The sequence below is a fragment of the Pseudomonas sp. GW821-FHT10C09 genome (genome assembly GCF_059415465.1).
In genome coordinates, this window is the sequence record NZ_JBWKNG010000019.1 from 1 (window position 1) to 57671 (window position 57671).

Annotated in this window: 52 protein-coding genes (1 of these 52 running past the window's edge); 26 read left to right on the top strand and 26 right to left on the bottom strand. The window is 60.4% G+C overall.

Annotated features, from left to right (window positions below; translation table 11 throughout):
- Positions 1–75: 75 nt before the first annotated feature.
- Together AC07N8_RS20000 and AC07N8_RS20005 are read right to left on the bottom strand one after the other, a co-directional pair.
- Complete coding sequence (locus tag AC07N8_RS20000) at positions 76–1728, bottom strand: SulP family inorganic anion transporter (RefSeq protein ID WP_493145794.1); 1653 nt, start codon at positions 1726–1728, stop codon at positions 76–78.
- A gap of 94 nt (positions 1729–1822) precedes the next feature.
- On the bottom strand, positions 1823–3103 hold the full coding sequence (locus AC07N8_RS20005) for a serine/threonine transporter (protein WP_483844125.1): 1281 nt from the start codon (positions 3101–3103) through the stop codon (positions 1823–1825).
- Between the two features lie 436 nt (positions 3104–3539).
- On the opposite strand from AC07N8_RS20005, the gene AC07N8_RS20010 reads away from it, so the two are divergent.
- The 5 genes from AC07N8_RS20010 to AC07N8_RS20030 all read left to right on the top strand — a co-directional run bounded on the left by AC07N8_RS20010 (position 3540) and on the right by AC07N8_RS20030 (position 7646).
- On the top strand, positions 3540–3923 hold the full coding sequence (locus tag AC07N8_RS20010; RefSeq protein ID WP_493145793.1) for a tautomerase family protein: 384 nt from the start codon (positions 3540–3542) through the stop codon (positions 3921–3923).
- 30 nt (positions 3924–3953) lie between these two features.
- On the top strand, positions 3954–4553 hold the full coding sequence (locus AC07N8_RS20015; protein WP_483839595.1) for a TetR/AcrR family transcriptional regulator: 600 nt from the start codon (positions 3954–3956) through the stop codon (positions 4551–4553).
- Positions 4554–4656: 103 nt separating this feature from the next.
- Positions 4657–5622 carry a 2-hydroxyacid dehydrogenase gene (locus tag AC07N8_RS20020; RefSeq protein WP_483839596.1) on the top strand — a complete coding sequence of 322 codons (966 nt, stop codon included), beginning with the start codon at positions 4657–4659 and terminating at the stop codon, positions 5620–5622.
- Positions 5623–5766: 144 nt separating this feature from the next.
- Positions 5767–6834 carry a phosphotransferase family protein gene (locus tag AC07N8_RS20025; protein ID WP_123435664.1) on the top strand — a complete coding sequence of 356 codons (1068 nt, stop codon included), beginning with the start codon at positions 5767–5769 and terminating at the stop codon, positions 6832–6834.
- A 44-nt stretch (positions 6835–6878) separates the two neighbouring features.
- The gene (locus AC07N8_RS20030) at positions 6879–7646 is read left to right on the top strand and encodes an SDR family oxidoreductase (RefSeq protein ID WP_007948679.1); all 768 of its coding nucleotides are present in this window, start codon (positions 6879–6881) and stop codon (positions 7644–7646) included.
- Between the two features lie 586 nt (positions 7647–8232).
- Here the strand turns inward: AC07N8_RS20030 and AC07N8_RS20035 are convergent.
- The 4 genes from AC07N8_RS20035 to AC07N8_RS20050 all read right to left on the bottom strand — a co-directional run bounded on the left by AC07N8_RS20035 (position 8233) and on the right by AC07N8_RS20050 (position 13305).
- On the bottom strand, positions 8233–8484 hold the full coding sequence (locus AC07N8_RS20035) for a DUF1652 domain-containing protein (protein WP_483839598.1): 252 nt from the start codon (positions 8482–8484) through the stop codon (positions 8233–8235).
- Positions 8485–8681: 197 nt separating this feature from the next.
- Positions 8682–10178 (bottom strand): helix-turn-helix transcriptional regulator, encoded by a 1497-nt coding sequence (locus AC07N8_RS20040; protein ID WP_493145792.1) that lies wholly within the window; start codon positions 10176–10178, stop codon positions 8682–8684.
- A gap of 217 nt (positions 10179–10395) precedes the next feature.
- Positions 10396–11679 (bottom strand): Zn-dependent hydrolase, encoded by a 1284-nt coding sequence (locus tag AC07N8_RS20045; RefSeq protein ID WP_483839600.1) that lies wholly within the window; start codon positions 11677–11679, stop codon positions 10396–10398.
- 141 nt (positions 11680–11820) lie between these two features.
- Entirely contained in the window at positions 11821–13305 is a 1485-nt protein-coding gene (locus tag AC07N8_RS20050; protein WP_483839601.1) for an NCS1 family nucleobase:cation symporter-1, read from the bottom strand.
- A gap of 541 nt (positions 13306–13846) precedes the next feature.
- Here AC07N8_RS20050 and hydA point away from each other — a divergent pair.
- From hydA to preA, 3 genes are all read left to right on the top strand, one after another.
- The gene (hydA, locus tag AC07N8_RS20055) at positions 13847–15286 is read left to right on the top strand and encodes a dihydropyrimidinase (protein ID WP_493145791.1); all 1440 of its coding nucleotides are present in this window, start codon (positions 13847–13849) and stop codon (positions 15284–15286) included.
- Between the two features lie 154 nt (positions 15287–15440).
- Positions 15441–16808 (top strand): NAD(P)-dependent oxidoreductase, encoded by a 1368-nt coding sequence (locus tag AC07N8_RS20060; protein ID WP_483839603.1) that lies wholly within the window; start codon positions 15441–15443, stop codon positions 16806–16808.
- The gene (gene preA / locus AC07N8_RS20065; protein ID WP_483839604.1) at positions 16809–18083 is read left to right on the top strand and encodes an NAD-dependent dihydropyrimidine dehydrogenase subunit PreA; all 1275 of its coding nucleotides are present in this window, start codon (positions 16809–16811) and stop codon (positions 18081–18083) included.
- A gap of 116 nt (positions 18084–18199) precedes the next feature.
- Here the strand turns inward: preA and AC07N8_RS20070 are convergent, their stop codons facing one another.
- On the bottom strand, positions 18200–18820 hold the full coding sequence (locus tag AC07N8_RS20070; RefSeq protein ID WP_140669974.1) for a TetR/AcrR family transcriptional regulator: 621 nt from the start codon (positions 18818–18820) through the stop codon (positions 18200–18202).
- A 138-nt stretch (positions 18821–18958) separates the two neighbouring features.
- On the opposite strand from AC07N8_RS20070, the gene copC reads away from it, so the two are divergent.
- The 6 genes from copC (at position 18959) to AC07N8_RS20100 (ending at position 24718) form a co-directional block, all read left to right on the top strand.
- Positions 18959–19321, top strand: a complete 363-nt coding sequence (gene copC / locus AC07N8_RS20075) for a copper homeostasis periplasmic binding protein CopC (RefSeq protein ID WP_493145790.1) — start codon at positions 18959–18961, stop codon at positions 19319–19321.
- A 3-nt stretch (positions 19322–19324) separates the two neighbouring features.
- Positions 19325–20185, top strand: coding sequence for a copper homeostasis membrane protein CopD (gene copD, locus AC07N8_RS20080; protein ID WP_493145789.1), 861 nt, complete (start codon positions 19325–19327; stop codon positions 20183–20185).
- 187 nt (positions 20186–20372) lie between these two features.
- Positions 20373–21671 (top strand): OprD family porin, encoded by a 1299-nt coding sequence (locus AC07N8_RS20085; RefSeq protein ID WP_493145788.1) that lies wholly within the window; start codon positions 20373–20375, stop codon positions 21669–21671.
- 246 nt (positions 21672–21917) lie between these two features.
- Positions 21918–22739: an NAD-dependent epimerase/dehydratase family protein gene (locus tag AC07N8_RS20090; protein WP_483839609.1), complete on the top strand. Its 822-nt coding sequence runs from the start codon at positions 21918–21920 to the stop codon at positions 22737–22739.
- A gap of 35 nt (positions 22740–22774) precedes the next feature.
- Entirely contained in the window at positions 22775–23683 is a 909-nt protein-coding gene (locus AC07N8_RS20095; protein ID WP_493145787.1) for an SMP-30/gluconolactonase/LRE family protein, read from the top strand.
- A 162-nt stretch (positions 23684–23845) separates the two neighbouring features.
- Positions 23846–24718 carry an aldose 1-epimerase gene (locus tag AC07N8_RS20100; protein ID WP_493145786.1) on the top strand — a complete coding sequence of 291 codons (873 nt, stop codon included), beginning with the start codon at positions 23846–23848 and terminating at the stop codon, positions 24716–24718.
- On the opposite strand, the gene AC07N8_RS20105 is transcribed toward AC07N8_RS20100, so the two are convergent.
- The 13 genes from AC07N8_RS20105 to pedF form a co-directional block, all read right to left on the bottom strand.
- A complete protein-coding gene (locus tag AC07N8_RS20105; RefSeq protein ID WP_493145785.1) occupies positions 24711–26444 on the bottom strand; it encodes a PAS domain-containing hybrid sensor histidine kinase/response regulator in 1734 nt (577 codons plus the stop codon). The genes AC07N8_RS20100 and AC07N8_RS20105 overlap by 8 nt on opposite strands.
- Positions 26428–27591, bottom strand: a complete 1164-nt coding sequence (gene ercA / locus AC07N8_RS20110) for an alcohol dehydrogenase-like regulatory protein ErcA (protein WP_059180994.1) — start codon at positions 27589–27591, stop codon at positions 26428–26430. The genes AC07N8_RS20105 and ercA overlap by 17 nt, the downstream gene beginning before the upstream one ends.
- A 119-nt stretch (positions 27592–27710) precedes the next feature.
- Entirely contained in the window at positions 27711–28853 is a 1143-nt protein-coding gene (gene pqqE, locus AC07N8_RS20115; RefSeq protein WP_493145784.1) for a pyrroloquinoline quinone biosynthesis protein PqqE, read from the bottom strand.
- Positions 28831–29103: a pyrroloquinoline quinone biosynthesis peptide chaperone PqqD gene (pqqD, locus tag AC07N8_RS20120; RefSeq protein ID WP_483839614.1), complete on the bottom strand. Its 273-nt coding sequence runs from the start codon at positions 29101–29103 to the stop codon at positions 28831–28833. Before pqqD ends, pqqE begins: the two co-directional genes overlap by 23 nt.
- On the bottom strand, positions 29100–29852 hold the full coding sequence (gene pqqC / locus AC07N8_RS20125; RefSeq protein WP_493145783.1) for a pyrroloquinoline-quinone synthase PqqC: 753 nt from the start codon (positions 29850–29852) through the stop codon (positions 29100–29102). Before pqqC ends, pqqD begins: the two co-directional genes overlap by 4 nt.
- Before the next feature lie 117 nt (positions 29853–29969).
- Positions 29970–30884, bottom strand: a complete 915-nt coding sequence (gene pqqB, locus AC07N8_RS20130; RefSeq protein ID WP_483839616.1) for a pyrroloquinoline quinone biosynthesis protein PqqB — start codon at positions 30882–30884, stop codon at positions 29970–29972.
- A gap of 55 nt (positions 30885–30939) precedes the next feature.
- Complete coding sequence (pqqA, locus tag AC07N8_RS20135; protein WP_003253598.1) at positions 30940–31011, bottom strand: pyrroloquinoline quinone precursor peptide PqqA; 72 nt, start codon at positions 31009–31011, stop codon at positions 30940–30942.
- Positions 31012–31269: 258 nt separating this feature from the next.
- A complete protein-coding gene (gene exaC / locus AC07N8_RS20140; protein ID WP_140669949.1) occupies positions 31270–32790 on the bottom strand; it encodes an acetaldehyde dehydrogenase ExaC in 1521 nt (506 codons plus the stop codon).
- A gap of 151 nt (positions 32791–32941) precedes the next feature.
- Complete coding sequence (locus AC07N8_RS20145; protein ID WP_493145782.1) at positions 32942–34717, bottom strand: PQQ-dependent methanol/ethanol family dehydrogenase; 1776 nt, start codon at positions 34715–34717, stop codon at positions 32942–32944.
- Positions 34718–34824: 107 nt separating this feature from the next.
- Positions 34825–35799, bottom strand: coding sequence for a quinoprotein relay system zinc metallohydrolase 1 (locus AC07N8_RS20150; protein WP_493145781.1), 975 nt, complete (start codon positions 35797–35799; stop codon positions 34825–34827).
- A 16-nt stretch (positions 35800–35815) separates the two neighbouring features.
- Positions 35816–36577: a quinoprotein dehydrogenase-associated SoxYZ-like carrier gene (locus tag AC07N8_RS20155; RefSeq protein ID WP_493145780.1), complete on the bottom strand. Its 762-nt coding sequence runs from the start codon at positions 36575–36577 to the stop codon at positions 35816–35818.
- 9 nt (positions 36578–36586) lie between these two features.
- Positions 36587–37462 carry a substrate-binding periplasmic protein gene (locus AC07N8_RS20160; RefSeq protein ID WP_483839621.1) on the bottom strand — a complete coding sequence of 292 codons (876 nt, stop codon included), beginning with the start codon at positions 37460–37462 and terminating at the stop codon, positions 36587–36589.
- Positions 37463–37466: 4 nt separating this feature from the next.
- Complete coding sequence (gene pedF / locus AC07N8_RS20165) at positions 37467–37928, bottom strand: cytochrome c-550 PedF (RefSeq protein ID WP_483839622.1); 462 nt, start codon at positions 37926–37928, stop codon at positions 37467–37469.
- A 280-nt stretch (positions 37929–38208) separates the two neighbouring features.
- Between pedF and AC07N8_RS20170 the strand changes: the two genes are divergently transcribed.
- The 6 genes from AC07N8_RS20170 to AC07N8_RS20195 all read left to right on the top strand — a co-directional run bounded on the left by AC07N8_RS20170 (position 38209) and on the right by AC07N8_RS20195 (position 43323).
- Positions 38209–39393: an ABC transporter substrate-binding protein gene (locus AC07N8_RS20170; protein ID WP_493145779.1), complete on the top strand. Its 1185-nt coding sequence runs from the start codon at positions 38209–38211 to the stop codon at positions 39391–39393.
- Between the two features lie 40 nt (positions 39394–39433).
- A complete protein-coding gene (locus AC07N8_RS20175) occupies positions 39434–40408 on the top strand; it encodes a YVTN family beta-propeller repeat protein (protein ID WP_483839624.1) in 975 nt (324 codons plus the stop codon).
- Positions 40405–41136, top strand: a complete 732-nt coding sequence (locus AC07N8_RS20180) for an ATP-binding cassette domain-containing protein (protein WP_493145778.1) — start codon at positions 40405–40407, stop codon at positions 41134–41136. Before AC07N8_RS20175 ends, AC07N8_RS20180 begins: the two co-directional genes overlap by 4 nt.
- Complete coding sequence (locus AC07N8_RS20185; protein WP_493145777.1) at positions 41133–41924, top strand: ABC transporter permease; 792 nt, start codon at positions 41133–41135, stop codon at positions 41922–41924. The genes AC07N8_RS20180 and AC07N8_RS20185 overlap by 4 nt, the downstream gene beginning before the upstream one ends.
- A 119-nt stretch (positions 41925–42043) precedes the next feature.
- Positions 42044–42601, top strand: coding sequence for a PQQ-dependent catabolism-associated CXXCW motif protein (locus tag AC07N8_RS20190; RefSeq protein ID WP_493145776.1), 558 nt, complete (start codon positions 42044–42046; stop codon positions 42599–42601).
- A gap of 56 nt (positions 42602–42657) precedes the next feature.
- Complete coding sequence (locus AC07N8_RS20195) at positions 42658–43323, top strand: response regulator (protein WP_483839628.1); 666 nt, start codon at positions 42658–42660, stop codon at positions 43321–43323.
- Positions 43324–43433: 110 nt separating this feature from the next.
- Here the strand turns inward: AC07N8_RS20195 and nahK are convergent, their stop codons facing one another.
- From nahK to AC07N8_RS20215, 4 genes are all read right to left on the bottom strand, one after another.
- The gene (nahK, locus tag AC07N8_RS20200; protein ID WP_493145775.1) at positions 43434–46067 is read right to left on the bottom strand and encodes a hybrid sensor histidine kinase/response regulator NahK/ErcS'; all 2634 of its coding nucleotides are present in this window, start codon (positions 46065–46067) and stop codon (positions 43434–43436) included.
- Complete coding sequence (nosP, locus tag AC07N8_RS20205; protein ID WP_123435704.1) at positions 45997–47160, bottom strand: nitric oxide-sensing protein NosP; 1164 nt, start codon at positions 47158–47160, stop codon at positions 45997–45999. Before nosP ends, nahK begins: the two co-directional genes overlap by 71 nt.
- Positions 47161–47314: 154 nt before the next feature.
- Positions 47315–48499, bottom strand: a complete 1185-nt coding sequence (locus AC07N8_RS20210) for a porin (protein WP_483839631.1) — start codon at positions 48497–48499, stop codon at positions 47315–47317.
- Between the two features lie 209 nt (positions 48500–48708).
- Entirely contained in the window at positions 48709–49515 is an 807-nt protein-coding gene (locus tag AC07N8_RS20215; protein ID WP_483839632.1) for a sulfite exporter TauE/SafE family protein, read from the bottom strand.
- Positions 49516–49678: 163 nt separating this feature from the next.
- On the opposite strand from AC07N8_RS20215, the gene AC07N8_RS20220 reads away from it, so the two are divergent.
- Complete coding sequence (locus tag AC07N8_RS20220; protein ID WP_493145774.1) at positions 49679–50542, top strand: MBL fold metallo-hydrolase; 864 nt, start codon at positions 49679–49681, stop codon at positions 50540–50542.
- Between the two features lie 21 nt (positions 50543–50563).
- On the opposite strand, the gene bkdR is transcribed toward AC07N8_RS20220, so the two are convergent.
- Complete coding sequence (bkdR, locus tag AC07N8_RS20225) at positions 50564–51052, bottom strand: Bkd operon transcriptional regulator BkdR (protein WP_027923281.1); 489 nt, start codon at positions 51050–51052, stop codon at positions 50564–50566.
- Between the two features lie 185 nt (positions 51053–51237).
- On the opposite strand from bkdR, the gene AC07N8_RS20230 reads away from it, so the two are divergent.
- The 5 genes from AC07N8_RS20230 to AC07N8_RS20250 all read left to right on the top strand — a co-directional run bounded on the left by AC07N8_RS20230 (position 51238) and on the right by AC07N8_RS20250 (position 57479).
- Positions 51238–52473: a 3-methyl-2-oxobutanoate dehydrogenase (2-methylpropanoyl-transferring) subunit alpha gene (locus AC07N8_RS20230; protein ID WP_483839634.1), complete on the top strand. Its 1236-nt coding sequence runs from the start codon at positions 51238–51240 to the stop codon at positions 52471–52473.
- A gap of 1 nt (position 52474) precedes the next feature.
- Positions 52475–53533: an alpha-ketoacid dehydrogenase subunit beta gene (locus AC07N8_RS20235; RefSeq protein ID WP_123435708.1), complete on the top strand. Its 1059-nt coding sequence runs from the start codon at positions 52475–52477 to the stop codon at positions 53531–53533.
- On the top strand, positions 53534–54808 hold the full coding sequence (locus tag AC07N8_RS20240; RefSeq protein WP_493145773.1) for a dihydrolipoamide acetyltransferase family protein: 1275 nt from the start codon (positions 53534–53536) through the stop codon (positions 54806–54808).
- Between the two features lie 19 nt (positions 54809–54827).
- Positions 54828–56210, top strand: a complete 1383-nt coding sequence (gene lpdA / locus AC07N8_RS20245) for a dihydrolipoyl dehydrogenase (protein ID WP_493145772.1) — start codon at positions 54828–54830, stop codon at positions 56208–56210.
- 249 nt (positions 56211–56459) lie between these two features.
- The gene (locus tag AC07N8_RS20250; RefSeq protein ID WP_493145771.1) at positions 56460–57479 is read left to right on the top strand and encodes a branched-chain amino acid aminotransferase; all 1020 of its coding nucleotides are present in this window, start codon (positions 56460–56462) and stop codon (positions 57477–57479) included.
- A 102-nt stretch (positions 57480–57581) separates the two neighbouring features.
- Here the strand turns inward: AC07N8_RS20250 and AC07N8_RS20255 are convergent, their stop codons facing one another.
- Positions 57582–57671: the end of an ArsR/SmtB family transcription factor gene (locus tag AC07N8_RS20255; RefSeq protein WP_493145770.1), read on the bottom strand. The gene runs 666 nt beyond the window's last position; the window shows 90 of its 756 coding nt (coding positions 667–756); its start codon lies beyond the right edge, outside the window — the gene reads right to left on this strand; its stop codon occupies positions 57582–57584.

Genomic DNA, 57671 nt, shown 5'->3' on the forward strand with positions numbered 1-57671 from the left:
CGCGAAGGCGGTGGATCAATCAACGATGATGTCGACTGACACACCGCTTTCGCGAGCAGGCTCGCTCCCACAGGGTTATGCGTTGGTCTTGAGGGCTTGAAGTACCGCGCCATCCACGCTCAAGCCGCTGAGGATCACCTGCGTCTCATTCACTTCCGGCAACACCGCCAACGCGTTCTGCGCCGAATCCTTGAGCCGCGCCAACACCAACTGCTTCCCTTCCCCCCGCACCCGCACAAAAAACGCCTGCAACGCCTCAATACTGGTGCCATCCAGGTCCGGCGATTCCTCTAGACTCAGAATCACCGAATGAATCGGCGTTTGCGAATGGCGGATCAAGTGCAACGTGCTGCCCAGAATCCGCTCGACGTTGGCAAAGAACAACGCCTCCCCCGGCCGGACGATCAACACGCCTGGCACCCCTTGCGCCGTCGGATGGCGTTGCAGGTCCACGAAGTCGTGACCGCCATCAATGCGCCCGAGGATCTGAATGTCCGCCGCCGACATTTGCTTGAGCATCAACACCACACTGATTGCCACCGACAGCAGCAACCCGTCCAGCACACCCAGCACCAGCACGGCGGCCACCGCGCAGATGACCAGCAACCGGTCGCGCCGCCAGATGAAATAGCGCCCCAGCGGTTGCAGGCTCAAGCCTCGGGCCAGGGCATGGATGACAATGGCGGCGAGAATCGGCTCCGGGGTCAGGGCAATAAAGGGCAACACGGTCAAAACGATGAGCAACACCACCAGCGCCGCCACGCCGCCGGCCAGTCGTGACGTGGCACCCGCCGCTTCATTGGCCGACGTTGCCGAATACCCGGCCCCTGCCGGCATGCCATGAAACAGCCCGGATAACAGGTTGGACGCACCCAGCGCGAGCAGATCGCGGTTGGATGAGATGCGGTCGCCATGCTTGAGCGCGTAGGCACTGATCGAGCCGTAAGACTCCGCGTACAGGATCATCACCATGGCAAAGGCCAATTCGCCCAGGCGTAACCAGTCCGTGAAGGGCAATACAGGCAGCTTCGGCACCTCCAGGCTCAAATCGATCACGCCGATCAACTTCACGCCATACGCCGGCAGGTTCAACCATTGGCTGGCCGCAATGCCGATCACCACCACCAGCAAGCCGCCCGGCAAGCGCCGGAACCTTGCAAACAGCACCAGCAACGCCAACGCCACAGCGGCGACACTCGCCGCCACCCAATTCCACTGCGGCAGTTGCTCCAGCAGTTGCGGCAGAAAACGCACAAGATTGCCGTCGCTCAGGTGCACACCGACCACACTGGCGACTTGCTTGAGGATGATGGTCAGCGCCAGGCCAAAGGCAAAACCGCGCAGCACCGGTTTGGCGATGAACGAGGTCACGCTGCCCAACTTGAACAGCCCGGCCAGCAGGAAGAACGCGCCAGTCACCAGCACCAGGCCGATGGCCAACGTCGAGCGCAACTGTGGATCGCCGTTGGCCAACGTTGCGGTGGCGGCAGCCAACACCGCTGCCGACGAGGATGTTGCCGAGACAATGGCAAAACGGCTGGTGCCGAACAGCCCATAACACAGCAAACCGGCAAACAAGGCGATCACCCCGGCCTGCGGGGCGACGGCGGCGATGCTTGAATACGCGACTGCTTCGGGTAGCAACAGGCCGGCTATCGACAACCCGGCCAGCAAATCCTGCCAGCGATTGGGTCGTTCAGTGAGATTTTGGGCTGAGGCGCTGGGCAATCCGGTGTCTCCAGGCGAAAAAAAACCGCTGCACGTATCACGTGCAGCGGCCACTGTAGCTGTCTATCCGGCGCTGCGCGAGCAGGCCGAACGATCACGCGGTCAGCGAGTAGATCAATGCTGTAATAGCCACCAGGCCCACCGCCGTCACGAAGACATTGGACGCCTGCCCGCGATATCGCGCCATCGCTGGCACCTTGCGGATCGCGTACATCGGCATCAGGAACAGAATCGACGCGATGACCGGACCACCGAGGGTTTCAATCATCCCGAGAATGCTCGGGTTCAGCGTCGCAACAATCCAGCACACCACCAGCATGAACGCAGCGGTCATGCGGTCCAGGGTCTTCGGTGCCGGGCGCTTGCCGCTTTTGACGATCAGGCCTTTGAGACCTTCGCTGGCGCCGATGTAGTGGCCCAGGAACGACTTGGAGATGGCCACGAAGGCAATCAACGGCGCAGCGAAGGCGATGGTCGGGTTGCTGAAGTGGTTGGCCAGGTACGACAGGATCGACAGGTTCTGCGCCTTGGCTTCAGCCAGTTGTGCCGGCGACAGGGTCAGCACGCAACTGAAGACGAAGAACAGCACCATCACCACCATCAGCAGGTGGGCGCGGGACAGGATCTGCGAGCTGCGCTCTTCGGCGTGTTCGCCGTAACGGCGCTTCTGGTCGACCGCAAACGCCGAGATGATCGGCGAGTGGTTGAACGAGAACACCATCACCGGAATCGCCAGCCACAACGTGTGCAGCAGCGCCGACGGTTCAGGCAGCGTGCTGGCGGTGGACAGAATGCCGCCGTTCCAGTGTGGAATCAGGTACACCCCCAGAAACAGCAGCGCGACGATGAACGGGTAGACCATCAGGCTCATGGCCTTGACGATCAGTTGCTCACCGCAACGCACCACCGCCAGCAGGCCGAGAATCAGCACCAGCGACAGCACCGCGCGCGGGGGCGGCATGATGTGCAGTTGATGCTCAAGGAAACTGCCCACGGTGTTGGTCAGCGCCACGCTGTAAATCAGCAGGATCGGGAAGATCGCGAAGAAATACAGCAAGGTGATCAACGCACCGGCCTTGATGCCGAAGTGTTCTTCCACCACTTCGGTGATGTCGGCGCCTTCGCGTCCGGACAGCACGAAGCGGGTCAGGCCACGGTGTGCGTAGAAAGTCATGGGGAACGCCAACACCGCCAGGATCAGCAACGGCCAGAAACCGCCCAGCCCCGCATTGATCGGCAAAAACAGCGTGCCGGCCCCGATGGCCGTGCCAAACAGGCCCAGCATCCAAGTGGTGTCATGACGATTCCAGCTCTCAAGCGTTGCTGGTGCCGCCGCTACATAGCGTTTGTCGACGCTATTGGCCTGATCATTCATCCGGTGGGATCTCCGCATTCCGGTCAGTTGCTACCCGGCCAGGACGAGTCGGAAAAACCCGACAGGCAGCGCCCTGGTCGAAACAGGGGCGCGATTGTCCGGGATTAATGAACAGAAGCAAAGACTTAGCTGAAGAATGGTTGTGCGCATCAGTTTTCAGGACGTTACGCGGGAGACTGTAAATCCTTCTGCCCCACACACATTCCCTGTGGGAGCGAGCCTGCTCGCGAAGGCTGACTGACATTCAACATCAATGTCGACTGAGCCACCGCTTTCGCGAGCAGGCTCGCTCCCACATTGATTTCGGGGTATCAGCAAAGCCTCCTGGCCACCCACAAAGACATGCAGGTGTTTCATCGCCGGATAACAGCTTTCGCTTGATAAAGGACATCCGTCATGTATTTTTATCTGATCAGCCTTTTTCTGGAGACATCCCATGCCACTGGTTCGTGTCGACATCAAAAAACACCAAGACCCTACCTTCGCCAAACGCGTCGGCCAGCTGATTTACGCGGCCATGCACAGCGCCATTGCGGTCCCGGAGAACGATAACTTCCAGATCCTGACGGAACACGATGAACACCATTTCATCTTCGACCCCGGATACTTGGGCATCGACCGCACCGACAATCTGATCATCATCCAGATCACGCTGAGCGAAGGCCGCACGGAGGAGAAGAAAAAACTCCTCTACAAAACCATCGCCGAGAGCCTGAACCGCGAACTGGCGGTACGCCAGGAGGATATTTTTATCAATCTGGTGGAAGTGAAAAAAGAGAACTGGTCGTTCGGCAACGGGATTGCCCAATACGCCCTTTGATTCCCCACCTTTTATACCTGTGAGCCACTGATGCCCCGAGTTTCCCGCAAGCAAGCCGACCTCAACCGCGAAATCATCGTCGAGGCCGCCACGCGGCTGTTTCGCGAGCGAGGCGTGCACGGCATCAGTGTCGTCGACGTCATGGGCGCCGCAGGCCTCACCCATGGCGGCTTCTATGGGCATTTCGAGTCCAAGGAGGCATTGGCGCAGGAAGCCAGTGGTCGGGCGTTCGAGCAGTCGGCTGAACGCTGGCGGGAACGGATCGCCGCCCATGTCGACGACAAGGATGCCGCCCGTCGTGCGCTGATCGAGCCTTACCTGTCGCAGGCCAGCCGCGACAACCCGGGGGACAGTTGCCCGGTGGCGGCCTTTGCCGGGGACATGTGCCACGAAGCGGCCGACAGTGGTTTGCGTCAGACCTTCATGGAGGGGCTCAACCGGTTGCTGAAATCCTATGGCTCGCTGCTGGACTCAGGCGATATTGATGCCGATCGGCAACAGGCGCTGGTGGAGTACTCGCTGATGGTGGGTGCCCTGACCCTGGCCCGCGCCAGCCGCGGTGAGGCGGTATCGGATGAAATTCTCGACGCCGCACGCACCTTTCTGACCTCAAAGGGTTCATCAAACTGAACATCCGCGTGTGCGACTGTTGGCCGTTGCTAAACTGTTCGGGAGCCCGCAATCTGAAGCAACGTTCGAGCCCCGACAATTCCGATGCCCACAGGAGCGCAGCATGCCTGCAACCGTTCTGGTACTGGTTGAAACCATCAATGATTACTTGCCGATTCTCGAACATCAGGGTTTCCACCTGATACTTGCCCCGACCCCCGCCGAACGCGCGGCGGCCATCAGCCGTCATGGCGCGCAGATCGATGCCGTGCTGACACGCGGCCCATTGGGTCTATATGCCGATGAAATCGCCGCCCTGCCCAATCTCAAGATCATCTGCGTGATCGGCGCCGGGTACGAACACGTCGACCTGCAAGCCGCCGCCGACCGCGGCATTACAGTGACCAACGGTGCCGGGGTGAATGCGTCATCGGTCGCCGACCACGCCATGGCCATGCTGCTGGCGCTGGTGCGTGACATCCCGCGCTGTGATGCGGCGGTGCGTCGCGGTGAGTGGCCAAAGATCATGCGCCCTTCCCTCGCTGGCAAGCGCCTGGGCATCCTGGGCCTCGGCGCTGTCGGCATGGCCATCGCCAAACGCGCCGCCAATGGCTTCGACATGACGGTCAGCTACCACAACCGCCAGCATCGCAGCGATGTGCCCTACACCTTCTGCTCAACGCCCACCGAACTGGCGCGCACCTCGGATTTCCTGATCATCGCCACCCCTGGCGGCATTGGCACCAAACACCTGATCAACAAGCCTGTCCTTGAGGCCTTGGGGCCCAACGGGTTCCTCGTCAACATCGCCCGCGCCAGCGTGATCGTCAGCACCGATCTGATCAGTGCGCTTGAGCAACGACGCATTGCCGGTGCCGCACTCGACGTGTTCGATGCCGAACCGCATGTGCCGGAGGCGCTCAAGTCGCTGGCAAACGTGATCCTGACACCTCATGTGGCGGGTTTGTCCCCGGAAGCGACACAAGGCACCGTCGAACTGGTGGGACGCAATCTGGCGGCGTTCTTCTCCGGCAACCCGGTGTTGACCCCCATCGAACTGCCGTCATCGCTGAGCAGCGCTGTGATTTGAGGTTCATTCAAACAGGTGTATCAAAAGCAATGATTGCCCGGCAACACGCTCACCTATAAGGGCCGTTCATGGTTGTGGGTGCCGGGTGCGCGGATTAGATTAGCCAATAGTCGCAGGCCTCCAAAATAAGCAGAAGGGATAAGCATGGCGCTTACTGACCAGTCCACCCGTATCCGCTCTGGCGAAGAACTTGATGCCAGCCTGATCGATCCGTACCTCAAGGCACACATTCCGGGCCTCAGTGGTTTGCCGCAGATCAGCCAGTTTCCCGGCGGCGCATCGAACCTGACGTACCTGCTGGAATACCCTGAGCAGGAATTCGTCCTGCGTCGCCCGCCGTTCGGCCACAAGGCCAAGTCCGCCCACGACATGGGCCGCGAATTCCGCATTCTCAACCAGCTCAAGGACGGCTTCCCGTACTGCCCCAAAGCCTACGTGCACTGCACCGACGAATCGGTGATCGGCGCCGAGTTCTATGTGATGGAACGGGTCAACGGGATCATCCTGCGCTCCGAACTGCCGCCGGAACTGGGTCTGGATTCGGCAAAAACCGAAGCCCTGTGCAAAAGCTTCATCGACAAGTTCGTTGAACTGCACCGCGTCGACTACAACGCCTACGGCCTGGGTGATCTCGGTAAACCCGAAGGCTATGTCGCCCGCCAGATCAAAGGCTGGAGCGATCGCTACGAAAAAGCCCTGACCCCGGACGCACCGCAGTGGGACGTGGTCAAAGCCTGGCTCAACGACAAGATGCCGGCCGACCACCCGACGTCCAGCATCGTCCACAATGACTATCGCTTTGACAACGTGATCCTCGACCCGCAAAACCCGATGCAAATCATCGGTGTGCTCGACTGGGAACTGACGACACTCGGCGACCCGTTGATGGATTTGGGCAACACCCTCGCCTACTGGATCGAAGCCGGCGACCCGGCACCGGTGCAGCTGATGCGCCGCCAGCCCAGCCACGCACCGGGCATGCTGACCCGCCGTGAATTCGTCGACTACTACGCTGAACGCTCGGGCATCCAGATCGACAATTTCGACTTCTATTACACCTATGGCCTGTTCCGCCTGGCGGGCATCGTGCAGCAAATCTACTACCGCTTCTTCCATGGTCAGACCCAGGACAAACGCTTCGCGCAGTTCATTCACATGAACAAACTGCTGGAGCAGATGAGCCTGCAAGTCATCCAGAAATCCAGCCTTTGATTACGCGCCTGGCCCAATAACAAGACTTTTCATAAGAGAACCCCATGTCCAAGACTCAGTTGTTCGACCTCGACGGCAAGATCGCTTTCGTTTCCGGCGCCAGCCGTGGCATCGGTGAAGCCATCGCCAAACTCCTGGCCCAGCAAGGCGCCCACGTCATCGTCTCGAGCCGCAAGCTCGACGGTTGCCAGCATGTGGCCGACGCGATCATCGCCGCCGGCGGCAAAGCCACCGCCGTGGCTTGCCACATCGGTGAAATGGAACAGATCAGCCAGGTCTTCGCCGGCATCAAGGAACAGTTCGGCCGTCTCGACATTCTGGTCAACAACGCAGCGACCAACCCACAGTTCTGCAACGTGCTGGACACCGACCTCAGCGCCTTCCAGAAAACCGTCGACGTCAACATCCGCGGCTACTTCTTCATGTCGGTGGAAGCCGGCAAAATCATGCGCGAAAACGGTGGCGGCAGCATCATCAACGTCGCCTCGATCAACGGCGTCTCGCCGGGCATCTTCCAGGGCATCTACTCGGTGACCAAGGCCGCCGTGATCAACATGACCAAAGTATTCGCCAAGGAATGCGCGCAATTCGGCATCCGCTGCAACGCCCTGTTGCCGGGCCTGACCGACACCAAGTTTGCCTCGGCGCTGGTCAAGAACGATGCGATCCTGAAGACTGCATTGCAGCAGATTCCGCTCAAGCGTGTTGCTGATCCGAGTGAAATGGCGGGCGCGGTGTTGTATCTGGCGAGTGATGCGTCGAGCTACACCACTGGGGTTTCGCTGAATGTGGACGGTGGGTTTTTGTCCTGATTTGATTCATCGATATGAACGAAAGGCAGCCTTGAGACAACCTGTTACGGGCTGCCAACCACAATCCCTGTGGGAGCGAGCTTGCTCGCGATGACGGACTGACATTCAACATCACTGTCGACTGGACCACCGCTATCGCGAGCAAGCTCGCTCCCACAGGTTCTGTGTCTTGACTGACTATGGGCAGTTAACGCGGGTTACTGGGTAATGCAACGCGTAGTCGTAGTCATCCGGGTTACTTGCCCGTTCTCCGCTCTCGGTTCGCCCAACACTTCGGTATTGTCGAGTTTTTCGCAGTGGCGTTCTACCGGGGGAAGCGGAGGTGGTGGAGGCGGCGGACTGGAGCAACCACTGAGGATCGCAATGCAGAAGGCAAGCGACAGCGGCGAAAAAGCACGTTTTCCAAGACTGTTCATAGGCTGACCTGTGGTAAGTAATCGACGTTTTCCGCGACACGACAACAACACCGCGAAGTCGCGGAGCGGTCACAGAAAATTTTACCCTCGCATTTCTTATAGCCCAGCTACCGGCCAATGCCAGCAAATGAACCCCTCAGGCCGATTTTTATCCCGAAAAACGACAGCTCTTACTGATTCTCGCCTGGGCGATGCAAACTATTGCTCTGCAACTCGTAACGCAGCTCTTCAATCAGCGACGCCACCGCTTGCGGCGAACTGAGGCTCGATACCTTCAACCCGCTGACCACAAGGTCGACCTCACCCGAGTCCGGGTGATACAGCTTTACCGTCACCGAGTTGTCTCCCGAGACGCTGCATTCGCAGGCACGAGGTGAAAAGTGTTGCTCCAGCAGCGTACGCAATTGCGTCAGGTAAATCATTGCGATTCCCCCTTCGGCTGACTCGCAACCTCGTCGATTGAAACGCTGTTGAGTGGGCGACACATAGGGCAGTTCCTTGAGCTGTTTCGTAGAGGACGCGAAGGGGTCAAAGACTCCTTTCGCACCCTGACAGACTAAGGACTGGTGTCTGGCACCAACACCCCCATTTGCACCGCCTGCGCTAGTGCATTTGCACCCTAGCGCTGGCCCTTTGGGCGCCATTCACTGGAGAACAATCCGCGTTCGCGCGCCCACACGATCGCCTCGCTGCGACTGTGGACGCCAAGCTTGGAATACACCGTCGACACGTGGTTGCGCACCGTGTTCAGCGCCAGTTTCAGGCGCACGGCGATCTCCTTGTCGGCCAGCCCTTCGCAGATCAGGCCGAGCACATCGCGCTCGCGAGCCGTCAGGTCGGTGAAGGACACGCTGGGTAACTTTGGTGAGTTGACGCTTTTCACGTTGGCGAGTTTTTCGATCAGCGTACGGCTGAACCAGGAGGCATCTTTCATCACCTCCTCGATCGCCGCGACCAGTTCAAGCTCGGTGCGTTTGCGTTCTGTGATGTCCATCAACACCAACAAATAGCAGGGACTGTCTTGAATATTCACGGTGTCGGCCGAGATCGTGCAGTCGATCAGGAGCGTGTCTTTCTTGCGGACCCTGACATCGACGCGGTCCAGGCTCCCGGCCTTCTCCAGCGCCGCAAACAGCTGCGTGCGTGCGGCCTTGTCGTCGATGAAGTCGATCTCGGCGAGGGTCTTGCCGAGCACTTCCTCACTGGGATACGCCAGGGTGTCGAGAAAGGCTTCGTTAACGTCGATCACCACTTGATCCTGCGCGCTGCACACCAGCGTTGGCACCGGTGTCAGGCGAAAGGCCTTGGCGAAGCGCTCCTCGCTCTGGCGCAGGGCAATTTCGGCTTTATGCCGGGGCTCCATGTCGACGAACGAAAACAGCATGCAGTCTTCTTCGTTCAATTCCAGCGGCTGCCCGGCAACGATCACCTGTTTGCTGCCACCGTCAGCCAAACGCAACTCTGCCTGCATCTGTGGGATCGTGGCGTGCTCGCGCAGACGCTCGATGGCCAGGTCTTTCTTTTCGGCGCCTTCAAGGATGTCCAGTTCATAGGTTGATACGCCGATCACCTGATCGCGGGTGAAACCGGTCATCTCCAGAAAACCGCTGTTGACCTTGATGTAGCGCAAATCACTGAGGCGACAGATCACGGCCGGAGCCGGGTTGGCATTGAAGGTCTTTTCGAAGCGCTGCTCGGCGCTGGCCCATTCGGTGACGTCGTCCATGATCAGCACCAGCGACTCCGGCTCACCGGCGCTGTCGGCCAGCACCATGCTGCGCACCCGGTGCACCCACAGGCGCTCCTCATCGCCGGTCGGACTCACTTCAACCAGCACATCACTGAACGTTTCGCCCCGGGCGACGCGACTGATCGGATAATTTTCCTTCGGCACCGGGTGATTGTTGCGATAGCGCAAGGCGAAGCGCTTGGCGTACTCCCGGGCGTTGGCGCCCAGTTCGCTGATCTGCCCGAGACCGTGCATGGCCAGCGCTGCGTCATTGGCCCAGAGGATCGTCTGATCGAGCTCCAGCAGAATCACGCCGTCGGACAAACCGGCAATAATCTGCTGTAGCTGGCGACGATTGGTTTCGGTGCTCAGGACGTCCTGGCTCATTGGATCTCCACACATTTAGCGGCACCCATGCACGGCGCCCAGTGAAGATTACGACCGCGCAGGAGTGGGATCGTGCAAAGAACCTGTGCGAGCGAGCTTGCTCGCTCCCACAGGTTTCGAGGGGTGTCAGTCGGGGCCGGACTGCATGTCCAACGAATCCCGCAACCCCGCCAGTTTGCCCGGATTACGCATGATGAAAATCCCCAAGTCAGGCATTTCAGGCGGCCAGTTCACCGCTGGCAATCGCTGCCGACGCCGCCAACATCGCCCGCAGCAACACCGCACACCCCGCCGCCAGATCATCCGGCGCGGCGTTTTCGATTTCGTTGTGGCTGATGCCGCCTTCGCATGGCACGAAGATCATCCCGGCAGGGCCGAGTTCGGCGAGGAAGATTGCGTCGTGCCCTGCTCCGCTGACGATGTCCATGTGCGACAAGCCCAGGCCTTGCGCGGCGTTGCGCACCGCGTCGACGCAGCCTGGGTCGAAGTACAGCGGCGGGAAGTCTGCCGTCGGGGTGAGTTCGAAGGTCAGGCCGTGTTCATCGCAGGTGGTTTCGATGATTTGGTGGACTTCGGCGATCATCGAGTCCAGGCGTGCCGGCTCCAGATGGCGGAAGTCGAGGGTCATGCGCACTTCGCCGGGGATGACGTTGCGTGAGCCCGGGTAGGCTTGCAGGCAACCGACGGTGCCGCAGGCGTGGGGTTGATGGCCCAGCGCGGCGCGATTGACCGCACCGACGATCACGGCGGCGCCGACCAGGGCGTCCTTGCGCAGGTGCATAGGGGTCGGGCCGGCGTGGGCTTCGACGCCGCGAAGTTTCAGATCGAACCACTTCTGGCCGAGCGCGCCCATCACCACGCCGATGGTTTTGTGCTCGTCTTCGAGGATCGGCCCTTGCTCGATGTGCGCTTCAAAATAAGCGCCGACCGCATGGCCGCTGACCTGACGCGGACCAGCGTAGCCGATGGCGTTGAGTGCCTGGCCCACGGTGATGCCTTCGGCGTCGACCTTGGCAAGGGTTTCTTCGAGGGTGAATTTTTCGGCGAAGACCCCGGAGCCCATCATGCATGGGGCGAAGCGCGAGCCTTCTTCGTTGGTCCAGACCACCACTTCCAGCGGCGCTTCGGTTTCGATGTTCAGGTCGTTGAGGGTGCGTAGCACTTCGACGCCGGCCAGCACGCCGAAGCAGCCATCGAACTTGCCGCCGGTGGGTTGGGTGTCGATGTGGCTGCCGGTCATGACCGGTGGCAGGCTCGGGTTGCGGCCCGGACGGCGGGCGAAGATGTTGCCGACGGCGTCGACGCTGACGGTGCAGCCGGCGTCTTTACACCAGTTGACGAAGATGTCGCGGGCCTGGCGATCGAGGTCCGTCAAGGCCAGGCGGCAGACACCTCCCTTGACCGTGGCGCCGAGTTTGGCGAGTTCCATGAGGGATTGCCACAGGCGGTCGCGGTTGATGTGCTGATGGGTGGATTGCAGAACGTCTACGGCTGCGTTCATGGTGATCTCCTCAGGCAGTTGTTATAGATTTTTTCTGGTAGTGCTTTGGTGTTGTCGAGGCCGTCTTCGCGAGCAGGCTCGCTCCCACAGGGGACCGCATTCCTAACGTGGGAGCGAGCCTGCTCGCGAAGGGGCCATCCGCTACACCGCAGATTTCGCGACAGAGGGGCTAGGCCGCAACGAGCACAACCCGTAATAAATCACCCCGCCCAACGCCGAGCCGGTAAACCAGCCGTAGCTGTAAAACCAGCTGAACGCGTCGCTGCCCAGCGACAGCAGCGTCAACACCACCGGCACACCGAACGCGATAAAGCCGAACCAGTTCCACGCCGGGTAAACGTCATCGCGATACAACCCGGCCAGGTCCAGTTGCTGTTTCTTGATCAGGAAATAGTCCACCACCATGATCCCGGCAATCGGCCCGAGCAAGCTGGAATACCCCAGCAACCAGTTGGAGTAGACCGTCTCCAGGCTCAGGTCTGAAACGATCAACCCAAGCTTTTTCAGCAGCTCATGCCCCATCAGCAACAACCCCACCACCCCGGTGAGCAACACCGCTTTGGTGCGATTGATCAACTTGGGCGCGACGTTCTGAAAATCGTTGGTTGGCGACACGATGTTGGCCGCGGTGTTGGTCGACAGCGTGGCGATGATGATCAGCGCCATGGCCAGCGCGACCCAGACCGGGCTCTGGATATGCCCGATCAGCGTCACCGGGTCGGAGACGGTCACGCCCACCAGTTTCACCGAAGCGGCGGTCATGACCACGCCCAGCGAGGCGAACAGGAACATGGTCAGCGGCAGGCCGATAATCTGCCCGATGATCTGGTCTTTCTGGCTTTTGGCGTAGCGGCTGAAGTCGGGAATGTTCAACGACAAGGTGGCCCAGAAACCGACCATCGCGGTCAGGCCGGCGGCGAAGTAACCCGCCACGCTCGCGCCCTCAGGACGCTTGGCCGGGATCGCCAGCAACTCGGTCATCGACACATTCGGCAGCGCCCACACCAGCAGGCCTGCACCGACCAATATCAACAACGGCGCGGACAGGGTTTCCAGCCATTTGATCGACTCGGCGCCGCGAATCACCACCCACAGGTTCAACGCCCAGAACACCATGAAACCGATGACTTCGCCGGTGCCGCCCAACGACTTCCAGCCCTCGAACACCGAGCCCAGGAACAGGTGAATGGCCAACCCGCCGAACATCGTCTGAATCCCGAACCAGCCACACGCGACCAGGGCGCGGATCAGGCAAGGAATATTGGAACCGAGAATGCCGAAGCTCGAACGCAGCAGCACCGGAAACGGAATGCCGTACTTGGTGCCGGCGAAAGCGTTCAGCGTCAGGGGGATCAGCACGATGATGTTGGCAAACAGGATCGCCAGCAGCGCCTCACCCACGGACAGCCCGAAATACGCGGTGAGCACGCCACCCAAGGTGTAGGTCGGCACGCAAATCGCCATGCCGATCCACAGCGCGGTGATGTGCCATTTGTTCCAGGTTCGCTCATGCAACTTGGTGGGTGCCATGTCGTGGTTGTAACGGGGACTGTCGAGGACGTCGCTGCCGGCTTCGAGTTCATATAAACCGTTGCGCTCGGTCACTTGCGATCTGATCTGTTGCATGGCCGCTCCACTGTTCTTTGAATTATTTTTTGCTCATCAAGGTGCCGGGACATCAATAAACGTGCCGGTCCACTCGATTACGCATCGGGCAGTTCCATAAAACGTTACAACCAACTGTTTTTATTCATATATCCAGCAAGTCTTCGGCGACATGCCTGTTCACTCAGGCTGAATGCCAGGCAAGTTGTCCGAATCGTCAGGACTCAAACTGGTGCATCAAACTTTTTTGAAACGTTGCGCATCAACCATAGACCATCCTCAAGCGGCTGATTTCACATAGAAAATCTCGTCTATTTTTGGAACCTGTCAAGTGCGTCAAAATGGTGAGAAGCCTCACCATTTTGGTGATTTGTGTATTTAATTCTTATTAATCAAACAGTTAAAACAGATATAAGCTTATAAAAAATATTCTTGCTGATTTCATAAACTCAGACTAGCTTCAATTCCTGACAGCGTTGACAGGAATACACCTGTTGGCGGCAGTTTTATATAAAACACCTAGAACCGGCATAAGCCGGTCATTGCCTGCGAGGAACTCGGAATGTCTCTGTTGATCCGTGGCGCCACCGTTATTACCCATGATGAAAGTTATCGCGCCGACGTCTATTGCGCCGACGGCGTGATCAAAGCCATTGGCGATAATCTTGATGTTCCGGCAGGTGCCGAAGTGCTCGACGGCAGCGGCCAGTACCTGATGCCCGGCGGCATCGATCCGCACACGCACATGCAACTGCCCTTCATGGGTACCGTGGCCAGTGAAGATTTTTTCAGTGGCACGGCGGCAGGACTGGCCGGTGGCACCACGTCGATCATCGACTTCGTGATTCCCAATCCGCAGCAATCGCTGATGGAGGCGTTTCACCAGTGGCGCGGCTGGGCCGAGAAGTCAGCCTCGGATTACGGCTTCCATGTGGCGATCACCTGGTGGAGCGAGCAGGTCCGGGAGGAGATGGCGGAGCTGGTCAGCCACCACGGGGTCAACAGCTTCAAGCATTTCATGGCCTACAAGAACGCGATCATGGCCGCTGACGACACGCTGGTGGCGAGTTTCGAGCGCTGCCTGGAGCTGGGCGCGGTGCCGACCGTGCATGCGGAAAATGGCGAGCTGGTCTATCACCTGCAACGCAAATTGATGGCCCAGGGCATCACCGGCCCGGAAGCGCATCCGCTGTCACGGCCTTCGCAGGTTGAAGGCGAAGCCGCCAGTCGGGCGATCCGCATTGCCGAGACGCTGGGCACACCGCTGTATCTGGTGCACGTCTCGACCAAAGAAGCCCTCGACGAAATCACCTACGCCCGCAGCAAAGGCCAACAGGTCTACGGCGAAGTGCTGGCCGGGCATTTGCTGCTGGACGACAGCGTTTACCAACACCCGGACTGGCAGACCGCCGCCGGTTACGTGATGAGCCCGCCCTTCCGTCCTCGCGGCCATCAAGAGGCACTGTGGCATGGCTTGCAGTCCGGCAACCTGCACACCACCGCGACCGACCATTGCTGCTTCTGCGCCGAGCAAAAAGCTGCCGGCCGCGACGACTTCAGCAAAATCCCCAACGGCACCGCCGGTATCGAAGACCGCATGGCGGTGCTCTGGGATGAGGGGGTCAACACCGGGCGTCTGTCGATGCAGCACTTCGTGGCGCTGACCTCTACCAACACTGCGAAGATCTTCAACCTCTACCCGCGCAAAGGCGCGATTCGAGTGGGCGCCGATGCGGACCTGGTGCTGTGGGACCCGGAAGGCACGCGGACGATTTCAGCCAAGACCCATCACCAGCAGGTCGACTTCAACATCTTTGAAGGCAAGACCGTGCGCGGCGTGCCGAGCCACACCGTCAGCCAGGGCCGCGTGGTCTGGGCCGATGGTGATTTGCGCGCCGAGCGGGGGGCGGGACGGTATGTCGAACGGCCGGCGTATCCGGCGGTGTTTGATTTGCTGAGCAAGCGGGCTGAGTTTAACAGGCCTACTGCTGTGAAACGCTGAAATCGAGGCCTGCGGCCTTCGCGAGCAGGCTCGCTCCCACATTTGGAATGCGTTCCCCTGTGGGAGCGAGCCTGCTCGCGAAGGGGCCAGAACTGGCAATACAAAAACCAATGCCCACCAGAGGCAGCACCTCCATCACCGTGAGGCCACTACCGTGATCAAGACCCTGAACCACCTCCCGCATCCTTACGAGAATGCCGCCGCCCTCGCCGGCCATTTCACCGACCTGGCGCCGCCGCTCAACGACCGCCAGGCTCACCTCGAAGCCTCGCGCTGCCTGTATTGCTACGACGCGCCCTGCGTAAACGCCTGTCCCAGCGAGATCGACATCCCGTCCTTCATCCGCAATATCCATCAGGAAAACGTTCAGGGCGCCGCGCAGAAAATCCTCTCGGCGAACATTCTCGGTGGCAGCTGCGCCCGTGTGTGCCCGACGGAAATCCTCTGCCAGCAAGCCTGCGTGCGCAACAACGACCATGAATGCGCCCCGGTCTTGATCGGCTTGCTGCAACGCTACGCCGTCGACAATGCGCACTTCAGCGAACACCCGTTCCCGCGTGCGGCCTCAACCGGCAAACGCATCGCCGTGGTCGGTGCCGGCCCGGCCGGTTTGTCCTGTGCGCACCGCAGCGCGATGCATGGCCATGACGTGGTGATTTTCGAAGCCCGGGAAAAGGCCGGCGGCCTCAACGAATACGGGATCGCCAAGTACAAACTGGTGGACGATTACGCGCAAAAGGAACTGGAGTTCCTGCTGCAAATCGGTGGCATCGAAATCCGCCACGGGCAAAAACTCGGCGACAACCTGACCCTCAGCGACTTGCATCAACAATTCGACGCGGTGTTTCTCGGCCTCGGTCTGAATGCCAGCAAACAACTCGGCCTGGCCCATGAAGAGGCGCCCGGCTTGCTCGCCGCCACCGAGTACATTCGCGAACTGCGCCAGGCCGATGACCTGACGCAACTGCCGCTGGCCGATCACTGCATCGTCCTCGGCGCCGGCAACACCGCCATCGACATGGCCGTGCAAATGGCTCGTCTCGGCGCTCGCGACGTCAATCTGGTGTACCGCCGTGGCGTTGAAGAAATGGGCGCCACCGGTCACGAACAGGACATCGCCAAGGCCAATCAGGTGCGTTTACTGACGTGGGCGCAACCGGAAGAAGTGCTGCTCGACGACCAAGGCAAGGTGCGCGGCATGCGCTTCGCCCGCACGCATCTGGTGGACGGTCGCCTGCAAACCACTGGACAAACCTTCGAACTGGCCGCTGACGCCATCTTCAAAGCCATCGGCCAGGCCTTTGACGGCAGCGCCCTCGCCGACCCGCTGGCCCGTGAACTCAAGCGTCAGGGCGAACGGATTCAGGTCGACGACCAGCTGCGCACCAGCATCCCCGGCGTGTATGCCGGCGGCGACTGCACCAGCCTCGATCAGGACCTCACCGTGCAAGCCGTACAACATGGCAAACGCGCCGCCGAGGCGATCAACGCTCAATTGATGCTCAACGTGGAGGCTGCGTAAATGGCCGATCTCTCGATTGTCTTCGCCGGCATCAAAGCGCCCAATCCGTTCTGGCTTGCGTCCGCGCCACCGACCGACAAAGCGTACAACGTGGTCCGCGCCTTCGAGGCAGGCTGGGGCGGCGTGGTCTGGAAAACCCTGGGTGAAGACCCGGCGGCGGTCAACGTGTCGTCGCGCTATTCGGCGCATTTCGGTGCCAACCGTGAGGTGGTGGGCTTCAACAACATCGAGCTGATCACCGACCGCTCGCTGGAGATCAACCTGCGGGAAATCACCCAGGTCAAAAAGGACTGGCCGGACCGCGCGTTGATCGTGTCGCTGATGGTGCCCTGTGTTGAAGAGTCATGGAAATTCATCCTGCCGCTGGTGGAAGCCACCGGCGCCGACGGCATCGAACTGAACTTCGGCTGCCCTCACGGCATGCCGGAACGCGGCATGGGCGCGGCCGTTGGCCAGGTGCCGGAGTATGTCGAACAGGTGACTCGCTGGTGCAAGACGTATTGCTCGCTGCCGGTGATCGTCAAGCTCACACCGAACATCACCGACATCCGCGTCGCCGCCCGCGCGGCCCATCGCGGGGGTGCGGATGCGGTGTCGCTGATCAACACCATCAACTCGATCACCAGCGTCAACCTCGAGCGCATGGTCGCCAACCCGGTCGTGGGCAGCCAAAGCACCCATGGCGGTTATTGCGGGTCGGCGGTGAAGCCGATTGCGCTGAACATGGTCGCCGAAATCGCCCGTGACCCGCAGACCCAGGGCCTGCCGATCTCTGGCATTGGCGGCATTGGCAGTTGGCGCGATGCGGCGGAATTTATTGCGTTGGGCAGCGGCTCGGTGCAGGTGTGTACGGCGGCGATGCTGCACGGCTTCAGGATTGTCGAGGAGATGAAGGACGGTTTGTCACGCTGGATGGACAGTCAGGGCTACGCCAGTATTTCGGAGTTTTCCGGGCGGGCCGTGGGCAATACCACGGACTGGAAGTACCTCGATATCAACTATCAGGTGATCGCCAAGATTGATCAGGAAGCATGCATCGGTTGTGGGCGCTGCCACATTGCTTGCGAGGATACGTCGCACCAGGCGATTGCCAGCGTGAAGCAGGCGGACGGGACGCATCAGTATTCAGTGATTGATGAGGAGTGTGTGGGCTGCAATCTGTGCCAGATTACCTGCCCGGTGCAGGACTGCATCGAGATGGTGCCGATGGACACGGGCAAGCCGTTTCTGGATTGGAATCATGATCCGAGGAATCCGTACCATGTAGCTGTCTGAGTTTTGCTGCGCCTGAACTGGCCCCTTCGCGAGCAGGCTCGCTCCCACATTTTGAATGCATTTCAACTGTGGGAGCGAGCCTGCTCGCGAAGGGGCCTACAGCAACACCGCACAAATCACGGCTCCAACCCGATCCCCCGCAAAATCACACTGGTCACCGTCTGCACCGCCCGCTCGAACTGCATGTCCGACAACGGCTGGTGATCATTCAGGATATTCACCTGATGATCAAAGTCCGCGTAGTGCTGGGTCGACGCCCAGATCATGTACAGCAGGCTCGAAGGCTCCACCGGCAGGATGCGTTTGTCGTCCACCCACTGGCGTATTTTCGCTTCTTTCATTTTCGCCCAATCGTACAGGCTGACGTCCAGCGCCTCACCGAGTGTCGGCGCGCCGTGGATGATCTCGTTAGCCCAGACTTTGGAACCGTAAGGCCGGCTGCGTGAGTGGTTCATCTTGGCGCGGATGTAGCTGCTGAGGACCACACGCGGATCGTCGAACATCTCGAAGCACAACGCGTCCTGCTTCCACACTTCCAGCAGATCGAACAACACCGCGCTGTACAGTTCGGTCTTGGTGCTGAAGTAGTAATGCAGATTGGAGCGCGGCAGTTGCACCTCGGCAGCGATGTCGGCCATGGCGGTGCCGCCAAAGCCTTTTTCGGCGAAGACCTTTTCCGCTCCCAGCAGAATTTTCTCGACGTTACTGCGACGAATCCCGATCTTGTGATTGCCCATGAGGGCTCCCTGACGCCAGCGTTGACCAAGACTAGCATCCGGCTCCACGTCACGGCGACAGGCTAAAACGAAACTTCGACACTCAGCTGTCGGCGGGTAAACTGGCGCCACTTCGAACCTGCCTCAGAGGTATTCACGATGCTCAAGAAAGCCCTGATCACCACCGCCCTCCTCGGCTCGCTGCTGGCCGCTTCGTCGGTATGGGCCCACGCCCATCTCAAAGGCCAGACCCCGGCCGCCGACAGCACCGTGAGCGCGCCATCAGAGTTGCGCCTGGAATTTTCCGAAGGCGTTGAAGCGACGTTCACCAAGGTCACGATCACCAAGGACGGCGCCACGGTGCCGCTCAAGAGCCTCGCCACCGAAGGCAGCGACAAGAAAACCCTGATCGTCACGCCTGCCGCACCACTGACCGCGGGCGCCTACAAAGTCGAGTGGCACGCGGTGTCCGTCGACACCCACAAAAGCGAAGGCGCCTACGGCTTCAAGGTTGGCCAGTAATTCATGACGAGCGCGATGGTGCTGTGTCGCTTTGTGCATTTCACCATGGTGCTGATGCTGTTCGGGGCGTGGGTGTTTCGGCCGTTGTTGCTCAATGGCAGCGCTGAACACCTGGATCGAAAGCTGGCGTTGACCAGTCGTTGGCTGGCGACGGTGGCGCTGGCCAGCGGCGTTGCCTGGTTGCTGCTGATCACCGCGAGCATGGCCGGTGCGTGGGAGGCGGCGTTCGATCTGCCGACCCTGCATCTGGTGTTGGGCAATACGTTTTTTGGCCAGGTCTGGCGCTGGCACTTGCTGCTCAATGGGGTGTTGGTGGCGTTGCTGATGAGACCGTGGCGGGCCAACATGCCGCTGCGAATCGGCCTCGCCAGCCTGTTGCTGGCGACCCTCGCGCCGGTCGGTCACGGCGCAATGCTCGACGGGCTCAATGGCCAATTGTTGATGCTCAACCAAGTCGTTCACCTGACCTGCGTGGGCGCCTGGCTCGGCGGATTGATGCTGTTGGTGATGATCTTGCGTCAACCGGCAGAGCAACCCGTCAAAGCGATATTGCAGCGGTTTAGTGGTGTCGGTTACGCCTTGGTGGCGGGATTGCTGATCACCGGGTTGATCAACGTCCGGGTCTTGACCGGGGTGTTTTGGCCGACACCATTGTTCACTGGATTTGCGTTGATCCTGTTGATCAAAGTGGCGCTGATTGCGGCGATGCTCGGTTTGGCGCTGTTCAATCGCCTGCGCATCAACGATTGCGAGCAGCGTCTGTCGACACTGAAAACCAGCGTGATCCTCGAATGGATGCTGGGCATGGGCGCGGTCGCAGCCGTGTCCCTCCTCGGCACCATGCCCCCCATGATTTCCGCCTGATAATCCAATCCCTGTGGGAGCGAGCCGGCTCGCTCCTACAGGGTTTTTCGGTGTCCAGACCAATGGCGGCAGGTCATCGTACAACTTCTGATTGACAAGCCCTCAAGCCCTCGCAAATAATCGCCGGCAATGTTGTACGACGACGTATGACAAAAATAAAAACAACAAGAAGTATGGGAGCGTCACAGTGAGCAAGCTCGTCCGCAATTCGTCCGCCCGCACCCCAAATCCGATTTTCAAACGCCGTCATACCCTGAGCCTCATTGGTTGCAGCGGCCTGGCCCTCGCCCTGCCGATGGCCGGCCATGCCGAAGGTTTCACCGACGACGCCAAGGCCACGCTCAACCTGCGCAACGCCTACTTCAACCGCAACTACACCAACCCGGCGTATCCGCAGGGCAAGGCTGAAGAGTGGACGCAAAACTTCATCCTCGACGCCAAATCCGGTTTCACCCAGGGCACCGTCGGGTTCGGCCTGGATGTGCTGGGACTGTACTCGGTCAAACTCGATGGCGGTAAAGGCACCGGCGGTACCCAACTGCTGCCGCTGGACCATGATGGCCGCCCGGCGGACACCTTCGGTCGCACCGACGTAGCATTCAAGACCCGGCTGTCGAAGACCGAGTTGAAGATCGGTGACTGGATGCCGGTGCTTCCGATCCTGCGCTCCGATGATGGTCGTTCCCTGCCGCAAACCTTCCGCGGTGGCCAGGTGACGTCCACCGAGATCAGCGGTCTGACGCTGTATGGCGGCCAGTTCCAGAAAAACAGCCCGCGCAATGACTCGAGCATGGATGACATGTTCATGAACGGCAAATCCGCCTCCATCACCTCAGATCGTTTCAACTTCGGCGGCGGTGAATACACGTTCAACGACAAACACACTCAGGTCGGCGTTTGGTACGACGAGCTCAGCGACATCTACCAGCAACAGTATTTCAACCTGAACCACACCCAACCGCTTGGCGACTGGACCCTCGGCGCCAACCTTGGTTACTTCATCGGCAAGGAAAACGGCAGCGCCCTGGCCGGCGATCTCGACAACAAAACCGCGTTCGCCATGCTCTCGGCCAAATACGGCGGCAACACTTTCTATGTCGGTCTGCAAAAGCTGACCGGCGACGATCAATGGATGCGCGTCAACGGTACCAGCGGCGGCACCCTGGCCAACGACAGCTACAACTCCAGCTACGATAACGCCAGGGAAAAATCCTGGCAGGTGCGCCACGACTACAACTTCGTTGCCCTCGGTATTCCCGGCCTGACCATGATGAACCGGTACATTAGCGGCGATAACGTACACACCGGCACGATTACCGACGGCGAAGAATGGGGCCGTGAATCCGAACTGGCCTACACCGTACAGAGCGGGCCGTTGAAAAACCTCAACGTCAAATGGCGTAACGCGAGCATTCGCAAGAGCTTCAGCACCAACGAATTCGATGAGAACCGTATTTTCATCAACTACCCGATTTCGCTGTTGTAACACCGACCCTGTAGGAGTGAGCCTGCTCGCGATTTCTATCTTTCAATCAACACATTCGTTGACTGAACCACCGTCATCGCGAGCAGGCTCACTCCTACAAGGATTGTTTTCCAATCAGGAGTCGACCCTCCGTCCATTTCAACCAACGTCGCGTTGACAAGACCCGGAGAGCCTTACGATACTTCAGCAAAGTCGTACGACAACCTACAACGACTCAATAACAACAACTGTTTGTCCAGGATTCCCATGACTACTACAACCACCCGCCTCCCTTTCAATCGCCTGCTGCTGACCGGTGCCGCCGGTGGCCTGGGTAAAGTCTTGCGCGAAACCCTGCGCCCTTATGCCAATGTCATTCGCCTGTCCGACATCGCTGACATAGCCCCGGCCATCGATGACCGCGAAGAAATCGTGCCGTGCGATCTGGCAGACAAGCAGGCCGTGCATCAACTGGTCGAAGGCGTGGACGCGATCCTGCACTTTGGCGGCGTTTCGACCGAGCACTCGTTCGAGCAGATCCTCGGTGCCAACATCTGCGGCGTGTTCCACATCTACGAAGCCGCGCGCCGCCACGGTGTGAAGCGCGTGATCTTCGCCAGTTCCAACCACGTCATCGGTTTCTATAAGCAAGACCAGGTCATCGACGCCCACTCCCCACGTCGCCCGGACAGCTACTACGGTTTGTCCAAGTCCTACGGCGAAGACATGGCCAGTTTTTACTTCGATCGCTACGGCATCGAGACCGTCAGCGTGCGTATCGGCTCCTCGTTTGCAGAACCGCAAAACCGCCGCATGATGAGCACGTGGCTGAGCTTCGGCGACCTGACCCAATTGCTGGAATGCGCCTTGTACGCCCCGAACGTCGGCCACACCGTGGTGTATGGCGTGTCCGACAACAAGAACGTTTGGTGGGACAATCGCTTCGCATCCGGCCTGGGTTATCAACCACAGGACAATTCCGAAGTATTCCGCGAAAAGGTCGAGGCCCAACCGATGCCGGCCGCTGATGACCCGGCGATGGTTTACCAGGGTGGTGCGTTTGTCGCGTCGGGCCCGTTCGGCGACTGACCCCCAACAACAAAAAACCAAGGGAATGAGTGGCCATGCAAGCCGAATTGATTGTCGATGCCCGTAACGCTGTCGGTGAATGCCCGGTGTGGGTCCCTGAGGAAAACGCCCTGTACTGGGTCGATATTCCTGCCGGGGCCCTGCAACGCTGGAGTGCCGCCAGCGGGCAAGTCAACACGTGGACCGCGCCAGAGATGCTCGCGTGCATCACCCGCCACCGCGACGGTGGCTGGGTGGCCGGGATGGAAAGCGGCTTTTTCCATCTGCACCCTCATGCTGACGGCAGCCTCGACAGTCAATTGCTCGCCCACGTCGACCACGCCCGCACGGACATGCGTCTGAACGATGGTCGTTGCGACCGTCAGGGACGTTTCTGGGCGGGCAGCATGGTGCTGAACATGGGCGCCAACGCGGCCGACGGCACGCTTTACCGCTACAGCGCCGGTCAACACGGACCGATTGAGGCACGACTGGGCGGGTTTATCGTTCCCAATGGCCTGGGTTTCAGCCCGGATGGGCGGACGATGTACCTGTCCGACTCGCATCCTCACGTTCAGAAAATCTGGGCCTTTGACTACGACCTCGACAGCGGCACGCCGTCGAATCGGCGGTTGTTTGTCGACATGAATCAATTCGCCGGTCGTCCTGACGGTGCGGCGGTGGATGCCGACGGTTGCTACTGGATCTGCGGCAATGACGCCGGGGTGATTCACCGCTTTACCCCTGACGGCCGACTGGATCGCTCCCTCGCCGTCCCGGTGAAAAAACCCAGCATGTGCGCCTTCGGTGGCAGTCGCCTGGACACGCTGTTTGTGACCTCGATCCGCCCCGGTGACGACCAGGATGAGCAGTCGCTGGCCGGCGGTGTGTTTGCCCTCGATCCGGGTGTCACCGGGTTGCCGGAACCGCTGTTCAATGATTCCCTGACTGCATTTAAAAGATAAGCCCCAGCCCCCTGTGGCGAGGGAGCTTGCTCCCGCTGGGTCGCGCAGCGGCCCCCGACAATCTTTCATTTGTAACGAGGCAGCTTTATTGGCGACTGCTTCGCAGCCGAGCGGGAGCAAGCTCCCTCGCCACGATGTCCTCATTGAGCCAGGCATTTCACAATGACAATGACACTTCTCGAACTCGAAGACGAACTGACCCACCTCACCCTCGCGCCCGAGCTCGGCGGCAGCCTCGTCAACTGGACGGTTCGCAGCACCGGTCAACCGCTGCTCCGTCACAATGACGCCCAGGCGCTGAACACTGGCCTGCCGGGCAAACTCGGTTGCTATCCCCTGGCGCCGTGGTCCAACCGCATCGCCGAAGGTGGTTTCGATTGCCCCGAGGGCTGGCTGGCCTTGACGCCCAACAGCCTCACCGATCCGCTGCCGATTCACGGCAGTGCCTGGCAGCAACCGTGGCAAGTGGTGTCGCAATCAGCCAACGAAGTGGTCCTGCAACTCGACAGCAGCACGCCGTTCGCTTATCGCGCCCGGCAACGGTTTCATCTGAGCAAGGGCCAGCTGAGCATCGATTTACAGGTCACCCACCTGGCCGACCGCGCCGCGTGGCATGGCCTCGGTTTGCACCCCTACTTTCCGCGCACGACGAACACGCAGCTACAGGCCAAGGCCGAGAAAGTCTGGTTGTGCGATGGCTCGAAACTGCCGACCGAGTTGATCGAGTTGCCCGCCGATTGGGACTTCCGTCAACTGGGCGCCTTACCCGCAACCCTGGTCGACAACGGTTTCTGCCACTGGGACGGTCATTGCCTGATCCAGCAACCCGAGCTCGGTTATGCGCTGGAATGCCAGGCCACGGGCAGCGATTACTACCTGCTCTACTGCCCAGTCGGTCTGGGGTTTTTCTGCATCGAACCAGTGAGCCACCCCGTCAACGCGCATCACCTGCCGGGCCGGCCAGGGTTGCGATTGCTGGAGCAAGGTCAGTCGGCGGAGCTTGGGTTCAGCCTGCAGTATCGAGCGCTCAGATAACGCCAAGCATCTGACTCAGCGCCGCACGCAGCTTGCCGGGTTTCACCGGTTTGTTCAGCAGCGGCGCGCCGAGTCGCTGCAACGAGCGTCGACACTGATCCGTGCGGTCCGCCGTGATAATCACCGCCGGAATCACCTGGCCGTAATGCTCACGCAAATGCCTGACCACATCGCAGCCCACAACGCCATGATCGAGGTGATAGTCCGCCAGGATCAGTTCCGGGGCTTGCCCACGCAGCGCCGCCAGCGCCGAGGATTCATCCGTGGCCGTGACCACCTCGCACCCCCACTGCCCGAGCAGCGCGCTCATGCTCTCAAGAATGCTGACTTCGTTGTCCAGCACCAGCAGGCGTCGGCCCGGCAAGGGATTGCCCGTGGTCAACTGAGGCGCAGCCTGACTGATCGGCAGCGGTACCTCATGGGAAATCGGTACGTCGATGCTGAACATCGAACCTCGTCCCGGCACCGATTTAACCCGAATCCGATAACCGAGAATCTTGCCGATGCGCTCGACAATGGCCAGGCCCAACCCCACGCCTTTGCGGTCAGAGGCGCGTCCGACGTCGAGTTGGTTGAACTCCAGGAAAATCGAATCCAGTCGGTCCGCGGCGATGCCACGCCCGGTGTCCCAGACCTCCAGGCGCAGCATTTCGCCGCGACGCCTTGCGCCCAGCAGGATGCTGCCCTCGTCGGTATAGCGACAGGCATTACTGAGGAAGTTACGCAGGATGCGCGTCATCAGGCGCAAGTCGGTGCTGATGGCGTGCTCGCCCACATGCACGCGCAGGTTCAACCCGGCCGCCTCGGCGACCGACTGGAATTCGGACACCAGCGGCCCGAGCAATTCGTCGAGACGATAAAGGGCAACGTCGGGTTTCACCGCGGCCTGATCGAGCCGGGAAATATCCAGCAAATCAGTGAGCAAATCTTCCGCCCCTTCCAGCGCCTGATGAGTGCGCTCGACCAGGACCTGTTCAACGTCCGGCAGTTTTCGTTCACGCAACGTCGAGATCAGCAAGCGCGCGGCGTTAAGCGGTTGCAGCAGGTCGTGACTGGCCGCCGCGAGGTACTTGTCCTTGCTGCGATTGGCGGCCTCGGCGGCGTCGCGGGCATCGCGCAAGGCTTCGGCGATCTGCTTGCGCTGGGTGATCTGCTGTTGCAGGTTGCGGTTGGCTTCAAGTAACTCATCGGTGCGCGCAGTGACCCGTTGCTCCAGCTCATCGTTGAGTTGTTGTAAACGCTGCTGCGCTTGTTTGCGTTCGGTGATGTCGGCGACAAACCCTTCAACCAGGCCTTCCTGATCGGGCTTGAGCAACAGGTTCATCAATACATCGAGGCTGCTGCCGTCCTTGCGCCGCAACTGGGTTTCATACCCGTGCAGGCTGCGTTGATGCTTGAGGATCTCGCCGATATTTTCCAGCTCACTGGCCCCGCCGACAAACAGGTTGCTCGCCAGATCCGCCAGGGAAAACAGCACCTCTTGCGGGTCCTGATAGCCGAGCATGTGCGCCAACGCCGGGTTGGCGGCTCGCATGCCTTCTTGCAGGCTGGCCTGGAAAATCCCCTGGACTGCGTTTTCGAACAACCATTTGTAGCGATTGCGCTCGGCTTCCAGTTCGTCGAGTCGCGCGGCCAGTTCCGGGTAATGGCTCTTGCGCGCCGAATGGCTGCCTAACCCCAGTAACCCCGCCAGCGCCCGTTGCTGATCGTCAGAGGGCTTCGCCATAGACGACCTCGACATCACGCTGACTGGATTCGCGCGGATTGGTCAGGATGCACGGGTCGTGCATGGCGTGTTGTGACAGGAACGGAATGTCCGCCGTACTGACCCCGTGCAAGCCCAGGGTCTCGTGGAAGCCGATTGCGTGTTTGAGCGCAATCAGGTGCTCCACCAGCCGCGCGCAGATCTGCCGATGGTTCAGGCCACGGCAATCGATGCCGAACGTCTCGGCGATGACCTTGAAGCGATCGGGCGCCGAGCTGTAGTTGAACGCCACCACATGTTCCACCAACACCGCGTTGCACAGGCCATGGGGCAGGTCGAGAAACCCGCCCAGGCTATGGGACATGGCGTGCACCGCGCCGAGAATCGCGTTGGAGAACGCCAGCCCGGCTTGCATGCTGCCGAGCATGATCTTCTCGCGCAGGGCGATGTCCGTGGGGTTGGCAATCATTTGCACCAGGTTGCCGTTGATCAACCGCATCGCTTCCAGCGCATGGGGATCGGTCAGTGGCCCGTGGCCGGTGGAGACAAAGGCCTCGATGGCGTGCACCAACGCGTCGATGCCGGTACACGCCGACAGGAACGGGTCCATGCTCAGGGTCGTTTCCGGGTCGATCAACGAGACGTCCGGCACCACCGCTTTGCTGACGATGGAGAACTTCATGCGTTCTTGCTGGTTGGAAATGATCACGAACTGCGACACATCAGCCGACGTGCCGGCGGTGGTCGGAATCAGGATCAGGGGCGGGCTGGGCACGCGAATGGTGTCCACGCCTTCGAATTCGAGAATGCTGCGTCCGTGAGCAACGACAATGCCGATGCCTTTGCCGCAATCCATCGGGCTGCCACCGCCGACGGCGACGATCACATCGCAATGGTTTTCCCGGTACAGCTCGGCGCCGAGCATCACTTCTTCGACCCGTGGGTTGGGCGAGACATCGGCGTACAGGAAGTAATCGATACCCAAGGCTTGCAGGCTGGCCTCGACATCGGCGACCCAACCGGCGGCAATCACCCCGGGGTCGCTGACCACCAGCACTTTGCGGGCACCGAAGGTCTTGGCGTAATTACCGACGTTGTGCCGACAGCCGGCACCGAAGATGATTTCTGGAGACACGAACTTACGCAGCTGGCTGAGACTCTGGCTCATTGGAAAGCCTGTTTTTATTGTTTTGGAAGTTAGAACCCACACTAAACCATCCGGCTGCGAATGCAATCAGACCAAAGAACACTCTGAATTCACCGCAAAGCTCGCTCCCACAAGGGCGACTATCCGCGGTAGATCAGCTGCGAGGCCTTCTCATTGCGCAGCGTCAGGTGTTCCATGCCCTGCCCCACCGCCTCGGCTTCTTCCCGGGCCTTGAGGATCACGCCGTGGTGCGGTGACTTGCTGCACACCGGGTCGGCATTGGCGGCATCACCGGTGAGCATGAACGCCTGGCAACGGCAGCCGCCCAGATCCTTGTGCTTTTCATCGCAGGAGCGGCACGGTTCCTTCATCCAGTCATCGCCACGAAAACGGTTGAAGCCAAACGAGTCAGTCCAGATGTGCTCGATGCTGTGCTCGCGCACGTTAGGAAACTGCACCGGCAACTGGCGGGCGCTGTGGCAAGGCAGCGCGGTACCGTCCGGGGTGATGTCGAGAAACAGATTGGCCCAACCGTTCATGCAGGTCTTGGGGCGTTCTTCGTAATAATCCGGGGTGACGAAGATCAGCTTGCACGGGTGGCCCTGGGCCTCAAGCCGCGCGCGATACTCGTTGGTGATGCGCTCGGCCTGCTGCAGTTGTTCGCGGGTTGGCAGCAGGCCGACGCGATTGAGTTCGGCCCAGCCGTAGAATTGGCACGTAGCCAACTCGACAAAATCCGCTTCCAGCGCCAGGCACAAGTCGATGATCTGTGCGATCTGGTCAATATTGTGCCGATGGGTGACGAAGTTCAGCACCATGGGATACCCCTGCGCTTTTACCGCGCGGGCCATGGCCAGTTTCTGGGCGAAGGCCTTGCGGGAGCCAGCGAGCATGTTGTTGACCGCTTCGTCCGCCGCCTGAAAGCTGATCTGGATATGGTCCAGCCCGGCCACCTTGAAGTCGCGGACCTTCTGCTCGGTCAAGCCGATGCCCGAGGTGATCAGGTTGGTGTAGTAGCCCATGTCTCGCGCGGCTTTGATCAGTTCGGCCAGGTCCTGTCGCACCAATGGCTCGCCGCCGGAAAAACCCAATTGTGCGGCACCCATTTCGCGGGCCTCGCGAAACACCCGAATCCACTCTTCGGTACTCAGTTCCTCGCCGTGCCGGGCAAAATCCAGCGGGTTGGAACAATACGGGCATTGCAGCGGGCAACGGTAGGTCAGCTCCGCCAACAGCCACAGCGGTGGGCCGACGGGTGAATCATTCAATCCAGAATTGCGCATGGGCCACCTCCAGGAATGCCAGCACATCCTCATCAATCCCAGGCACACCCGGAAAACTCGCGGTCAGTAGCGCAATGATCGCCGAGACACTGCGCCGGCCATTCACCAGATCGAGGATCTGCCCGGCGCTGGCGTTGAGTTTGATCATGCCTTCGGGGTACAGCAGCACGTGACAGTCCTGACGGGGCTCCCATTGCAAACGAAAGCCCTGGCGCAACGACGGCAATAACTCGCGATGGATCAGGCTCACAGGGCAATCCCCCGGTGCCAGACGTTGCTGGCCGTGACGGTGTGATAAGGCGGGCGTTCCAGCTCGTAGGCCATGCTCATGGCGTCGAGCATGCTCCACAGCACGTCGAGTTTGAATTGCAGGATCTCGAGCATGCGTTGCTGCGCCTCGCGCGTGACGTAGTGCGCGAGGGTAATGCGCAAGCCGTGCTCAACATCGCGCCGGGCCTGACTCAAACGGGTGCGAAAATAGTCATAACCGGCAACGTCGATCCACGGGTAATGCGTCGGCCAGGCGTCGAGTCGAGACTGATGGATCTGCGGGGCGAACAACTCGGTCAGCGAACTGCTCGCCGCTTCCTGCCAGCAGGCACGACGGGCGAAATTGACATAGGCATCGACGGCGAACCTCACGCCGGGCAGCACCAGCTCCTGGGACAGAATCTGTTCGCGATCAAGCCCCACCGCTTCGCCCAGACGCAGCCAGGCTTCGATGCCGCCTTCACTGCCGGGCACGCCGTCGTGGTCGAGAATCCGTTGCAACCACTCACGGCGCACCTCACGGTCCGGGCAGTTGGCGAGGATCGCGGCATCCTTGAGCGGAATGTTTACCTGGTAGTAAAAACGATTGGCGACCCAGCCCTGAATCTGCTCGCGGCTCGCGCGGCCGGCGTACATGGCCTGGTGGAATGGGTGATGGATGTGGTAGTAGGCGCCTTTCGCGCGCAGGGCGGCTTCGAATTCGGTGGGGGTCATGGGTGTGTCAGTCATTTTTATTCTCCTTCGCGTTCTGCGGTGCCCGGACTGTCCTCTTCGCGAGCAGGCTCGCTCCCACAAGGTTCGAGGTGATCCCTGTGGGAGCGAGCCTGCTCGCGATGGGGCCATCCGCTACAGCTCGATACTCATGCCGTCATAAGCCACTTCAATCCCGCGCCGTTCCAGCAAGGCCCGTTCGGCCGAGTCTTCGTCGAGGATCGGGTTGGTGTTGTTGATGTGGATCAGCACCTTGCGCTGGCGGGTAAAACCTTCCAGCACCTCAAGCATCCCGCCGGGGCCGCTTTGCGACAGGTGGCCCATTTCGCGGCCCAGGCTCTGACCGACTTCGCAGACGCGCATTTCGTCGTCACGCCACAGGGTGCCGTCCAGCAGCAGGCAATCGGCACGCCGCATCCAGCCCAGTACTTCGTCATCGACTTGCCCCAGGCCCGGTGCGTAAAACAGCGATGCGCCGCTGCGTCGGTCTTCTATGAACAAACCAATGGTGTCGCCCGGTTGCGGATGGCCGCGGTTGGGCGAGTACGGCGGTGCGTTGCTCACCAGGGGAATCGCACGCCAGCGCAAGTGCTGGCAGGCAGGAATGCTGAACGGCTGACGATCCAGGCCGATCGGTTGCCACTGCAACCCGCCGTTCCAGTGGCGCAGCATGTTGAACAGCGGGAAGCCGCTGCTCAGGTCCTGGTGAACCCGTTCGGTACACCAGACGGCATGCGGACAGCCTTCGCGCAGGCTCAGCAAGCCGGTGCAGTGATCGATCTGGCTGTCGAGCAGCACGACGCCGGCGATGGCGCTGTCACGCAACTGGCGAGCCGGCTGCAACAGCGGAAAACTCGCGAGCTGCGCACGAATGTCCGGTGAGGCATTGCACAGCACCCAATCCACACTGTTGTCGCTCAGGGCAATCGAGGACTGAGTGCGCGGTTGTGCCCGCAGGCTGGCATTGCGCATCCCGGCGCACTGGTAGCAGTTGCAATTCCACTGCGGGAAACCGCCACCAGCAGCGGAGCCGAGAACGCGAATGTGCATGGAAGAGGCTCCAGAAGGCAGGCCCGGCCAACCCGATGGCTGGCCGGGTGAGCAATCAACGATTGGCGAAATACATCGTCACTTCGAAGCCAATGCGCAGATCGGTAAACGCGGGTTTAGTCCACATGGGTCAATCCTCTTCTTGTGCCGGGCGATTCCGGTAAAGCCATTAATGCACGGGGCGTCGGGCGCCCGAATGCTACTTTCGAAGGAGAATGCGGGGTGCGTTGGTAGGGGGTGTTGCAGATCTTCAAGGACATCCAAAACCTAATGTGGGAGCGAGCCTGCTCGCGAAAGCGGTCTATCAGTCAACAGTGATGTTGAATGTGATGCCGTCTTCGCGAGCAGGCTCGCTCCCACAGGGGGGTTGCGTTGATTCCGAGGGTTAGAAGAACCCCAGCGGATTGATGTCGTAGCTCACCAACAGGTTTTTGGTCTGCTGATAGTGATCGAGCATCATCTTGTGGTTTTCCCGCCCGACGCCGGACTTCTTGTAACCACCGAACGCCGCGTGCGCCGGATACAGGTGGTAGCAGTTGGTCCACACGCGCCCGGCCTTGATCGCCCGGCCCATGCGGTAGGCGCGGTTGATGTCGCGGGTCCAGAGGCCGGCACCGAGGCCGAACTCGCTGTCGTTGGCAATCGCCAGCGCTTCAGCTTCGTCCTTGAAGGTGGTGACACCCACCACCGGGCCAAAGATTTCCTCCTGGAACACACGCATCTTGTTGTGGCCCTTCAGCAGCGTCGGCTGGATGTAATAGCCGCTGGACAGGTCACCTTCAAGCCGCTCGGCGGCGCCACCGGTGAGGAGTTCAGCACCCTCCTCCTGAGCGATTTTGAGGTACGAGAGGATCTTGTCGTATTGCTGCTCCGACGCCTGGGCGCCGACCATGGTTTCGGTGTCCAGCGGGTTGCCGCGTTTGATCTTGACGATCTTCTTCATCACTTCGGCCATGAACGGCTCGTAGATCGACTCTTGCACCAGCGCCCGCGATGGACAGGTGCAGACTTCGCCCTGGTTGAAGAACGCGAGCACCAGGCCTTCGGCGGCTTTTTCGATGAACTGTGGCTCGGCGTTCATGATGTCTTCGAAGAAGATGTTCGGCGACTTGCCGCCCAGCTCGACGGTGCTCGGGATAATGTTCTCGGCGGCGCAATGCATGATGTGCGCGCCGACCGGGGTGGAACCGGTGAAGGCGATCTTGGCGATGCGCTTGCTGGTGGCCAGCGCTTCGCCGGCTTCACGGCCGAAGCCCTGGACGATGTTCAACACGCCCGCCGGCAGCAAATCGGCGATCAGTTCGGCGAAGACCATGATCGACAGCGGCGTCTGTTCTGCCGGTTTGAGCACAACGCAGTTACCGGCGGCCAGGGCCGGGGCGAGTTTCCAGGCCGCCATCAGCAGCGGGAAATTCCACGGAATGATTTGCCCGACCACGCCCAGCGGCTCGTGAAAATGGTAGGCGGTGGTCAGTTCGTTGATCTCGGCAGCGCCGCCTTCCTGGGCGCGAATGCAACCGGCAAAGTAACGGAAATGGTCGGCAGCCAACGGCACGTCGGCGTTCAAGGTTTCGCGCACGGCCTTGCCGTTGTCCCAGGTTTCGGTAACCGCGAGAATTTCCAGGTTTTGCTCGATGCGATCGGCGATTTTCAGCAGCACCAACGAACGGTCCTGGGCCGAGGTCTTGCCCCAGGCATCCGCAGCGGCGTGTGCCGCGTCGAGGGCCTTTTCGATGTCGGCGGCGCTGGAGCGTGGGAATTCGGCGATCACCTCACCGGTCACCGGCGAGGTGTTGGTGAAGTATTCGCCATTGACCGGCGCGACAAACTCGCCGCCGATGAAGTTGCCATAGCGCGGCTTGAAGGAAACAACGGCGCCTGGGGTTCCGGGTTGTGCGTAGATCATGATGGGCCTCTGTCTGGGTCGATGCCTGTCGTGCCGACAAGCGATGAATCGATACTAGAGAGCCCCGCCTGCCGGACGAATGCGCCGTTGGCAGGAGGGCTCTCGTTATTTGGTCGTAGGTTTCCCACAGGGGTTATGCGGTGGGCTTGGGCTAGTGCTTGGCCACCAGGTCCTTCGGTAATTTGAAGGTCCAGAGCATGCCGCCCTGGTTGAAATCCTTGATCCGCTTGGCCACTTCCCCGCCCCACAACGGTACGGCGCCGCCCCAGCCGGAGAGGACAGACACGTACTGTTCGCCGTCCATTTCCCAGGTCACAGGCGAACCGAGTACGCCGGAACCGGTCTGGAACTCCCAGACTTTCTCGCCGGTCTTGGCATTGAACGCCTGGAGGAAACCTTCCGGCGTGCCGGTGAACACCAGGTTGCCCTTGGTGGTCAGTACCCCGCCCCACAGCGGCGCGTAATTCTTGTGACGCCAGACTTCCTTGCCGGTTTTCGGGTCGATGGCGCGCAACACGCCGATGTAGTCCTCATTCAACGGTTTGATGGTGAAACCGGCGCCGAGGAATGCCGCGCCTTTTTTGTAGGCGATGCCTTCGTTCCAGATGTCCATGCCCCACTCGTTGGATGGCACGTAAAACAACCCGGTGTCGCGGTTGTAAGCCATCGGCATCCAGTTTTTCGCGCCCAGGAACGCAGGCGCTACAAAGACTGAACTGCCCTTGGGTTCGGAACCCGGAGCGCCTGGGCGGCTGGCTTCGTTGTAGATCGGCCGGCCGTCTTTATCCAGGCCGGTGGCCCAGGTGATCTTGTCCACGAACGGGAAGCCGCGGATGAATTTGCCATTGGTACGGTCCAGCACGTAGAAGAAACCGTTGCGGTCCGCCGTGGCCGCGGCTTTGATTTCCTTGCCGCCCTCGGTGTAGTTGAACGAAACCAGCTCGTTCACGCCGTCATAGTCCCAACCGTCGTGGGGTGTGCTCTGGAAGTGCCATTTGATGGTGCCGTCGTCCGGGTTGAGCGCCAGACGCGACGACGAATAGAGGTTATCGCCAGGACGCAAATGCGAGTTCCACGGAGCCGGGTTGCCGGTGCCGAACAGCAGCAGATTGGTTTCCGGGTCGTAGTAACCGCCGAGCCAGGGCGCGGCACCGCCGGTCTTCCAAAGGTCACCCGGCCAGGTCTTGCCGGCTTCACCGCCGGAGATGCCGTTCTCGATGGCCTTGCCGTCCTTGTAGACGTAGCCCATATGGCCTTCGACGGTCGGGCGGACCCACAACAGGTCGCCGTTTTTCGGGTCGTACGCCGAAATCTTGCCCACCACACCGAACTCGCCGCCGGCCACGCCGGTAATCAGCTTGCCGTTGATCACCAAGGGCGCGGCGCTGATCGAATAGCCTTCCTTGTGGTCGGCCACCTGCTTGCTCCACACCACTTTGCCGGTGTCTTTATTCAGGGCTACCAGCTTGGCGTCGAGCGTGCCGAAGAACACCAGGTCGCCATACAGCGCCACGCCACGGTTGATCACGTCGCAGCACGGACGGATGTCATCCGGCAGGCGCGCATCGTATTGCCAGAGTTTCTTGCCGGTACGGGCATCGACCGCGAACACTCGCGAGTAGGACCCGGTCATGTACATCACGCCGTCCTTGATCATCGGCTGTGCTTGCTGGCCACGCTGTTTTTCGCCGCCGAAGGAGAATGCCCAGGCAGGTCGCAACTCCTTCACGTTGTCGACGTTGAGAATATCCAGCGGGCTGTAGCGTTGCCCCTGAACGCCGAGGCCGTTGGTGACGATTTGCTCCGGGTTTTTCGGGTCCTGGAGAATGTCCTGGTCGGTGACCGCGGCCAATGCCTGGCCAGACAACAGCATGGCACTGAGCAGCAGGCTCAAGACGAAGGGCTGGCGACGTGCGGGTTGAGTCATGACGGCTACCTCTGCGGTTTTTTGTTATTCGCGGGAAAGTTTCCCGGCGTAGTGCAGATTCTTGGGCGCCGTCGCCCCGACAACAATTACCCGCAATATGGAGATTCCTAATCCCTTAGTAGCGGGTCGAATGCGTTCAAGCGTGACTTGGCAGCAGCGGAATCAACCCGCGTCATCTGCCCACGCTCGTAGCGCGGGTACAAATGACTGACGCTGCGGATCAATTCATAACGGTTCAGGGTGATCCCGGCGAAACGTTCGGGGATCGGACTGCGGATCATCTCGGCCATGTCGCTGCCGGTAGCCGCCCCCGCTTGCAGCAGCTGGTCGAGCCAGGTCAGGTAATCGCGCATTTGTTCGAAGGGTTGTGGGTCGCTGGACACGGGGCCGTGACCCGGCACGATCAGCGTCCAGGGCAAGCCCTGCAGGGTGGCAATGTCCGCCAGCCACACAGACAATCCGGGGCTGTTGGGGGTGGTCAAGGCTCGTTGATAAAACACCAGGTCCCCGGCAAACAGCACGCCGGTTCGCTGGTCGAGAATAGCCAGATCCGCTCCCGTATGCCCACCCAGGCCCAGCAAGCGTAAATCGTGATTCCCAAAACTGCGTACCCCTGGCGTCACGACTTGGTTGGGCAACACCACTTCGGTGCCACGCATCCAGTCACCGACCATTCGATACATATTCTCGGCCAGCGCATCACCTTGTTGATGCAGCAGCTCGGCCGTCCCCGCCAGTGCGCCGATGGGCACATCAGCAAACGCCTGATTGCCCAGCACATGATCCGGGTGATGGTGGGTCAGGAATACCTGAACCACCGGTTTATCCGTAATCCCGGCAATCGCCTTGCGCATCGCTTCGCCGTAGCGCTTCGACGGCCCGGTGTCGATGACCACTACCCCGCCCTCGGTGACAATGAACGCGGTGTTGACGATATTGCCGCCGTTGGCCTTGGCGAAATTATCCGTACTGCCTTCCAGCAGCCAAGTGTCTTCGGCGATCTGCCGTGGCTTGAGCGAATACTCAAGATCGGCCATGGCCGGCAGGCTGATGCTCAACACCAACAGCAGTATCCAGCGCATGAGGCGCTCCTCTGGCTCAGGGAATCGACGCATCAAATTCATTGCCGCTGTTGTCCCGAATAATCAGACGCATCTGCCCTGCCCCTTCGATGTCGAAGGCCAGGTTGGGGTTTTCACTGACGGCAGGAAACAGCTCCAGCCGCGCCAACAGCTGGTCATCAGCACTTCGCAGTTCGGCATGGTTGATGAAAAATTCCGGGATGCCACTCACCATGCCGTTGTCCATCGGATGCGCCACCTGCACGCGCAATCGGCTGAAGTCATTACGCGGATAGCGCGCGCCCAACACTTCGCCAATGTGTTCCTCCCAGCCGGGCTGGGTACGCACCACACTGGGCGCGGTGCAACCACCGCCCGCCGCATCGATCAGGGTCGAACCGACATGCCACAGCCCATCGCGCGTCAGGACCGCGGCGCGCAAAGGGGTGGCCTGTTCGATGCGGATACGGATCGACAACCACGGCAACACGCGGTCCAGCGGCTGGAAGTCGACGATCTTCGGCAGCGGATTGAGCTCGGCCCAGGCGAAGATTTTCACCACCTCGCCCTTGAACGCTCGCGCATCGATTTCCAGTGGCACCTGCCGGGCATCTTCGGCGAACGGCGGCGCCAGCAGCTTGACCCGGTCATCGAAGACAAAAGGAGCGTCGCCAAGCATTTGCTTGTGATAGAACGCCCACATCACCGAGGGCACCGGGTCTTTGCCCGGATCGATACTCGCGGCGTGCGCGGCCAAGGGTAACCAGCAGGCCAACAGACACTTGATTCGCCAGCTCATCACCCGCTCCTATTGATACATCTCCGGGACGTCATACCGCAGGCCGTAATGGCTGTAGATCGTCTTTACGGCACCCTCACGGATCAGGCCTTCCAGCGCCTCTTCCACGGCATAGGCCAGTTGCCGGTTGCTTTCGTGCACGGCCATGCCGATTTCCCAGAGTTGCTTGCCCATGTTCGGATAGGCGTTTTGCGCCAACGCCAGTTGCGGGTCGGCCGCCTCATGCACCTGCCAGTCGATTTCGCCACGCATGGCCATGACCGCGTCGACCTCACCGGCCTTCATCGCCGCAAAGGCCTGCGGTACGCCCGGGTAGTGGTGGGTTTTGCCCGCGAGCATGCCGTTGAACACCGACGTCAGGTAAAACGACGGCACACTGTCGACTTCCACGCCTATCGGATGCGAGTCGAACACCGCCACGCTGCCGACCTTATCCAGTCGGCGCTGATCGTAGGCCACCTGCCATTGTTCGGTCTGATAGGGCCCGAACATCACCACATGACCGTTTTCCATTTCACCGAACTCGTTGCGCTTCTGGGCGTAGTCACGGTCATAAGGCACACGCATCATCAGGTCGGCCAGTTGCTGGTTGTGCAAGGCACTGGTACGCCAGATGTAATCACGCAGGTCGTCATCGAGTTTTTCCCCGGCGGGGGCCCAGATCAATGTCAGGTGTACGCCGAGCGCCTTGGCCAGCGCCTCGGCGAGCTCGACATCGACGCCCCGGGCCTGACCGGCCTGCTCAAAACTGTAGGGGGCGAAGTCCTTGTAGACCGCCACTTTCAGCTCCCCGGCGGCGATCATTTCGTCATAGTTGCGAACCTGCGCCTGCACCGTCTGGCAACACAGCCACAGCGCACTGATCAACACCGCGAGCAGACGCATGGGATCACTCCTCGACGTGAACGCTGTCCAGGTACGTGCGCACTGCCCACAACGCTTCCTGGCTCAGGTAATCGGCCATTTTCGGCATGTAGACCCGACCGTCACGCACGGCGCCATGACGCACGCGTTCGACGAACCATTCGTCACCCGCCTCACCGACATCGAGCATGCGCAAGTCGGGGGCGATCCCACCCGACTTGGCTTCCAGGCCATGACACGCCGCACAGTTCTGGTTGTAGGCGGACGAGCCGATTTCCAGGGCTCTGTCGTGCTCCGGGGAGGTTCGATAAGGGTTGGCCGCGGCCCAGCCATCGCCGTCCACCGTTACACCGGCGTCCTTGATCGGTGTCAGACCTTGGGTTTCAACCGCCTGCGGCACCACGTTGCCGTGAGCCCACACGGAACCTGCACTGATAAAGCCGGCCAGCAGACCGACGACGAGCAAGGCGTTGCGTTTTGTTGTCATTGTTATGCCCTCAGGATTGCACGCAAAACCTCTTGGCAGAGGCTATGGCACTCATCTTAGAAACGGTATCGCCAACACCCCATGCTGCTTTGGTGGTCGCCTTCTAGTCCCTTGGTAGTAAGGCGTTGGATGCACACCTCAGGGACGTCGCCAACAGGCCTGGTGTCCCGGCGCAACCGGCAGAATGCTTACGACCTTGGTACTGGCTCACCGGTACTTTCTGCATATTTCTTCTGTTCCACAGGCTTCCTATGCTGGCGCTACCTGAAAGGAGTGCCTTATGCGCCTGCTTGCCCCTTACGCCTTGCTGTACCTGCTGGCGATTGCCTGCGCCGCCGGCGTGGCCACCCAGAGCCAGGCTGCGCAGGCGCCGCTGGAGGTGCGGATCGGCTACCTGGGTTATCGCCCTGATCCGGGGCCGCTCCTGTCGAACGTGATTCCCGAACCGAGCGATGCCGGATTGCGCGGCGCCGAACTGGCGATCACCGACAGCAACAGCACCGGACGTTTTCTCAACCACAGCTACGCCCTGGTCAGCGCCAGCGTCGCCAGCCCCGAAGCCTTGCTCGATGCGGCCAACGCCCAACACACGCAGGGTCTGCGGCTGTTTGTAGTGAACGCCCCGGCCGACAGCTTGCGCCAACTCAGCGCAGCCCTGCCCGACAGCCTGATATTCAACGCCGGCAGCCCCGACGACAGCTTGCGCAGCACCGATTGCCTGTCGAACGTGCTGCACACCCTGCCGAGTCGCGCGATGCTCGCCGATGCGCTGGCGCAATTTCTGGTGGTACGAAAATGGCAGCGCGCGCTGCTGATCGTTGGCCCGACCGCCGACGATCAAGCCTACGCCGCCGCCCTGCGTCGCGCGGCAAAACGCTTCGGCCTGCAACTGGTGGCGGAAAAGGCCTGGAGCTTTGATAACGACCAACGTCGCAGTGCCCAGGCCGACATGCCGCTGTTCACTCAGACGGCCGAATATGACGTGGTGCTGGTGGCCGATGAACGCGGCGACTTCGGCGAATACGTGCCCTACCAGACCTGGTATCCGCGCCCGGTCGCTGGCACCCAAGGGCTGACCCCGGTGGGTTGGCACAAAACCGTGGAAACCTACGGTGCCGCGCAGTTGCAAAAGCGTTTTGAAGCATTCGCCGGTCGCTGGATGAACGACCGCGATTTCGCGGCCTGGATGGCCGTGCGCAGCCTCGCCAGCGCAGTGACCAAACTGCGCCAGACCGAACCGATGGCGATCCGTCAGCTGGAAATCAGCGATCAACTGCCGCTGGACGGCTTCAAGGGACGCAAGCTCAGTTATCGCCCGTGGAACGGCCAGTTGCGCCAACCGATTCCCATCGTCCAGCCCCGCGCCCTGGTCAGCACGTCGCCGCAGGACGGCTTTCTTCATCCCTTCAACGAAATGGACAGCCTGGGTTACGACAAACCCGAGGTCAGTTGCCGCTTTCCCTGATCCAGCTTTCCACAAGAACGACAACAAAAAGGAATCCGCCATGCGTCGCACCCTGCTCTGCCGCTCCCTGCTTTCCTGGGCCCTTCTATTCGCCGCCGGGCATGCCGCCGCCAGCACCGCGTGGGTGTCCAACGAAAAGGACAACAGCCTGAGCCTGATCGACATGCAGACCCTGCAAGTCACCGACACCCTGCCCGTCGGCCAGCGCCCGCGCGGCCTGTTGCTGTCCCATGACAACAAGTTGCTGTACATCTGCGCCAGCGATTCCGACCGGGTCCAGGTGATGGACGTGGCCACGCGCAAGATCATCAAGGAACTGCCCTCGGGCAAAGACCCCGAGCAATTCGCCCTGCACCCCAACAACCGTTGGCTGTACGTCTCCAACGAAGACGATGCGCTGGTCACGGTGATCGACACCGAAACCTCCAAAGTGCTCAGCCAGATCAACGTCGGCGTCGAACCCGAAGGAATGGCCGTCAGTCCCGATGGCAAGTGGGCCGTGAACACCAGCGAAACTACCAACATGCTGCACTGGATCGACACCAGCACCCAGACCCTGGCCGACAGCACGCTGGTGGACCAGCGGCCACGCTTTGTCGAGTTCAATCAGGACGGTTCACAGCTCTGGGCGTCAGCGGAAATCGGCGGCACGGTGACGATTCTCGACGTCGCCAGCCGCAAGATCCTCAAGACCCTGAACTTCCAGATCAAAGGCGTACACCCGGATAAAGTCCAGCCTGTGGGCATCAAGCTCAGCGCTGACGGCAAGTACGCTTTCGTCGCACTGGGCCCGGCCAATCATGTGGCGGTGATCGATGCCAGGACGTTCGAGATTCTCGACTATTTGCTGGTCGGACGACGGGTCTGGCAGCTGGCGTTCACGCCCGATCAAAAGCAACTGCTCGCCACCAACGGCGTCAGCGGTGACGTGTCGGTGATTGATGTCGACAGCCTGAAGGTGAGCAAATCGGTGAAAGTCGGCCGCTACCCTTGGGGCGTGGTGGTGACGCCATGAACGCTCTGGAAGTCAGCGAACTGAGTTTTGCCTATGGGGCTCGGGAAGCCTTGCGCCACGTGAACTTCGATCTGGCCCCGGGGCGTTTCGCCGCGTTGCTGGGGCCCAACGGCGCCGGCAAATCGACCCTGATCGCCCTGTTGACCCGGCTTTATGATCTTCAGCACGGCGACATCCGGGTCGGCGGCTGTTCATTGCGCGATGCGCCCCGCCCGGCGCTCAAGCAGTTGGGCGTCGTGTTCCAGCAAAGCACCCTGGACCTGGACCTCAGCGTCGAGCAGAACCTGCGGTATCACGCCGCGCTGCATGGTCTGTCCCGGCGTCAGAGCGGTGTCCGGGTTGACGCCGAGCTGGCCCGTCAAGCCCTGACCGAACGCCGCCGCGAACGGGTGCGCGAACTCAATGGCGGCCACCGTCGCCGGGTGGAAATCGCCCGGGCCCTGCTGCATGAGCCGCGCCTGCTGCTGCTTGACGAAGCCAGTGTCGGCCTCGATCCCGCCAGTCGCCTGGCGCTCAATCAACACCTGCGCACCTTGTGCAGTGAACACGCCATCAGCGTGCTCTGGACCACGCACTTGCTCGACGAAGTGCAGTCCAGCGACGATTTGCTGATCCTCCATCAAGGTCGGCTGGTGGCCAGCGGACAGGCCGATGCACTGAGCCTGGAACATGGCGGCGACCTGGGTTCGGCCTTCACTCACCTGACCACTTCAGGAGCGGCGCGATGAATGCGTACTGGCATTGCTTCAGCGGCATCGTGCTGCGCGAATGGCTGCGCTTTGTGTTGCAGCGCACGCGGTTTCTCAGTGCCCTGGTGCGGCCGCTGTTATGGCTGCTGGTGTTCGCGGCCGGTTTCCGGGCAGCCTTGGGGATCGCCATTATCGAACCCTACGACACCTACATTCCTTACGAGGTCTACATCATCCCGGGCCTTGCCTGCATGATCCTGCTGTTCAATGGCATGCAAGGCTCACTGTCGATGGTCTATGACCGCGAGATGGGCAGCATGCGCGTGCTGCTGACCAGCCCACTGCCCCGGACCTTTCTGCTGTGCAGCAAGCTGCTGGCCACGTCGCTGATTTCCCTGTTGCAGGTGTATGCCTTTTTGGCGATCGCCTGGCTCTATGGCGTGCAACCACCGGCCATGGGGTTATTGATCGCGCTGCCGGCGTTACTGCTGGTGGCGTTGATGCTCAGCGCGCTGGGCCTGCTGCTGTCGAACGCCATTCGGCAGCTGGAGAACTTTGCCGGGGTCATGAATTTCGTGATCTTTCCGTTGTTTTTCCTGTCCTCGGCGCTGTATCCGCTGTGGAAAATGCGTGAGGCTAGCGAGTGGTTGTACTGGCTGTGCGCGGTGAACCCGTTCACCCATGCAGTGGAGTTGGTGCGGTTCGCCCTTTATGAACGTTTCAATCCGCTGGCGCTGGCGGTGTGTGCAGGGTTGACCGTGGTGTTCGCGCTACTCGCCGTGCTTACCTTCAACCCTCAACATGCAGCCTTGCGCAAATCCACCTGACCCCGCAAAGGTTCTCCATCAATAATTACTACTTTAGTACTGGTTTCCCTGTCTATCGTCGCATTCCCAAAGCGCCCCGCCTGGCATGTAATAGGTCCATAACTATAAGGATCGAACCCATGCCGCGTGCCCGACGTTGTCTGTTGCGCCCTTCTCTCGCTGCGCTGCCGCTCTGTCTGTTGCTGAGTACTGCGCACGCCGAATCACCGCTGTTTTCCGCCGACGGCTATCGCATCAACCTGTACCGCAGCCCGACGCCGGACAGCCTGCAAGGCGCGACCATCGTTGACACCCCGGCCTTGCAAACACTGCTCAGTCAAACGCCGCCACCGGTGGTGATCGATGTCTACCGCCGCCAATGGCTGCAAGGCCAATTCATTGAAGACCAGCCCCATGAAAACCTGCCCGGCAGCCACTGGCTGGCCAATACCGGCGACGGTGACCTGACACCCGACTGGCAAGGCTATTTTGCGCGTAACCTCAAGGCATTGACCGCCGGAGACTCGGCACGACCGCTGGTCTTCTATTGCCGCGCCGACTGCTGGCTGAGCTGGAACGCCGTCAAACGAGCGTCCGCCATGGGCTATAAGACACTGTATTGGTATCGCGACGGTCTCGATGCCTGGCAAGCGGCCGGGCTTGCCGTGACACCGGCCCGGCCCGAGCCTTTCCCCTGATCTTTACGCTGGCGTGTTGTTGCCACACCCTAATCAAAATAATGAGGTGAAAGGCTATGTACAAAATTCTGATTGCCGACGATCACCCGCTGTTTCGCGAAGCGATTCATAACGTCATCAGCGACGGTTTCCCGGACTCCGAAGTCATGGAAACCGCCGACCTCGACAGTGCCCTGGCCCTGACCCAGGAACACGACGACCTGGACCTGATCCTGCTCGACCTGAACATGCCTGGCATGCATGGGCTCAATGGCTTGATCAACCTGCGCAATGAAGCCCCGACCATTCCGGTGGTGATCGTCTCGGCCGAGCAGGACAAACAGATCGTCCTGCAAGCCATTACCTACGGCGCGGTGGGTTTCATTACCAAGTCGTCCCCGCGCACGCAAATGACCGAGGCCATCCAGCAAATACTCAATGGCAACGTGTATTTGCCCCCGGACATCATCCGCACCACCCGAACCAATACCCCCCGCCGGATGAACGACACGCCGAGCTTCCCCCCTGAATTGCTCCAGGCCCTGACCCGCAAGCAATTGCAGGTGCTTGAACGCATGACCAAGGGCGAGTCGAACAAACAGATCGCGTACACCCTGGAAATCGCCGAGACCACCGTCAAGGCCCACGTCTCGGCGATCCTGCGCAAACTCAACGTGCACAACCGGGTGCAGGCGATCTTGAGTGCCGGGGATATTGATTTCGGGTCTTACATGCGGCGTTGAGTCAGCTAGACCGCGTCGCCCCATTCGCGAGCAGGCTCGCTCCCACATTTGATCTGTTTAATGTGGGAGCGAGCCTGCTCGCGAAGAGGCCGGAACAAGCGCCCGTGGAATCAAGGTCGTGCGAGCAAATGACTCATCGCCGTCTTCAGCTTCATCGGCCGCACCGGTTTATGCATCAGGGTGTGGCCCAGTTCGCGGATCTGCTGTTTGAGTTCGTTGCTGTAGTTGGCGGTGATCATCATGGCCGGGATCGGTGACGTACGACAGGCATTGATCCGGGCCACGGCGTCCACGCCGTTCTGATCGTTGTCCAGATGGTAATCGGCGATCAACAGGTCAACCCCCGCGTGGTAGTTGTCCACTTTTCGCGCCAGATCCTCTTCCGACAGTGCCGTCACCACCCGACAGCCCCAGCCTTCGAGCAAGGTGCGCATGCCGGCGCAAATGGTGGCGTCATTGTCCAGCACCCACACTCTCGCCCCGCGCAGGCGTTCAAGCATCGGTTCGCTCATTTGCAAGGCCGGCAATGGCTTGGGCGCGGTTGCGCTCAACGGCACTTCCACCGAAAACATCGAGCCCCTGCCTGGCCATGAGCGCACATGAATCCGATGCCCGAGGATGCCGGCGATTTTCTCGACAATGGCCAGACCCAACCCCAGGCCGCGATCCTGATCCGGACGCTGTACGTCACCGCGTTTGAACTCCTGGAAAATCTCCTCCAGGCGATTGTCGGCGATGCCCATGCCGGTGTCCCAGACCTGGATCAACAACCGCTGATGCAAGCGCCGGCACCCGAGCACCACCCGGCCACTGTAGGTGTAGCGAATCGCATTGCTCAGCAGATTGCGCAGAATGCGTGCCAGCAACTGGATGTCACTGCGCACCAGCGCCGAACAGGCAATGAAATGCAGCTCAAGGCCCTCGCTGCGTGCCACCTGAGTGTATTCAGCCGCGAGGTTTTCCAGCAGCTCGCTCAGGGCGAACGGCGCAACATCGGCTTTGATGACCCCGGCATCGAGCTTGGAAATGTCCACCAGCGTGCCCAGCAGGTTCTCCACATCTTCCAGGGAATTACTGACATTACGCACCAGAATCTCGTTGCAGATGGGTTCGCGTCGCTCCAGCAACGCGCTGGTAAACAAGCGGGCGGCGTTTAGCGGTTGCAGCAAATCGTGGCTGACGGCCGCCAGAAATTTGGTCTTTGACAGATTGGCGTGCTCGGCTTCGAGCTTGGCCTCGCGCAAACGTGACTCGACCTCGCGGCGCTCTTCGATTTCACGCAACAACTGATCATTGAGGGTGGTCAACTCCGCCGTGCGTTCACGCACCCGCAGCTCAAGATTCTGATACGCCTGATGCAGCGCCTCGGCCGTGCGGCGACGCTCGGTGATGTCGCGGATCAACACGAAAATCCCCACCACTTCCCCGGTGGCCAGGCGATTAGGCACGTAGGAGCGCAGCATGTAGCGTTCCTGATTATTGACGTTGGTCTCGGCGAACTCGAACGTAACGCTTTCGCCGGCCAGCGCTCTCGCCACGTAAGACTCCAGACGCTGGTAATGCTGTTCGCTGTGCACTTCGCGCAGGCTTTGGCCGAGCATCACGCCTCGGGGCCAGCAATACCATTCCTCATAGACCTTGTTGGTGAACTCGTACACCAGATCGGCATTGAGGTAGGCGATCAACGCCGGTACATGGTCGGTGATCAGGCGAATCCAGCGCTCGCTTTCACTCAGCGCCTGGGCGTGCTGATAGCGTTCGGTGATGTCAGTGAAGGTGTTGACGAAACCGCCGGTCGGCAACGGGTGCGTGCGGATTTCCAGGACTCGTCCGTCATAGAGGCGTTGCTCGCATTCCTGTACTGGCCGTCCATTGCCATCGTGACTGGCCGGGGTCAGCAGGTTCAATTCGCTGTCCACCATCACTTCAGCAAACGGTCGGTGGGCCGCCACTGGCGCCAACCCGCTCAATTCGAGGAAACGCCGGTTCCACAACTCCAGAATGCCCTCGGCGTTGACCATGGCCACACCCTGGGACAGGTTATCGACCGCCCGCTGTAACAAATGCGACTTCTGCGCCACGGCTTGTTCGCGGCGAACGGTTTCACTGAGTTTGACCTCGGTAATGTCGGTGAACAGGATGACTCGCCCACCTTCCTGGGTCGGCCGCTCGCTGACTTGCAGCCAACGCCCGTTCTGCAAGCGATACAGCAGACTCTCGTCGGCATGCCCGCGCGGTTCTTCGGTGAAAAGCCCATTGCTCATCATCAGGCGCTTGACCTCGGTCAGGCGCATGCCCGCGTTGATCCGCACCCGGCTATTGCGCCAGAACGCCTTGAAGCGACTGTTGAACAACACGATTCGCTGCTCGGCGTCGAACAATACGAAGGCATCGGAAATGCTCTCGATGGCATCGATCAGGTGTCGATGCGCGGTCTCGGCGCGCAGGCGGGCCTCGCTGAGCAAATGGTTGCCGGCCTTGAGTTCAGCCATGGCCTGGTTCAAGGCATCGGTGCGCTCACGGACCTGCTCGGCCAGCACCACCGAATGCTGGAACGCCGCGTACGGGTCATTGCCCCGGGTGATGCCCGACTCGATGCGCTCGATCAGCGCCGCGTTGATGCGCTGCAGTTTATGGTTGTCGTGGCGCAGGCTGGCCAGTTCGGCCTGCAGCTCAGCGATGTCCTGGGGCACGGCCGCGGGCAATGGCAACGCCGGTGAAGGTCTGGTTGATGTGCATGCCATTGAACTGTTCTCCGTAGGTGTTGAAACCCATCACCCGTTGCTCGCGCAAAAACGTCCCGATCTCATCGAGACTGCCGTCGACTTCCAGCTCCAGACGCCTGAGAAAACAGTCGCAACCGATGGTCAGCAACAGCTCACCCAAGCGTTCCTCCAATCCGTCGAACAGGCTTTTCAGGTTCGGCAGCATGGGCCCCGGGGTCATGGCGGTGAGCACGATGCCGTTCTCCACGGCGCAGTAAAAACTCAGGCTCAAGTCCGCGTGCACCTGCTGGATGGCGCGCACGTAATACTGTTCGTTGATCCTCACGGCCAACGGGTGCGCGGCGAAAATCCGGTGATCCAGTTCGTTCACGGGCACGCCGATGAGCCGCGCGTACTCGGCGGCGGCGGGTTCCGCATTGAGTTCATAGACACGGCGCGAGGCGCTGTCGGCCCCGGTGACCACCAGTTTCTCGGCCCGGGGCAGCATGTGGTGGGTGGTGAACACTTCGAAATCCAGCCAGGTGTTGACCAGCACGACGACCGCCGCGCCACTGTGGAACTCGCCGTCGAAGTAGACGTGGGTATGGGTCAGGTAATTGTCGTCGCCAGCGGAACCGCCGAAATGCGGAATGTCGCCCAATGCCGCACTCAAGGCCGCGAGGACCATTTCTTCACGGCTGGACAAACCATCGAGCAGGGTCAGGGCAAAGCTGTTGCCCTTGATCGGTGCCAGGGTGTTACTGCGACAACCGCTGACCAGGCGCTCGACCATCTGCTGCGCATCGATCAGGCTGAAGCGCTCCATCTCGTCGATCAACTCGAGCGCAATGGAAAAGTGCCGGTGATCGAACCCCACTGCCGTCACGCAATTGCGTCCATAGCCCAACGGGGTGATTTCCCCGGCGCTGGTGCAACCCACCAGGCGAATCCCCCCGAAACTGTCTTGCAAGGCTTGACCCAGTGCTTGCAAGTCATACTCCGCGGAACAGAAAAACAGCACGAAGCCCAGATGCGGATGCAGCAATTGACGCGCCAGTTCCTGCGCCACTTGCCGGGCATCGGTGGCCTGGGACATTGCGCTGACGACACCTTCACCCTGGACCTGCTGCATCGTCGCCTCCCGCAGGTGCGTATGGTTGAGCAGGGAGTTTACGAAACCCCTGGCGGGCAACGAATGCTACTTGGGTAGCAGTCAGACGCTTCGATGGGATGAGAGCGGTGGCGGCCCTGGCTGCGATGCGCACAGTCAGGGCCGCCACCGAGGGTTACCAGGTCAACACGGCGCCCACCGCAAAGGTGTCGGTGTCTTCGTTCTGGGCGCTGGTGTCGTGACCGTCGATTTGGAACTGGTTGTATTCGGCCACGAGCTTGAGGTTGTCGTTCACGTCGTGGAACAGCGCAATACCCCGCGTTTCGTAGTCTGCGCCACTGCCGACCACCCCATTGCCATCGTCGTTGGTCTTGCCATAGGACAAGGCCAGACGGTTCTTGCCCAGTTTGTAGGAGCCTTGCATCAGGTAGCCGTCACTGTCGACGTTGCGCAAGGTCGGCTCGCCGGCGTTATTGGTGAAAAACGGATTGATGCCCTTGGCCTGAAACCCGGAACCGGTGAGTGACAACCCGCCCATTTTCGCCTGCACACCATAGCCGACGCCTTTGGACGTCACGGTATTGACCGTGGAATCGGTATTGTCAGAGGTCTGGTAGCTGCCGTTGACCCAGCTGTAGATCTTCGCCCCGGCGACGTCAAACTGATAAGTGATCTCGCTCTCGGTGCGCGGGTTTTCCTGATAGGCCTTGCCCGTCGGACTGCTGTCGTTGGTGTCCACCGGGTCCATGATCCCGACCGCGACGCGCAAACCTTCAATGATCGGTGTGCGGTAGGTAATCTGCGAGGTCGGGAATGGATACGGATAGCCGGTGCCGATGTTGCCGAATGAAACGCCACCGCCATCGACCAACCCCAGGGTGTCGCTGACCTGGCCGTAACCGGCGAGCATTTCATCGAGCAGGATATTGGAGCGGGCGAACAGGCCGAAGTCTTTGCCGATCAGCACCTCGCCCCATTCCGGGTTCGCCACGGTGCCGTAGAACTGCCGCACATCAATGGCGGTGTCGGTGCCGTTGGTTTGACTGTCGTTGATGGTCACCCAGAACGAGGCCCGGGCGCCGAGTTTGAGGTCATCAATCTGCTTGCCCATGTTGAAGCCCAGGTAGTTGGGCAGAAACCCCATTTTCACCCGCGCCTGCCGGCGGTCGTACTGATCACCGGCACGGTCGACATTGCTGTTCACGTAAAAGGCGTTGATGTAGCCGTCGGTGGAAAACGTGGTCTGGTCTTTGTCATAGAGCATGATCTCGGCCTCGGCGATCGAGCTCAGGCCAAGAGAGGACAGACTGGCTACGAAGGCAGGTAGCAAGCGGTATTTGACGTTCTTATTGTTGTGCATGGTGCGCTCCGCGACAGGGGACGAGATGTCGGGAGCGATTATCGAAAGGTGACCGGCGGCGCCATACGCTGCCTTGGGCGCGATATTCAAGTGCTTTGGCGTGGCCGGGCAACCACGACAACAACGGTGTAAGACCGGTCGTCGGCAAGGCCCGGAACTTGAGGTGTACACCTGTGGACCCGACTGGGGGTCACAAGCATCGTTGTTGCCTAGACGCCGGCCCTGAACAGCATGAAAGCGGCGATCACAATGCAGACGCTGGCGAAGCCGATTTGCAACGCTCGCGCCGGCACATGGGCGCACAACTTGCGGCCGATGACCATGCCGACAATGCTGGCGACGATGAAACTCGCGCCGAGGCTGTCGATGCGCACACCGGCGTGAAACGCGCCGACCACCCCGATCGCGGAAATCAGGCTGATCACCATCAAGGAGGTGGCAATGATCCCGCGCATCTGCACGTCAGTCAGTTGCTTGAACGCCGGGACAATCAGAAAACCACCCCCCACGCCCAGAAGCCCGGACACCACCCCCGTCACCGCGCCGAGTGCCGCCAGCGTCGCGGTGCATTTGGCGGTCCAGGAAAAGCGCCCGGTCTGCTGATCGAGCATGCAGTTTTTTTGCCCCCAGTTGGCGTGGCCGTGATCGCTTGGCCCCTCGTCCTTACGCTCACGGCGCAGCATCCGCCAGGCGACCATGACCATCAGCAGGCTGAACAGAATCATCAGGATTTTTTCCGGCAACTGATGGGCAAAGTAAATGCCCACCGGGGAAAACACCGCGCCAAGCAGCGCGATCAGCATCGCCGCTCGATACCGCACCAAGCCATGGCGCAAGCCGTCAATCGCCCCGACCGCCGCCGCACTCCCGACCGCAAACAAGGCGACGGGCGCTGCCTGGGTCATGGTCAAACCCAGCCCCAGTACCAGGGCCGGTACCGCAAGAATCCCGCCACCCGCCCCGGTCAAACCGAGGACCAGGCCCATGACCACCCCAAAAAAACTCGCCAGCAACATAAAGCACTCGTGATCTGCACAAAAAAGGCCGGGAACGCCCGGTATCGATGTTTGACAGGATAGAGCCCGCGCAGATTTTTTCATCAAATGAATTGATGCGGTGCTGGCCAATGCAGGGAGAATGAATCTACCCTCAGTGCTTGTTCAGATAGAAATATTCACCATGCCTGCCTTGATTGAAGCTTTCCTCGACCCTGCCTCGTCGACCTACAGCTACGTGATCTACGAAGCCGATGGCGGCCAATGCGCCATCGTCGACCCGGTGCTGGACTACGATCCTGCGGCCGGCAGAACATGCACCGTTCAGCCCGACAAAATCATCACCTTTGTTCGCGAACATCAGTTGCAGGTGCAATGGCTGCTGGAAACCCATGCCCATGCCGATCACTTGTCTGCCGCGCCTTATCTGCGCCGCGAGCTGGGTGGCAAGATCGCGATCGGGCAGTCGATCAGCAAGGTTCAGGGAGTGTTCAAAGGCCTGTTCAACCTTGAGCCGGAATTTCGCGTTGACGGTTCGCAGTTCGATCATCTGTTCGCGCCGGACGAGTCGTTCATGATCGGCAATCTCAAGGCCACCGCCCTGCATGTGCCTGGCCACACGCCGGCGGACATGGCCTACCTGATTGACGGTGAGCAGATCCTGGTGGGCGACACGCTGTTCATGCCCGATGTGGGTACCGCGCGTTGCGATTTTCCGGGCGGCAACGCCAATCAGCTGTTTGCCTCGATTCGCACACTGCTGGCGTTCCCGGCCAGTGTGAGTTTGTACGTCTGCCACGATTACCCGCCCGAAGGCCGGGAATCCCAGTGCATGTCTACCGTCGGCGAACAACGCAAAAGCAACATTCACGTGCATGACGGCATCGATGAGGCCGCGTTTGTCCACATGCGCACCCGACGCGATGCCGGGTTGGGCATGCCAAACCTGTTACTGCCGGCGATTCAGGTGAATGTACGGGCCGGGAATTTGCCACCCGCCGAGAGTAACGGCGTGACCTACCTGAAAATCCCTATCAACAAACTGTAAACGCTCCCACAGGGGTTTCGGTTAGCTCGAGAGGGTCAAGCCATTGGCCGGCAACGGCAGTGCGGTTTTGTAGCGCACCTGCTTGAGGGCGAAGCTCGAGCGGATGTTCGCCACGCCGGGGACTTTGGTGAGGAAGTCCATCATGAAGCGCTCCAGCGACTGAATGGTCGGCACCAATACCCGAATCAAGTAATCCGGGTCGCCGGCCATCAAATAGCACTCCATCACTTCCGGGCGATCCGAGATCGCTTCCTCGAAATGCTGCAACGCCTCTTCCACCTGTTTCTCCAGGCTCACATGAATGAACACGTTCACGTGCAGCCCCAGCAGGTCGGCATCCAGCAGCGTCACTTGCTCGCGAATCAGGCCCAATTCTTCCATCGCCTTGACCCGGTTGAAGCACGGCGTCGGCGACAGGTTGACCGAGCGTGCGAGGTCGGCGTTGGTGATGCGCGCGTTCTCCTGAAGGCTGTTCAAAATGCCGATATCGGTACGGTCCAGTTTGCGCATGAGACAAAACCACCTGTTTTTTGTGTTTATGCAGATTTTTTATCCTCAAATGATCGCCAGCGCAACGAAACAGAGATAAATATTCTTCTTCGCCGGGCCTATGATTGTTGTAGGACAAGATTTCTTCCACAGAAGAATGACGGTCAGCTCACTACAAGAAATTCACAAGATCGAGCGTAGAAGCCATGAACCAAGCGTACGAACCGCTGCACCTGCACGTTCCCGAACCTTCGGGCCGTCCTGGCTGCAAAACCGACTTCTCCTACCTGCGTCTGACCGACGCCGGCACGGTGCGCAAACCCCCAATCGATGTTGAACCGGCCGACACCGCCGACCTGGCCAAGGGCCTGATTCGCGTGCTCGACGACCAGGGCAATGCCCTCGGTCCGTGGGCTGAAGGCGTACCGGTCGAGATCCTGCGTAAAGGCATGCGCGCCATGCTCAAGACGCGGATCTACGACAACCGCATGGTGGTCGCCCAGCGTCAGAAAAAAATGTCGTTCTACATGCAGAGCCTCGGCGAAGAAGCCATTGGCACGGGTCAGGCCCTGGCCTTGAACATCGACGACATGTGTTTCCCGACTTACCGCCAGCAAAGCATCCTGATGGCCCGCGACGTGCCGCTGGTGGGTCTGATCTGCCAACTGTTGTCCAACGAGCGCGATCCGCTCAAGGGTCGTCAGTTGCCAATCATGTATTCGGTCAAGGACGCCGGTTTCTTCACCATTTCCGGCAACCTCGCGACCCAGTTCGTCCAGGCAGTAGGCTGGGGCATGGCCTCGGCGATCAAGGGCGACACCAAAATCGCTTCGGCCTGGATCGGCGACGGCGCCACCGCTGAATCCGACTTCCACACCGCCCTCACCTTCGCCCACGTCTACCGTGCACCGGTGATCCTCAACGTGGTCAACAACCAATGGGCGATCTCCACCTTCCAGGCCATTGCCGGTGGTGAAGCCACCACGTTTGCCGGTCGTGGCGTCGGCTGCGGCATTGCCTCCCTGCGGGTTGATGGCAACGATTTCGTCGCAGTCTACGCCGCCTCTGCCTGGGCCGCCGAACGTGCGCGCCGCAACCTCGGCCCGACCATGATCGAGTGGGTCACTTACCGTGCCGGTCCACACTCCACCTCCGACGATCCGTCCAAGTACCGTCCTGCCGACGACTGGAGCTACTTCCCGTTGGGCGACCCGATTGCGCGCCTCAAGCAGCACCTGATCAAGATCGGTCACTGGTCCGAAGAGGAACACACCGCCGTCAGCGCCGAGCTCGAAGCCGAAGTCATCGCCGCGCAGAAAGAAGCCGAACAGTACGGCACCCTCGCCGGCGGCCAGATTCCAAGCGCCGCGACCATGTTCGAAGACGTCTACAAAGAGATGCCGGAGCACTTGAAGCGCCAGCGTCAAGAGTTGGGGATCTGACATGAACGACCACAACAATAATATCGAGCTGGAAACCGCCATGACCACGACCACCATGACCATGATCCAGGCCCTGCGCTCGGCCATGGATGTGATGCTTGAGCGTGACGACAACGTCGTGGTGTTCGGCCAGGACGTGGGCTACTTCGGCGGCGTGTTCCGTTGCACCGAAGGCCTGCAGGCCAAGTACGGCACCTCCCGCGTGTTCGACGCACCGATCTCCGAAAGCGGTATCGTCGGTGCCGCCGTGGGCATGGGCGCCTACGGTCTGCGCCCGGTCGCCGAGATCCAGTTCGCCGACTACGTGTATCCGGCGTCGGACCAAATCATTTCCGAAGCCGCCCGCCTGCGTTATCGCTCGGCCGGCGAGTTCACCGCCCCGATGACCCTGCGCATGCCTTGCGGCGGCGGCATCTACGGCGGCCAGACCCACAGCCAGAGCATCGAGGCGATGTTCACTCAGGTCTGCGGTCTGCGCACGGTCATGCCGTCCAACCCTTACGACGCCAAAGGCTTGCTGATTGCCTCCATCGAAAACGATGACCCGGTGATCTTCCTCGAGCCAAAACGCCTGTACAACGGCCCGTTCGACGGTCACCACGACCGCCCGGTAACCCCGTGGTCAAAACACCCGGCCGCCCAGGTGCCGGACGGTTACTACACCGTGCCGCTGGACGTCGCCGCCATCGCCCGTCCTGGCAAGGACGTGACCATCCTGACTTACGGCACCACGGTTTACGTGTCGCAAGTCGCTGCTGAAGAAACCGGTATCGACGCTGAAGTCATCGACCTGCGCAGCCTGTGGCCGCTGGACCTGGAGACCATCGTCAAGTCGGTGAAGAAAACCGGCCGTTGCGTGATCGTTCACGAAGCGACCCGCACGTGTGGCTTCGGTGCCGAACTGGTCGCCCTGGTCCAAGAGCACTGCTTCCACTACCTGGAAGCGCCTATCGAACGCGTCACCGGTTGGGACACTCCCTACCCGCACGCACAAGAGTGGGCGTATTTCCCTGGTCCGTCCCGAGTGGGCGCGGCTTTGCATCGGGTTATGGAGGTCTGAATGGGCACGCACGTTATTAAAATGCCGGACATTGGTGAAGGCATTGCAGAAGTTGAATTGTCGGTATGGCACGTCAAGGTCGGCGACCTGGTCGTCGAAGATCAGGTGCTGGCCGATGTGATGACCGACAAGGCGATGGTCGACATCCCTTCGCCGGTCCACGGCAAGGTGATTTCGCTGGGCGGTGTGCCGGGCGAAGTCATGGCGGTGGGCAGCATCCTGATCAGCATCGAAGTGGAAGGCGCGGGCAACGTTAAAGAGTCGGCGCAGCCTGCTCCAGTCAAAGAAGCGCCGGTTGCAGCACCTAAAGTAGAAGCCGTAGTGGAAAGCAAACCGGTCGCTGCTACTGCCGCGCCGCGAGCTGCCGTTTGCCAAGGCCCGATGGTAGCCCGCGAGGCCGACGACCGTCCGCTGGCCTCCCCGGCCGTGCGCAAACACGCGCTGGACCTCGGCATTCAATTGCGTCTGGTGCGTGGCAGCGGCCCTGCCGGTCGCGTGCTGCACGAAGACCTCGACGCCTACCTGGCGCAAGGTCAGTCGAATGCATCGACCGTGTCCTCCGCTTACGCCCAGCGTAACGACGAAGAACAAATCCCGGTCATCGGCATGCGCCGCAAGATCGCCCAGCGCATGCAGGACGCCACCCAGCGTGCTGCACACTTCAGTTACGTCGAAGAAATCGACGTCACCGCCGTCGAAGAATTGCGCGCGCACCTGAACGAAAAACACGGTGCCACCCGTGGCAAGCTGACCTTGCTGCCGTTCCTGGTCCGTGCCCTGGTCGTTGCCCTGCGTGACTTCCCGCAGATCAACGCCCGTTACGACGACGAAGCCCAGGTCATCACCCGCCTCGGCGCGGTGCATGTGGGCATCGCCACCCAGGCCGACATCGGCTTGATGGTGCCGGTGGTGCGTCACGCCGAAGCCCGCAGCCTGTGGGACAACGCCAGCGAAATCTCCCGTTTGGCCACGGCTGCACGCAATGGCAAGGCAGCCCGCGATGAGTTGTCCGGTTCGAGCATCACCCTGACCAGCCTCGGTGCGTTGGGCGGCATCGTCAGCACCCCGGTGCTGAACCTGCCGGAAGTGGCCGTCGTCGGCGTCAACAAAATCGTCGAACGCCCGATGGTGGTCAAAGGCCAGATCGTGATTCGCAAGATGATGAACCTCTCCAGCTCCTTCGATCACCGCGTGGTCGATGGCATGGACGCGGCGCAATTCATTCAGGCCGTTCGTGGCCTGCTCGAACAACCCGCCACCCTGTTTGTGGACTGATTTTTTGTTGGAGAGCAGCATGCAAACTTTGAACACCACACTATTGATCATCGGCGGCGGCCCTGGCGGTTATGTCACGGCAATCCGTGCCGGCCAGCTGGGCATCTCGACCATTCTGGTGGAAGGCGAATCCCTCGGTGGCACTTGCCTGAACATCGGCTGTATTCCGTCGAAAGCGCTGATTCACGTCGCCGAGCAGTTTCATCAAACGCAACACCACAGCCAGCATTCGGCCTTGGGCATCAGCGTTTCGGCGCCCACCCTCGACATCAGCAAAAGCGTCGAGTGGAAAGACGGTATCGTTGATCGCCTGACCACCGGCGTCGCGGCATTGCTGAAGAAGAACAAGGTTCAGGTCATTCAAGGCTGGGCCAAGATCGTCGACGGCAAAACCGTCGACGTCGGCGACACACGCATTCAGTGCGAGCACCTGGTGCTGGCGACCGGATCGAAAAGCGTGAACCTGCCGATGCTGCCGATTGGCGGCCCGATCATCTCCTCCACCGAAGCCTTGGCGCCGACCTCCGTGCCGAAGCGGCTGACGGTGGTCGGTGGCGGTTACATTGGTCTGGAACTGGGGATTGCCTATCGCAAGCTCGGCGCCGACGTCAGCGTGGTCGAGGCACAGGAACGCATCCTGCCGGCGTACGACGCCGAGCTGACCCAGCCGGTCCACGACGAACTGAAAAAACTTGGCGTGAAGCTTTACTTGAAGTATAGCGTCCAAGGCTTTGATTCTTCGAGTAACTCCCTGCAAGTATTGGCTCCGGATGGCGACACCCTGAACCTGGAAACTGATCAGGTATTGGTAGCCGTCGGCCGCAAACCGAACACTCAGGGCTGGAACCTCGAAGCGCTGAACCTGGCCATGAATGGCTCGGCGATCAAGATTGATAATCGCTGCCAGACCAGCATGCGCAATGTGTACGCCATCGGCGACTTGAGCGGTGAACCGATGCTCGCGCACCGGGCCATGGCTCAGGGCGAGATGGTGGCCGAACTGATCAGCGGTAAAACCCGCGAGTTCAACCCTACCGCCATCGCCGCCGTGTGCTTTACCGACCCGGAACTGGTGGTGGTCGGCCAGACCCCGGACGAAGCCAAGGCCGCCGGCCTGGACTGCATCGTTTCAAGCTTCCCGTTCGCGGCCAATGGCCGGGCGATGACGCTGGAATCGAAAAGCGGCTTCGTACGGGTGGTCGCTCGTCGGGACAATCATGTGATTGTCGGCTGGCAAGCGGTGGGTGTCGGGGTGTCCGAACTGTCCACGGCGTTCGCGCAAAGCCTGGAAATGGGCGCGCGGCTGGAAGACATCGGCGGCACCATCCATGCGCATCCAACGCTGGGCGAGGCTGTGCAGGAAGCGGCGTTGCGTGCTCTCGGTCACGCTCTGCACCTGTAACTAGCGCATTTGATGGCGGCAGTGATTGCCTCTTCGCGAGCAGGCTCGCTCCCACACTGGATTTGTGGCGTTCACATAACCCTGTGGGAGCGAGCCTGCTCGCGAATCTCAAGGACAACACAATTTATCTGTCAGTCATCCGATAGTCCGGGCTGCGAAATGGGTCCGGAATGAAGTATTGTTGTCCCCATCCAAAAAACGTCAGAAGCCTTGAACCGTTTCGGCGGTTGTTCAGTGATAGAGGGTGTCATGGGTAACGAAAGCATCAATTGGGACAAGCTGGGTTTTGACTACATCAAGACAGACAAGCGTTTCTTGTCGTACTGGCGCAATGGCGAGTGGGACAAAGGCACCCTGACCGAAGACAACGTGCTGCACATCAGCGAAGGCTCCACCGCCCTTCACTATGGCCAGCAATGCTTCGAAGGCATGAAGGCCTATCGTTGCAAGGACGGCTCGATCAACCTGTTCCGCCCGGACCAGAACGCCCTGCGCATGCAGCGCAGCTGTGCACGCCTGCTGATGCCGTTCGTGGAAACCGAGCAGTTCATCGAAGCCTGTAAAGCAGTGGTCCGCGCCAACGAGCGTTTCATCCCGCCTTACGGCACCGGCGGCGCGCTGTACCTGCGTCCGTTCGTGATCGGCGTGGGTGACAACATCGGCGTGCGTACCGCCCCCGAGTTCATCTTCTCGATCTTCTGCATCCCGGTCGGCGCCTACTTCAAGGGCGGCCTGACCCCGCACAACTTCCTGATCTCCAGCTTCGACCGTGCAGCCCCACAAGGCACCGGCGCGGCCAAGGTCGGTGGCAACTACGCCGCCAGCCTGATGCCAGGTTCCCAGGCCAAGAAGGCACACTACGCCGACTGCATCTACCTGGACCCGATGACCCACACCAAGATCGAAGAAGTCGGCTCGGCCAACTTCTTCGGGATCACCCACGACAACAAGTTCGTCACCCCGAACTCGCCGTCGGTCCTGCCAGGCATCACCCGCCTGTCGCTGATCGAGCTGGCCAAATCGCGTCTGGGCATGGAAGTGATCGAAGGTGACGTGCTCATCGACAAGCTCTCCGACTTCAAGGAAGCCGGCGCTTGCGGTACCGCGGCCGTGATCACGCCGATCGGTGGCATCAGCTACAACGACCACCTGCACGTATTCCACAGCGAAACCGAAGTCGGCCCTGTTACCCAGAAGCTCTACAAAGAGCTGACCGGTGTACAGACGGGCGACATCGAAGCGCCAGCGGGCTGGATCGTCAAGGTTTGATCTGACGCTACTGTACGCTTGAGCTTAAGCAAAAAAGCCCGGTTATCGATTGGATAGCCGGGCTTTTTTTCGTCTTGAAATTGTGACAGTTATTATTATGAATCAATGAGTAACAGCAATATCCTGATGTTTGTTATCAATAGGCAGTGTGGTACCGCTTGAAGACGGCAGCACCAGATCGAACTGCGTGCC

What these genes read in the sequence shown, in the direction of transcription:
- hydA (WP_493145791.1), top strand. Translation starts at nt 13,847, where the DNA reads ATGTCTCTGTTGATCCGTGGCGCCACCGTTATTACCCATGATGAAAGT.
- AC07N8_RS20150 (WP_493145781.1), bottom strand. Translation starts at nt 35,799, where the DNA reads ATGCGCTGGATACTGCTGTTGGTGTTGAGCATCAGCCTGCCGGCCATG.
- AC07N8_RS20020 (WP_483839596.1), top strand. Translation starts at nt 4,657, where the DNA reads ATGCCTGCAACCGTTCTGGTACTGGTTGAAACCATCAATGATTACTTG.
- lpdA (WP_493145772.1), top strand. Translation starts at nt 54,828, where the DNA reads ATGCAAACTTTGAACACCACACTATTGATCATCGGCGGCGGCCCTGGC.
- AC07N8_RS20185 (WP_493145777.1), top strand. Translation starts at nt 41,133, where the DNA reads ATGAATGCGTACTGGCATTGCTTCAGCGGCATCGTGCTGCGCGAATGG.
- AC07N8_RS20105 (WP_493145785.1), bottom strand. Translation starts at nt 26,444, where the DNA reads ATGGCGAAGCCCTCTGACGATCAGCAACGGGCGCTGGCGGGGTTACTG.
- AC07N8_RS20015 (WP_483839595.1), top strand. Translation starts at nt 3,954, where the DNA reads ATGCCCCGAGTTTCCCGCAAGCAAGCCGACCTCAACCGCGAAATCATC.
- copD (WP_493145789.1), top strand. Translation starts at nt 19,325, where the DNA reads ATGACGAGCGCGATGGTGCTGTGTCGCTTTGTGCATTTCACCATGGTG.
- nahK (WP_493145775.1), bottom strand. Translation starts at nt 46,067, where the DNA reads ATGGCATGCACATCAACCAGACCTTCACCGGCGTTGCCATTGCCCGCG.
- pedF (WP_483839622.1), bottom strand. Translation starts at nt 37,928, where the DNA reads ATGACAACAAAACGCAACGCCTTGCTCGTCGTCGGTCTGCTGGCCGGC.
- AC07N8_RS20195 (WP_483839628.1), top strand. Translation starts at nt 42,658, where the DNA reads ATGTACAAAATTCTGATTGCCGACGATCACCCGCTGTTTCGCGAAGCG.
- AC07N8_RS20040 (WP_493145792.1), bottom strand. Translation starts at nt 10,178, where the DNA reads ATGAGCCAGGACGTCCTGAGCACCGAAACCAATCGTCGCCAGCTACAG.
- AC07N8_RS20070 (WP_140669974.1), bottom strand. Translation starts at nt 18,820, where the DNA reads ATGGGCAATCACAAGATCGGGATTCGTCGCAGTAACGTCGAGAAAATT.
- AC07N8_RS20160 (WP_483839621.1), bottom strand. Translation starts at nt 37,462, where the DNA reads ATGCGTCTGCTCGCGGTGTTGATCAGTGCGCTGTGGCTGTGTTGCCAG.
- AC07N8_RS20235 (WP_123435708.1), top strand. Translation starts at nt 52,475, where the DNA reads ATGAACGACCACAACAATAATATCGAGCTGGAAACCGCCATGACCACG.
- AC07N8_RS20215 (WP_483839632.1), bottom strand. Translation starts at nt 49,515, where the DNA reads ATGTTGCTGGCGAGTTTTTTTGGGGTGGTCATGGGCCTGGTCCTCGGT.
- pqqC (WP_493145783.1), bottom strand. Translation starts at nt 29,852, where the DNA reads ATGACTGACACACCCATGACCCCCACCGAATTCGAAGCCGCCCTGCGC.
- AC07N8_RS20010 (WP_493145793.1), top strand. Translation starts at nt 3,540, where the DNA reads ATGCCACTGGTTCGTGTCGACATCAAAAAACACCAAGACCCTACCTTC.
- AC07N8_RS20250 (WP_493145771.1), top strand. Translation starts at nt 56,460, where the DNA reads ATGGGTAACGAAAGCATCAATTGGGACAAGCTGGGTTTTGACTACATC.
- AC07N8_RS20090 (WP_483839609.1), top strand. Translation starts at nt 21,918, where the DNA reads ATGACTACTACAACCACCCGCCTCCCTTTCAATCGCCTGCTGCTGACC.
- ercA (WP_059180994.1), bottom strand. Translation starts at nt 27,591, where the DNA reads ATGAGCCAGAGTCTCAGCCAGCTGCGTAAGTTCGTGTCTCCAGAAATC.
- AC07N8_RS20230 (WP_483839634.1), top strand. Translation starts at nt 51,238, where the DNA reads ATGAACCAAGCGTACGAACCGCTGCACCTGCACGTTCCCGAACCTTCG.
- copC (WP_493145790.1), top strand. Translation starts at nt 18,959, where the DNA reads ATGCTCAAGAAAGCCCTGATCACCACCGCCCTCCTCGGCTCGCTGCTG.
- AC07N8_RS20220 (WP_493145774.1), top strand. Translation starts at nt 49,679, where the DNA reads ATGCCTGCCTTGATTGAAGCTTTCCTCGACCCTGCCTCGTCGACCTAC.
- AC07N8_RS20180 (WP_493145778.1), top strand. Translation starts at nt 40,405, where the DNA reads ATGAACGCTCTGGAAGTCAGCGAACTGAGTTTTGCCTATGGGGCTCGG.
- AC07N8_RS20035 (WP_483839598.1), bottom strand. Translation starts at nt 8,484, where the DNA reads ATGATTTACCTGACGCAATTGCGTACGCTGCTGGAGCAACACTTTTCA.
- pqqB (WP_483839616.1), bottom strand. Translation starts at nt 30,884, where the DNA reads ATGCACATTCGCGTTCTCGGCTCCGCTGCTGGTGGCGGTTTCCCGCAG.
- AC07N8_RS20240 (WP_493145773.1), top strand. Translation starts at nt 53,534, where the DNA reads ATGGGCACGCACGTTATTAAAATGCCGGACATTGGTGAAGGCATTGCA.
- AC07N8_RS20100 (WP_493145786.1), top strand. Translation starts at nt 23,846, where the DNA reads ATGACAATGACACTTCTCGAACTCGAAGACGAACTGACCCACCTCACC.
- nosP (WP_123435704.1), bottom strand. Translation starts at nt 47,160, where the DNA reads ATGCAGCAGGTCCAGGGTGAAGGTGTCGTCAGCGCAATGTCCCAGGCC.
- exaC (WP_140669949.1), bottom strand. Translation starts at nt 32,790, where the DNA reads ATGATCTACGCACAACCCGGAACCCCAGGCGCCGTTGTTTCCTTCAAG.
- AC07N8_RS20025 (WP_123435664.1), top strand. Translation starts at nt 5,767, where the DNA reads ATGGCGCTTACTGACCAGTCCACCCGTATCCGCTCTGGCGAAGAACTT.
- AC07N8_RS20045 (WP_483839600.1), bottom strand. Translation starts at nt 11,679, where the DNA reads ATGAACGCAGCCGTAGACGTTCTGCAATCCACCCATCAGCACATCAAC.
- AC07N8_RS20155 (WP_493145780.1), bottom strand. Translation starts at nt 36,577, where the DNA reads ATGAGCTGGCGAATCAAGTGTCTGTTGGCCTGCTGGTTACCCTTGGCC.
- AC07N8_RS20210 (WP_483839631.1), bottom strand. Translation starts at nt 48,499, where the DNA reads ATGCACAACAATAAGAACGTCAAATACCGCTTGCTACCTGCCTTCGTA.
- bkdR (WP_027923281.1), bottom strand. Translation starts at nt 51,052, where the DNA reads ATGCGCAAACTGGACCGTACCGATATCGGCATTTTGAACAGCCTTCAG.
- preA (WP_483839604.1), top strand. Translation starts at nt 16,809, where the DNA reads ATGGCCGATCTCTCGATTGTCTTCGCCGGCATCAAAGCGCCCAATCCG.
- AC07N8_RS20095 (WP_493145787.1), top strand. Translation starts at nt 22,775, where the DNA reads ATGCAAGCCGAATTGATTGTCGATGCCCGTAACGCTGTCGGTGAATGC.
- AC07N8_RS20145 (WP_493145782.1), bottom strand. Translation starts at nt 34,717, where the DNA reads ATGACTCAACCCGCACGTCGCCAGCCCTTCGTCTTGAGCCTGCTGCTC.
- AC07N8_RS20050 (WP_483839601.1), bottom strand. Translation starts at nt 13,305, where the DNA reads ATGCAACAGATCAGATCGCAAGTGACCGAGCGCAACGGTTTATATGAA.
- AC07N8_RS20005 (WP_483844125.1), bottom strand. Translation starts at nt 3,103, where the DNA reads ATGAATGATCAGGCCAATAGCGTCGACAAACGCTATGTAGCGGCGGCA.
- pqqE (WP_493145784.1), bottom strand. Translation starts at nt 28,853, where the DNA reads ATGCGCAATTCTGGATTGAATGATTCACCCGTCGGCCCACCGCTGTGG.
- AC07N8_RS20030 (WP_007948679.1), top strand. Translation starts at nt 6,879, where the DNA reads ATGTCCAAGACTCAGTTGTTCGACCTCGACGGCAAGATCGCTTTCGTT.
- AC07N8_RS20190 (WP_493145776.1), top strand. Translation starts at nt 42,044, where the DNA reads ATGCCGCGTGCCCGACGTTGTCTGTTGCGCCCTTCTCTCGCTGCGCTG.
- AC07N8_RS20170 (WP_493145779.1), top strand. Translation starts at nt 38,209, where the DNA reads ATGCGCCTGCTTGCCCCTTACGCCTTGCTGTACCTGCTGGCGATTGCC.
- AC07N8_RS20175 (WP_483839624.1), top strand. Translation starts at nt 39,434, where the DNA reads ATGCGTCGCACCCTGCTCTGCCGCTCCCTGCTTTCCTGGGCCCTTCTA.